Genomic DNA, 45,990 nt, shown 5'->3' on the forward strand with positions numbered 1-45,990 from the left:
GGGGGGGGCCCCCCCCCCCCGGGGGGGGGGGGGGGGGGCCCCCCCCCCCCCCCCCCACCCCGACCACCCGCCCACGGAAGGCACCAGCGCGAGCGCGACACCCCACGGGACGGGAGCATTCACTCCAGCGATCGGTCCAACACCATGAGCACCGCGCCGCTGCGTAAGCAGCCGCGGAGACTGGTTGGACCCCACACGAAATATCTAGAGAACGACCATGCCAAACGCGACCACGGGGGGCGGACCCCGCGCCACTGTCCAGGTACCGCCTCAGCCCCAATGGCCTGACCTCAGCGCCGAGGACAAGCGCGCCACCAAGGAGCGCATCGCCGAACTGCTCAAGGCGCAGGATGCGGTACTGGTCGCCCATTACTACACCGACGGCGACCTCCAGGAGCTGGCCGAGGAGACGGGCGGCCGGGTCGCCGACTCGCTCGAGATGGCGCGCTTCGGCACCGAGACCGAGGCCAGCACCCTGGTCGTCTGCGGGGTACGCTTCATGGGCGAGACGGCCAAGATCCTCAACCCCGAGAAGCGGGTACTGATGCCCGACCTGAACGCCACTTGCTCGCTCGACGAGGGCTGCCCACCGGATGAGTTCGCCGCCTTCTGCGCCGCCCACCCCGATCACACCGTGGTGGTCTATGCCAACACCAGCGCCGAGGTCAAGGCACACGCCGACTGGATGGTGACCTCGAGCATCGCGCTGCCGGTGGTGCAGCACCTGGCCGCGCGGCGAGAAAAGATCCTGTGGGCGCCGGATCGTCACCTCGGCAGCTATGTCCAGCGCATGAGCGGCGCCGAGATGCTGCTGTGGGACGGCGCCTGCGTGGTCCACGAGGCATTCAAGGGCTTCGCCCTCGAACAGGTGCGCGCACTCCACCCGGAGGCCGCGGTCCTGGTCCACCCCGAGTCACCCGATGCGGTCGTCGACCAGGCCGACGTGGTCGGCTCGACCACCCAGCTGATCCGCGCGGTCACCGAGATGCCCAACCCCGAGTTCATCGTCGCCACCGATGCCGGTATCTTCTGGAAGATGCGCCAGCTCGCCCCACACAAGACCCTGATCCCGGCACCCACCGCCGGCGAGGGCGCGACCTGCGAGAGCTGCGCGCACTGCCCGTGGATGGCGATGAACGCCCTGCAGAACCTCGAGCGCGTGCTACGCGAAGGTGATCAGGAGATCCGGGTCGAGGAGGCCATCCGCCAACGCGCGGTACGCCCGATCCAGCGCATGCTCGAGTTCTCTGCGCAGCGCTAGAGGCCGTCACGCCGGCGACCAGCGACCAGCGACCAGCGACCAGCGACCAGGGGTCGGGGGATTGAACCGCCAAGGCGCGAAGGGCGCAAAGAGGCTCAAGTCGTAAGCAACCAGTCTCCAGCAGCCAGTGGGAGTGCACCCTCGACGACAGCACGTTTTGCCCGCACCCATGGTGCAGGTCTTTGGCACCAGTGCTTGAGGGTAGTCAGCCACTGGTGGCTGGGGGCTGCTCGCTGGAGGCGCATCCTCCCTTTGCACCCTTCGCGCCTTGGCGGTTCAATCTCCCCGGCTGGCGGCTGGGCACCCTACCGCCCGCTCACCAAAGCGGCGAAGCGTTGGAGCAGGCCGGCCGCCTCGGGAGTGTCGACGACCTCGACCTCGGCCCCACGCGCGCCCAAGGCGTCGACCTGCCGATCGACATAGACCTGGGTCACCTCACGATCGAACTCGGGGTGGAATTGTACGCCCCAGGCCGCTTCACCCAGACGCAACGCCTGATGGGGATCGTGGTCATTGGCTGCCAACACCTGCGCCTCGGGCGGTGGGCGCAAGACCGACTGGGCATGCGTAACCGGGGCCACGAAGCGATCTGGCAGCCCGCCGAACAGCGGATCATCGCACGCCGTGGCGGTCAGCCGGATCTCGACACTGCCGAGTTCGAGTCCGCGCGGGTTGAAGCCGACCTCGCCGCCGCAGGCGCGCGCCAACAACTGGTGCCCGTAGCAGATCCCGAGCACTGGCACCCGGCGGGCGAGCACCTCCTGGAGCCATTGTTCGACGGCCAGGCTCCAGGGCGCGGCCTCGGTGACCATGGCGTGCGAACCGGTGATCACCACCCCGGCCAGCCCATCGAGCCCGGGCAGCATCGCCCCGGCCTCGACATCGATCACCTCGCACCCGCATCCACGCCCGCCGAGCCCGGCCTCGATCCAATCCTCGAAGTCGCCATACACCTGCGCCAGTTCGGCAAAGGTGCGCCCGACCTTGATGATGCAGCACCGTCCTTGCATGACCTCCCTCCCCGGCCGCCCTCTCCCGGCGGCATCGTCCCACCTCATCGACACCACGGCGGCGACCGTAGCCCCAAGCGCAGCTGACGCCCGCAGCGACGCCACACGCCAGATCCGACCCCTCGGCAGCGGCGGCGTTCCGCATCACGCACACGCCACGAAAACCCGGGGCGGCTCGCGCCCTTGGCAAATTCACAAAAGATCCCTTAAGATCCATGACAATTATCAAATCAGGTGGACGGTACCCAGGCGCCGCTCTCGACCGCGCCACCGACCGCCGTCGGGGAGGATGGTTCGCATGCCGCAGCGCAAGGCACCTCGGCGCAGCTTCTCCATGTTGGCGCTGATCCTGGTCTTCTTCGCCGGTATCGGTCTCGTCGCCGCCGTCGACTTCGGGATTCGCTACACCAACACCCTGGAGTTCTGCACCTCCTGCCACACCATGGCGACCCCCTTCAGCGAGTACCAGGAGACGCTCCACTACAAGAACCCCTCCGGGGTGCGGGCGACCTGCGCCGACTGCCACGTCCCCAAGGCGCTCTGGCCGAAGCTAGTCACCAAGGTCATCGCCGCCAAAGACGTCTATCACGAGCTGATCGGCACCATCGACACCCCCGAGAAATTCGAGGCGCGCCGCTGGGAGATGGCCTCGCGGGTGTGGGCGAAGATGGAGCGCAGTGACTCGCGCGAGTGCCGCACCTGCCACGAATTCTCCAGCATGGACCTCTCCGAGCAGGGACGCTCAGCGCGTAGCCGGCATGCCGCCGCCGAGGACAAGGGCCAGACCTGCATCGACTGCCACAAGGGCGTGGCCCACGAGGAGCCCTATGAGCCGCTACCCGAGCTAAGCGTCGAGTGAGGCCGGCACCAGCGCAACCACGAGGCCGGAGATGATGACCAGCTACAGGACCCGCCGTGTCGCGCGGAGCGCGCTGTTCGCCGCCTTACTGAGCAGCGCCGGCGGGGTCGGTGCCACCGACTCCGCCACCGAGCTGCGGCTCAACGCCATGGTCGGCGACAACACGGCGATCGTCGAACTCCTCGATCGCGGGGCCCCGGTGGATGCGGCCAACGCCTTCGGCAAGACCGCGCTGATGTTCGCCGTCGAGGCCAACGAGATGGAGACGGTGGCGCTCCTGCTCACCCGCGGCGCCGACGTCAACGCCCGTACCGCGGCCGGCTGCACACCACTGACCTTTGCCGCCGAGGGTGGACACATCGGCATCTCGGCGTTGCTGATCGCACGCGGCGCCCATGTCCACGACCGTACCCGCGCCGGCTGGGATGCGCTGATGATCGCCGCGCGCCACGGCATCCTCGAGATGGTCGAGCAACTGCTGTTCAAGGGGGCCGACCCCAAGGCCGCCGATCGCGACGGTCGGACCGCACTGATGCAGGCCGCCGCGCGCGGCCATGTCGCCCTGCTCGCCCCCCTGCTCGACGCCGGCGCCGAACTCGAGTCGCGTGATCGCGATGGCGCCACGGCCTTGTTGATCGCCGCCGACCGGGGCCAGCTCGCGATGGCCCGCGCCCTGCTCGCCGCTGGCGCCGAGGTCAATGCCCGTGATGCGCTCGGGGCGAGTGCGCTGATCCTCGCCAGCAGCCGGGGACACCTGGAACTGACACGCCTGCTGCTCGAACAGGGCGCCAACCCAAACCTGCAGGACGCCGACGGCACCACGGCGCTGATGGAGGCAATCTCGACCGGCCACAACGCCCTGATCGCACTGCTGATCGACTATCACGCCAACCCCGCGCTCGAAGACACGCAGGGGCGCACCGCGGCCGATCGCGCCCGGCAGCACGGTAACCACGAGGCGCTCGAACACCTCGCTGGCGGCCACTGAAGTGAAGGCACCGCGCCGGCGGCGGCCGTCACCAACACACGTCGATTCGTCCCGAAGGGCCGCTGCTCGACAGCGGCCCTTCACCGCTACCGCTGCCACGAGGGCAGCGGTCCACCGCAAAGACGCCCATAAAGGAGGAAGGAATGGCTGACTCGATCCGCAACAGACGATCCCTGGCCGCGGGGCTGCTCGCGCTCGGGCTCACCGCCGGCGCCCAGGCCGACGAGGCAACCCCGGAGATGCTCGCCAACGCCTGTGCCGGCTGTCACGGCACCGAGGGCAACAGCATGGGGCCAGCCGCCCCCACCATCTCGGCCATGGACCCACTGGTGTTCGTCGACACCATGGAGGCGTTCAAGAGCGACGACACCTACTCGACCATCATGAGCCGCATCGCCAAGGGCTACGACACCACCGAGTTCGAGGCGATGGCCGAGTACTTCCATCGCCAACCCTACCGCCCTGCCCCCCAGGACTTCGACGCCAGCCTGGTCGACGTCGGCGCCCAACTCCACGACCGTTTCTGCGAGAAGTGCCACGCCGAAGGCGGTATCCCGCTCATCGACGAGGAGGACTACAACATCCTCGCCGGCCAGTGGACCCCCTATCTGCGCTACACCATGGAGGACTTCCGCGCCGAGCGTCGCGAGCTGCCCAAGAAGATGCGCAGCAAGCTTGAGGATCTGCTCGAGCATCACGGTGAGGACGGGCTCGAGGCTCTCTACGCCTTCTACGCCAGCCAACAATAAGGACATCGGAGGATTCGCTCGCAATGAAGCTCAACAGACGCGATTTCGTCAAGACCGGCGCCACCGCCACCGCTGCGCTCGGTCTGCTCTCGGCCCCCTATATCGCCCGCGCCGCCAGCAACCGGGTGGTGGTCGTCGGCGGCGGCACCGGTGGGGCCACCGCCGCCAAGTACCTCAAGCGCGCCGACCCGGCGATCGAGGTCACCCTGATCGAGCCCAACGAGACCTATTACACCTGCTATCTCAGCAACGAGGTGATCGGTGGCGATCGTCAGCTCGACACCCTCGAGCAAGGCTATGACGGGCTGCGCGGGCACGGCATCCGCGTGGTCCACGACACCGTCACCGCCATCGACGCCGAGACCCGGGTGGTCACCACCGCCGGCGGCGAACGCTTCGAGTACGACCGCTGCATCGTCTCCCCCGGCATCGAGCTGCTCTACGAGCGCATCGAGGGCTATAGCGAGGCCGCCGCCGAGACCTTGCCGCACGCCTGGAAGGCTGGCGAGCAGACCGCGCGACTGCGCCGCCAACTCGAGGAGATGGCCGACGGCGGCACCGTGGTGCTGGTCGCCCCGCCCAACCCCTTCCGCTGTCCGCCCGGCCCCTACGAGCGCGCCAGCCAGATCGCCCATTACCTCAAGGGCCACAAGCCCAAATCCAAGGTCATCATCCTCGACAGCAAGCAGGCCTTCTCCAAACAGGGGTTGTTTACCCAGGGCTGGGAGCGGCTCTACGGCTTCGGCACCGAGGACAGCCTGATCGAGTGGCACCCCGGCCCGGACGCCGCCGTGGTCAGGGTCGACGCCGAGGGCATGGTCGCCGAGACCAGCTTCGGCGACGAGATCCAGGCCGACGTGATGAACGTCATCCCGCCACAGCGCGCCGGCAAGATCGCCCAGGTGGCGGGCCTGGCCGACGACAGCGGCTGGTGCCCGGTCGACAAGCGCACCTTCGAGTCAAGCCTGATCCCTGGCATCCATGTCATCGGTGACGCCTGCATCGCCACCCAGATGCCCAAGTCCGGCTACTCGGCCAACAGTCAGGGCAAGGTCGCCGCTGCCGCGATCGCCGCGCTGCTCAAGGGCGAGGAGCCGGGCTCGCCTTCCTACATCAACACCTGCTACTCGATCATCGGCACCGATTACGGGGTCTCGATCGCGGCGGTCTATCGCATCAGCGAGGACGGCGGCACCATCGCCGCCGTCGAGGGCTCCAGTGGCCTGACCCCGATGGATGCCCCCGACTGGGCGTTGGCGCGCGAGGTGCAGTACGCCTACACCTGGTACCACAACATCACCCACGACACCTTCGGCTGATCGACAGCGGCCAACGCCAAGCAAGGCACTGAGGGGGCCGCAACGGCCCCCTTGCTTCATCCCGCAGCAGGCATCGCCTAGAATCAGGGCACCGACCAGCCACGGAGCGGGACCAAGCGCCCCGGACCTCGCCACCATGACAGACCCCAGCCTCGGCAACTGCTGGCACTGCGGCAGCACACTGACCCGCCTCGACTACGCCCGCGAGGGCCGCTGCCCGAACTGCGAGCGCGCCACCCACTGCTGCCGCAATTGTCGTCACCATGCCCCGGGACGCGCCAATGACTGCATCGAGCCGATCGCCGAGCCGGTAACAGACAAGGTCCGCGCCAACTTCTGCGAGCTGTTCGAGCCACGCCACCAAACCGGCGCCGCCGCGCCCGCCGATCAGGCCGAGGCGCTGCGTCAGGCCGCCGAGGCGCTATTTCACTGAGCCGGTCGACGGGGACGCGGGCGAGCAAACACACCATTTTCAGCTAGGCTCTAGGCCACGGTCAGCCGTGCTGGGCACGCCCCCTCGATCGAGCCGATGCGCAACCTCTGGAGACATCTCACCCGCCCCGCACCCGCCTCGGACCGGTCGCAGGGCACGACCGCCCACGCCTTCCCCGGTCTCGGCGAGGCCGAGGTGGTGCGTCTGCACAACCGCGCCATACCTCGACGCCTGGCGCCCGGCGAGACCCTATTTCTCGCCGGCAGTCGTGCCGAGCAGCTGTATGCGATCGAGACCGGCACCATCGCACTCGGTGATCCCACCGACGGTGAACACTTCGGACCGGGCGAGTGGATCGGCGAGTTCGACCTCGATCGGCCTGGCCTCCATGCCGCCACCGCCACGGCCCTCACGGCCAGCCAGATCCAGGTCCTCGCGCTCAGCGCCATCGCCGACCTCGATCCCGGTCTGCGCACCTATCTCGAACGCCGCGTGCACCAGCTCAACCTCCAGCGTCTCTACCGGCTGCAGCGCCGCCAAGCGGCGCTCGCCCGGCACGACGAAGCACTCACCGAGGCGCTGATCGCCGCGCGCACCAGCGCCGGCGCGGGCTTTGCCGAGACCGAGACCGCACGCCAGCTCTTCGCCAAGGTGCCAGCGCTACCGGTCTCGACCACCACCTTGCTCAACAAGATGCTCGACGAGCGCACCACCAAGGGCGAGATCGTCGAGCTGGTGACCATGGACCCGGCGCTCACCAGCACCCTGCTCAAGTCGGTCAATTCACCCTATTACGCCTTGCAACACCAGATCACCAGCGTCAGCCACGCCATCGCCCTGCTCGGCCACAATGCCGTCTACCAGGTGATCATGACCGAGAGCATGCGCCACAGCCTGCCCAACACCGAGCTGTTTGCGGACATCCACCAGCGTGCCATCGAGCTCTCGCGCCTCGCCTTCACCCTCGCCCAGACGCTCGCCGTCGGGCGCCCTGCAGAGATCGCCACCCTCGGCATCCTCGCCGACATCGGGCTGGTGATCAACGCGCTGCTCAAGCGCGCCAACCCCCGGCTCCAGCCGCTATTCGACCTGCTCGATCCCGCCGAGATGGGCGCCGCGCTACTGCGCAGCTGGCACCTGCCGGCGATGGTGTGCGACAGCCTGCACCACCAGCATCACCCCGAGTTCGCGCCGCCGGCGCGCCTCCCCGAGCCGGTGCGCGACAACGTCGCCGTGCTCTATCTCGCGCGCCGCCTGCTCGCGCGGCTACACGGTCACACCCCAAGCGATCCCGGGCTCTTCCTCGAGGCCTATCTGGCACTGCTCGGGCGCGCCGGGATCAGCGAGGTCGAGCTGCTCTACGAACAGCTCGTCCCCCGGCTGCGCGCCCAGCTGCGCCAGCTACCGCGCTCGCTGGCCGAGCGGCTCGACGGCTGAGCCGGCTCAGGCCGGCTGCGGGCGGCGCCAGGTGTAGACCGCGGTCACCGCATAGTTCCACACCGCGCCGACGAGGATGCCGGCGAGCGCCGAGAGGAACCAGCCCGAAAGCCCCTCGATGAACAGATAGTTGGCGATGCCGACATTGGCCAGGGCACCGACGCTGCAGACCACCACGAAGGAGAGCCAGCCGCGCAGCAGCGCGCGACCGCGCAGACGCATGTCGCGATAGGTGAGCAGGTTGTTAAGGAAGAAGTTGCTGGTCATCGCCACCAGGGTGGCGGTGGCCTGACCGGTGAGGAAGGCGCCCTCGCCGAGTACCGCCAGCAGCGGCCACAGCACCGCCATGTGGACGAACACGCCAAACCCGCCGATCAGCGAGAAGGCGAGAAAACGCACCGGGATCGCCGAGCCCAGGGTCTTCTGCGCGAGCATCAGCAGATACTCCCAGAGCACCGCGTTGTCGAGCTTGCTTGCCCCGGCATGACGCTCGCGGAAGGTGAAGGGCAGCTCGCGGCAGCGCAGCGGCCGCTCGCTCGAGGAGACGATGTCGAGCAGGATCTTGAAACCGACCCCGCTGAGCCGGTGCACGCAACCCTGGAAGGCGGCGGCGCGGACCATGAAGAAGCCGCTCATCGGGTCGGCCAGCTCGACCCCGAGCAGCCGCTGCCCGACGCGCGTGGCGAAGCGGCTCATCGCCTGGCGCCGCGCATTCCACTCACCGACCCCGCCACCGCCGACATAGCGGCTGCCGACCACCAGGTCGAGTTCGGGCTCGGCGTCGAGGGTGTCGTACATCTGGCGCAACAGCGACTCGTCGTGCTGCAGGTCACCGTCCATCACCGCCACGCAGGGCGCGGTGGTGGCGAGCATCCCCTCGATACAGGCCGAGGACAGCCCGCGCCGCCCGATGCGCCGGATCAGCCGCACCCGCGGGTCCTGCCGGGCCTGCTCGCGCACCCGCTCGGCGGTGCCGTCGGGCGAGTCGTCGTCGACGAAGATCAGCTCCCAGGCGAGCCCGTCGAGCACCCGACGGACACGTTCGACGAGCTCGGGGACCGATCCTGCCTCCTTGTAGGTAGGCACGACGACGGCGAGCTGGGGCGGCTGGTGGGGGGGTCTGTGTGGCATGGATCCGAACAACCTGAAACAAGGGGTTTGGCGCCTCGGCGGTACCGGACGCGGCATGACTGAGCGGCGATCGCGCACGCGGGTCGGTTGCGCGGCGACCCTGGTGGGCGGCATTCTAACGCGTTCGTCCACCGAACCCGTGCCCGCCATGTCCATCGCCGCCCCGAGTCGCCCCGCTGCCGAGTCCATCGACTGGCGCCCGATCGCGCTGCTGATCCTCGCGCTGAGCGCACTGCGCCTGGCCATCGCCGCGCTCCTGCCGGTCACCCAGGACGAGGCCTACTACTTCGACTGGGCGCGCGCGCTCGGCTGGGGCTATTTCGATCACCCGCCCGGGGTCGCAGCGCTCGGGCTCGGCACCCTGCTCGAGCCCGGCTCGGCGCTCGCCGCGCGGCTCGGCACCCTGCTCGCCGGCGCCCTCACCCTGGTGGTACTCGCACGGCTCTACTGGCGCGCCGGGCTGACCACCACCGCCACCCTGGCGAGTGCGCTGCTGCTCGCCTGCGCCACCCTGCCGGGGCTGATCGGCGGCGTCGTCACCACCCCGGACACCGTGCTCGCGCTGGCCTGGGCGCTGGCCCTGCACGAGGCCGAGCGCGCCCTCGGCGGTGCGCGCCGGCGCTGGGTCACGGCGGGGATCGCCGTCGGTATCGGGCTGCTCGGCAAGTACACCATGGTGCTGATCGGGCCGGTGCTGCTGTGGGCGATCCTCTGGGTCGACCCGCGCGCGCTGCGCACCCGCTGGCCCTATCTCGGTGCGCTGGCCGCGCTGCTGGTGTTCGCCCCCAACCTGTGGTGGAACGCCAGCCACGACTGGCTGAGCCTCGGCTTCCAGCTCGGCCACGGGCTCTCCACCGAGCTGGCCGCACCCGAGACCCTGGGCGCCGGCACCATGGCCCACAGCGGCCCGCAGACGCTCGTCGAGCGCCTGGCGAGCCTCGGCGGTTATCTCGGCGCCCAGCTCGCCTTCTGGGGGCTGCTGATCCCGGCGCTGGTGATGGCGCTGCGCGGCGCGGGCGGCGCGCCGCCGCGCCCGCCGCTCATCCGTCACGCCCGCGCCCTGCTGATCGCCGCGACCCTGTTCCCGCTCGGCTTCTTCGCCGTCATCGCCAGCTTCAGCGAGGTCGAGGCCAACTGGCCGGTGGTCTATCTGCTCGCCGCCCCGGCGCTGCTCGCACCGCGACTGCTGCAACGACCGCGCTGGCTGCTCGGCGGCGCCGGGGCCAACCTCGTCCTGGTCACGCTCTATGCGGTGCACGCGGCGAGCGCCGCGCTGCCGCTGCCCGACAGCGCCAACCGGGTGCTGCGCGAGACCCACGGCTTCGCCGCGCTGGCCGAGGTCGCCGCCGGGCTCGACGCCCCGGTCCATGCCGACCGCTATCAGCTCGTCGCGATGCTGCGCTTCCACGCCCCGAGGCTTGCGGCCACCACCAGCCAGTGGCCGGGACTGCACCGCCCCTCGGAGTATCTGCACGGGCGCATCGCGCCACGGCTCGACCCGGCGCGCATCGACCAGCCCTTCTGGCTGGTCTCGCGCGCCGGTCATCCGCCCGCGCTCCCCGGCTTCCGGGTGACCGAGCGGCGCATCCTCCAGGATTGCGCGGGACAGCCGCTCCACCAGGGGGCGAGCGCGCCCTGCGCGCGACCGCTCCACGTCTGGCGGCTCTATCGCTACGCCCCGCTCGGCGACTGAGCCGGGCTCAGTCGAGACGCTCGTCGTCGAGTTCGCTGTGGATCAGCATCAGTGATTCGAGCGAGCGGTTGACCGGGGCACGCTCGGCGATCTCCAGCAACCGTGCCCGCTGCCCGGCGGTGAGATGGCCGAGCAGGTTGATGCGTTGCTGCACCCGATCGACGCGGACCTCCTCGCGTTCGCAGGCGGTGCAGTCGGCGGCGTGACTGCGATCGAAGGCGAGGCGCACCTCGACGTCGTCGAGCTCCCAGCCCTTGGCAGTGGCGTATTCACGCAACGTCATCGAGGTGCAGGCGCCGAGCGCCATCAGCATCAATTCATAGGGGTCAGGACCCAGCCCGCTGCCGCCGACGGCCGGCGGCTGATCGGCGAGCAACTGATGGCGACCGGTATAGAGTCCACGGAGGAAGCGGGCGTGCAGCTCAGTGACCAGCACCTCGCCCTTGCCCACCTTGGGCGCGGTGCCCAGGCTCTGTTCGAAGCGATGACCACCGAGCCCGAGATAGCGACTGGCCCAGGCCACCAGGGTCTCGGCGACGTACTCGGCGTCCTCGCGATCGCTGAGCATATGATCGGCGTTGTCGAGCGAGATGAAGCTCTTGGGGTGACGCGCGGCCTGATAGATCTTGGCCGCCTCGTCGATCGAGACGATGGTGTCGAGCGGCGAGTGGAACACCAGCAGGGGCCGCCCGAGCTCACGGATGTGATCGGCCGCACCGTACTGCGCGAGGTCCTCCAGCAACTGCTTGCGGATGCGGAAACGGCGCAGCCCGATCTTGACCTCGGCCTCGCCGCGCGCCTCGAGCTCGTCGCGGGCATCGCTCAACAGGTGCTGGACGTGCGAGGCGGTGGCCGGCGCGGCGATGGTCACCACCGCCTCGACCGAGGGTAGCTGGGGCGCGGCGGCGAGCACCGCCGCGCCACCAAGACTGTGACCGATGAGCAGCGCCGGGGCCTGGAAGTCCTCCTCGAGCTTACGCGCCGCCGCCAGCAGGTCCTCGACGTTGGAGGAGAAATTGGTGTTGGCGAAGTCGCCGTCGCTGTTACCCAGCCCGGTGAAGTCGAAGCGCAGCACCGCGATCCCGCGATCGGCCAGGGCGCGACTGATCCGGCTCGCCGCGGCGATGTCCTTACTGCAGGTGAAACAGTGGGCGAAGAGCGCATAACGTCGCGTCGGCACCCGTTCCGGCGGCATCTCCAGCAGCCCCGCCAGCCGATGCCCTGCGGCGTTCGGAAACTCGAGCTTGATACGTGGCATTCCGATCTCCTCGGTGTCTTCTCGTGCGAATCGCTATCCAACCGACCACCCGTGCAGACTGCGTGCGCGGATCGTCCATTCATCAAAATCGATACAGCTGAGGTCTGTCGTGGCCATGCCACGGCAAGCCCGCCATCCTCTCGCATCCGCGGGCGCGGTTCCAGTCGATCGCACACGTTACGCAGGGTTTTTGCCCTGACGATCGGCGCACAACCGCAAGCACAGCGATTGGTGTCCATCGCAGCGGGTTGGTTCAGGATTTCAGTGCGAGCGAGAGGGGGTGTTGGCGGGCACGCCGAGGATCCACCCCTCGATCGCGGCACAGGCGCGCGCGACCGGGTCGAGCGGCGGCGAGAACCAGGCGCCGAGCCGGCCGGCACGGTCCTCACGTGCCAGCCACAAGGCCACGGCGCGGGCATCGCACTGATCCAGGGTGAGCCCGATGCAATCGCCATCGTCGCGATAGAGTGCGGGATAGGCCTCGACCAGCACCGACCGGCCCGGTGCCGGACACCAACCCTCGAACGGCCAGCAGTGCAGCCGCTCGCCGAGACGCGCGCGCAGCAGCCGCACCCAGGGCAGCCCGGCATGGGTCGACTTGGCCACCGACCCGGGCACATCGAAATGGAACACCGACTTGGCACCGCCGGCGCGCTGCTCGCAGAGCCGCCGCCAGCGCGCCTCACCACCGCGCGCGGCCCCGGCCCCCACACGTCCGCGGCGCACGTCCTCGACCCTGACACCGACGCCATCGGTCGGCCAGTGGCATTGGAAGTCGTCGAGGAAGCTCGGCCAGTCGCGCGCGAGTCCGTGGACATCGAAATAACGCAGCGGGAAGGACAGCGCGTGATCGATCCCGACTACGGTCGGCACCGGCTCGCGCAACCGCGCCTCGAGCCACGCGGCAAGGGCGCGACGGCTCCAGCGCTGGGATCGCCCCTCAGGGAAGACCTCGAACGGCTGGTCGTCGTCGCCGTCGAGCTGGTAGAGACGAATGCCGGCCAGTCGCTGCTCCGGGGAGCCGGCCCCCGAATAATCGATTCCCAGATAGCGCGAGAAGACGCCACCAGCGGCATGGATGGGTGCAGGCATGGATGGTTCCTACAGCAATGACCGGAACGCGCGGCCTTGCGCGCCCCAAACGCAAAAACGGGCTAGCCACCAGAGCGGCTAGCCCGTTTTGCTTGTTGGCGTCCCCACGGGGGTTCGAACCCCGGTTACCGCCGTGAGAGGGCGGTGTCCTAGGCCGCTAGACGATGGGGACTGAAACCTGGTCTCAGTCAAGACCGGGCCTGCCTAGGCGATCCGGTCCACATGCTGAATTTGGTGGAGCCAGGCGGGATCGAACCGCCGACCTCAACACTGCCAGTGTTGCGCTCTCCCAGCTGAGCTATGGCCCCAATGTTTTTAGGTGTAGCCAGCTGATTGGCTAAACCATTATGCTTGTTGGCGTCCCCACGGGGGTTCGAACCCCGGTTACCGCCGTGAAAGGGCGGTGTCCTAGGCCACTAGACGATGGGGACTGAAACTTTTCAGTCTTGCAGATCGGGCCTGCCTAGGCGATCCGATCCAAACTACCGAATTTTGGTGGAGCCAGGCGGGATCGAACCGCCGACCTCAACACTGCCAGTGTTGCGCTCTCCCAGCTGAGCTATGGCCCCAGCGACCTGAGACCACGTATGCTACGCACATCTTTTTGCTTTGTCTACCCCCGCACGGAAATTTTTTTCGATATGTCGGTCTGAAGGGGGAAGACCCAGCCCCATCGGTTCATGTAACCGATCGATAGTTCTCTTATCCGACGATCCAGGAGCCTTGTTCCATGATGCGTATCTTCCTCTTCCTGGCGACCAACCTTGCGGTACTGGTCGTCATCAGCGTGGCCTTCCGCCTGTTCGGGATCGATGGCGTGATCCAGCAGGGCGGGCTCGACATGGGCGCACTCCTGCTGATGGCGACGATCATCGGTTTCAGCGGCTCGCTGATCTCGCTGTTCCTCTCCAAGACCCTGGCCAAGCACGGCATGCGGGTGCAGATCATCGAGCGCCCGTCGACACCCTTTGAGCAGTGGCTGCTCGAGATCGTGGCCAGCCAGTCCGAGCGCGCCGGTATCCGCATGCCCGAGGTCGGCATCTTCGACTCGCCCCAGCCCAATGCCTTCGCCACCGGCTGGAACCGTAACGACGCCCTGGTCGCCGTCAGCACCGGGCTGCTCCAGCACATGAACAAGGCCGAGATCGAGGCAGTGGTCGGCCACGAGATCAGCCACGTAGCCAACGGCGACATGGTCACCCTGGCGCTGATCCAGGGGGTGGTCAACACCTTCGTGGTGTTCCTCGCGCGGATCATCGGTCACACCGTCGACCGGGTGATCTTCAAGAACGAGGAAGGACCGGGGATCGGCTACTTCGTCGTCTCGATCATCGCCGAGATCCTGCTCTCGGTGCTCGCCACCATGATCGTGATGTGGTTCTCACGCTATCGCGAGTTCCACGCCGACGCTGGCGGCGCTCGACTCACCAGCCGTCACCAGATGGCCGATGCGCTGCGTGCGTTGCAGCGGATCCACGAGCCGCAAGACCTGCCGGCCAAGGAGTTCGCCGCCTTCGGCATCTCCGGCAAGATCGGTAGCCTGTTCAGTAGCCACCCGCCGCTCGAACGGCGCATCGCTGCGCTCGAACAGGCGGCCTGACCCCCCCCCTTGCCCCGGCCCAGGCGCCGGGGCGCGCCCACCCCGCCTCACAGCAAACGCTCGATCGCCCGCACCAACCGACCGCTCTGCGGCTTGGTGATGCTCGAATAGCTCTCGACCAGATTGCCCTCGCGATCGATCAGATACTTGTAGAAGTTCCACTTCGGATAAGGCGCCCCGGCCGCGGCCAGGCGCTCGAACAGGGGCGCGGCGCGACCACGCTTGACGCTGACCTTCTCGAACATCGGAAACTCGACCGAATAGGTCAGACGACAGAAGTCGCGGATCTCGGCCTCGTCACCCGGCTCCTGGTTGGCGAAATCGTTGGAGGGGAAGCCGAGCACCACCAGACCACGATCGGCATAATCGCGATAGAGCGCCTCCAGTCCCTCGTACTGCGGGGTGAAACCGCACTTGCTGGCGGTATTGACCACCAGGATCACCTTGCCCTGATAGGCCTCACAGAGATTGACCCGTTCGTCCCCGGCGAGCCGGCGCACCTCCAAATCGAGTAGTGACGAACAGGCCGGGGACTCGGCCGCGACCTGGGTGGCCGCGGCCAGACCGAGCGCAAACAATGGCAGTCTCATGATGGGGCTCTCCTGAGGTATCGACGAACATGGGGCGAGACATGGCGCCCGCGTGCCTCATTGCAACGATTCCCTACCAAAACACTTGGAAAATTCACGCCACGCGCCCACCTCCCCTACTCCAACACAGCACAACGGCCCTGGACAGACACACGGGGCATGCAGCACAGCATTCGAGGAGCCAAGATGAGCGACTGGGTCAAAGGCAGGGTAGCGGCCAAGCAACAATGGGCCGAGGGGCTCTACAGCATGCGCTTCGAGGCGACCCTCGAGCCCTTCAGCGCCGGGCAATACATCAAGGTGGCGATGGACATCGATGGCGAGCGCGTCGGGCGCCCCTACTCACTGGTCAATCCGCCCGAGCAGGCCGAACCCGAGATCTACTTCAACGCCATCCCCGAAGGGCCGCTCACCCCCCGGCTCTCCGACCTCGAGCCGGGCGACACCGTCTGGCTCAGCGCCCGAGCCAGCGGCATCTTCACCCTCGACACCGTGCAACCGGCCAAGACACTGTGGCTGCTCGCCACCGGCACCGCGCTCGGGGTCTATCTCTCGATCCTGCGCACCGCCACGCCCTGGGAACAGTTCGAGCGCGTGGTCCTGGTCCACGGCGTGCGCCAGCCGAGCGACCTCACCTATGGCGACACCCTCGCCGAGATCGCCGAGCACCATGGCGAGCGCTTCACCTTCATCCCCGCGATCAGCCGCGCCGAGGCCCCGGACGCGCTCTATGGCCGCATCACCGACCTGCTGGTCTCGGGCTCCCTGGAGGCACGCGCCGGCGCCACCATCACCCCCGAGGACAGCCACGTCATGCTCTGCGGCAACTCGGCGATGATCAAGGAATCCAAGGCCATCCTCGAATCACGCGGACTCGAACGCCACCGCCGCCACGCCCCGGGGCAGTACACCACCGAGCAGTATCATTGAGAGCTGCTGCCAGCGGTCAGCCACCAGCCTCCAGTAACGCTGGTGGCTGCTTTGAACCGCAAAGATACCGTCTTGCCCGTCAACCGCTGATCATATGCACCCTGGTGGCTGGGAGCTGACGGCTCAGGTCCGGACGTAGGTTGGGTTGCCAACGGCAACCCAACGCCGCGGTGTCGTCGATGTTGGGTTGCCCGTGCTGGGGTGGCGTTATGTCGCCGGGATGAGGCGGGCAACCCAACCTACGGGCTAGCGGCTGATTCAGACCGCGAAGATACCGTCTTGCCCGTCAACCGCCGATCATGCACATCAGCCTCGCCGACTGGAGGCTGGTGACTGGCGGCTGGCGACTGACGGCTGGCCCCTGAAAAGTAGCTAGCAGCTCACAACCGACCGCTCCCCTCCCTCATCATCACTTCGCGTCCTTCGCGCCTTCGTGGTTGACCTCTCCCCCCCGCCACACCGGCAGATAGCCAACCACCACGCTGCAGAGCGCCGCCACGGCAATCAGGCGAAGCGGCCAAGTCGCAGCGGCATAGCCGCCGTTGTCGACCAGCAGCGAGACGGCGAGCAGTGCGGCCACGCCGACCAGCAGCAGGTGCGGCAGCGGGCGCGTCGCGCCACCCGGCCAGCGCACGGCCAGCCAACTCCCGAGCAACGCCGCCAGTCCACCACCGGCGAGACCGAAGGCGACGTCGACCGGCCAGTGCACGCCCAGCGCCACCCGGCTCGCGCCGACCAGCAGGGCGCAGCCGAGCCACACCCAACCCCAGGCGCGGGCGTGCACCGCCAGCACCCCGAAGAAGACCCCGGCGGTGACGCTGTGCCCGGAGGGGAAGCTGTGCCGGGTGTGTCCCGGGCCGATCAGGTTGAAGACATCGGCGCCGAACACCGCCGGCGGGCGTGCCGCATCGACTAGCGGCTTGAGCCCACGGGCGTAGAGGATCGCCAGCAGCGCCGCCAGCACCAGCGCCCAGAACAACCGGGGCCGCCGCCAGGAGAACAGCAGCGCCAGCGCGAAGGCGACGCGCTCGTCGCCGAACAGCGTCAAGCACTGCCACAGCCAGTCCGGGGCCAGGGCCGCCGCGGCATTGAGCCGCAAGAAACCGGCGTGATAGCCGCAGACCAGATAGAGCACCACCCCCACCGCCAGCCAGCCGAGCGCCCAGCGCCACTGCCGTCGCGCCCCCGGCAGCGCCGCCGATTCGGCCCCGGCCCGCGCGGCGAGCCGCGCGCTCAGGCGTGTGCGCCAATCGCTCATCCCTCACCTCCCGGCACCCGTGCCTGCTCGCGCGGGTGCATCAGTACCAGCGCCACCGGCCCGCGCCGATAGAGCTGTTCGCCACGCAGCAACGGATAGTCCTCGATGAGCCGGTCGAGCTTGTCGACGCGGAGAAACACCAGATCACCGGCGCGCGGCGGGCGGTGCGGGGTGATGGCGTCGCGATAGACGCTGAAGCTCGGCATCGAGGTGCGATAGACCACGGTCGGACGATCCAGCTCGCGCGCCAGCAGCCCGGCCTCCTTCACCGGCGCCTGCATCACCGCGAACACCCGCGGCACCACCGCGCCATAGACCACCGCCGTCTGGATCAACCCGACCAGCACCAGACGCTGCCACAGCGCCGGGCGCGACCATAGCGCCAGCACCACCACCAGCGCGGTGGCCAGCGCGATCTGCACCAGATAGGCCGGGCCGAGCAACGGCAGCGCCAGCTCGAACTGGGCGACCTCGTGGGCGCGCCCGCCCTGCCCGGCGGCGATCTGCACCACCAGCGGCAACGCCAGCAGTAACGCGAAGAAGAGCAGCGGCGGGACCATCGCCAGCGCGCGGCTGGTCAAGGCATCACGGTGGCGCGCCATGAGGATGAACAGCGGCGTGGCCCCATAAAGCAGATAGTGCGGCAGCTTGGTCCCGGAGAAGGAGAAGAACACGAACACGGTGGCGAACCACAACCACAGGAAACGATCGAGCGGATCGGCCCAGCTCGTACGCAACCGCGCCAGCAGGCTGAGGAACCAGCCGGTGAAGGGCAGCAGGATCAGCGGCAGCATCACCAGATAGTAGCCGGGGAAGCCCGAGTGCCCGTGCATGGTGCCGCCGAAGCGCCCGGCGTTGTGTTCGAGGAAGAAGCTGCGGAAGAAGCCGGCGCCATCATCGAGATAGACCGCCAGATACCAGGGTCCGGCCACCAGCACGAACACCAGCCAGCCGAGCGGCGCAAAGGCCGCCTGCAACCAGCGTTCGAGCCGCCCCTGTGACCAGAAGAACAGGAAGCTCACCACGACCGGGAAGAACACCGCCACCGGCCCCTTGGTAAGAAAGCCGAGCCCCATCCACAGATAGGCGCGCAGCAGCGCGTTGCGGCTCTGTCGTTCGCCGGGATCGAGGAAATAGCGATAGATCTCGAAGAAGGCAAGCGCGATGAAGAGATTGAGCACGGCATCGGCCACCGCCGCCTTGGCGATCAGCGAGACCTGTAGCGAGAGCGTCATCGCCAGCGCGGCGACGGTCGCCGTGGGCGCATCGAGCCGGGCACGCACGAAGCCCCACAGCGCCATCACCCAGAGGGTGGCGGCCAGCGCCGAGGGCAGACGCAGCGAGAACTCGTCGAACCCCAGGCTGGAGGCCGAGAGCGCCTGCAGCCAGTAGATCAGCACCGGCTTGTCGTAGCGCGGCTCGCCATCCTTGTGCGGGGTGATGAAGTTGCCGCTGGCGAGCATCTCGCGGGTCGCCTCGGTGAAGGCGCCCTCGTCGAGGTCGTAGAGCGGCATCACGCCGAGCTGCCAATAGAAGGCGAACAACACCACCGCCGCGAGCAGCCACGGCGAGGTCAGCGCCCGCGTCAGCGGGGAGGAGGTCTCCAGCCGACTCATGCCGCAGGCTCCTTCCACCCGGCGGTCTCGGCGGGTGAACTCCAGCGGATACGGAAGTGACTGCGATCACCCGAGGCGAAGAAGGTACGGGTGAGCATCTCGGCCAACACCCCGGTGGTGAGCAACTGCACCGAGGCGAGCAGCATGAGGATGGCGACGATCAGCAGCGGGCGGCCGCCGATGTCCTCGCCGAGCCAGAACTTCACCCACAGTAGGTTGGTCATCAGCAGCCCGCCGATCACCCCGAAGGCGATCCCGATCAAGCCGAAGAAGTGCCCGGGGCGCGCCCCGAAGCGCAGGAAGAAGAAGGCCGAGAGCAGGTCGACCAGCACCCGGAAGGTGCGTGAGATGCCGTACTTGGAGGTGCCGAACTGGCGTGCCTGATGCCCAACCTCGATCTCGCCGATGCGCTGCGGCGCGGTCACCCCCGCCACCCACACCGGGATGAAGCGATGCATCTCGCCGAGCAGCGCCACCTCCTGGATGACCTCGGCGCGATAGACCTTGAGGCTGCAGCCGTAGTCGTGCAGCGCCACCCCGGTGACCTTGCCGATCAGCTTGTTGGCGATGCGCGAGGGGATCTTGCGCATCACCAGCGCGTCCTGGCGCCGCCGCCGCCAGCCCTGCAACAGATCGAGATCGCGCTCGAGCAGCGCGTCGACCATCCGCGGGATGTCGGCCGGGTCGTTCTGCAGGTCGCCGTCGAGGGTAGCGATCAGCTCGCCGCGCGCGCTCTCGAACCCGGCCTGCATCGCCGCGGTCTGGCCGAAGTTGCGCCGCAGCCGGATCACCCGCACGTGACCGCCCCGGCGCTCGGCGCAGGCACGCAGGCGCTCGCCGGTGCCGTCGCGGCTACCGTCGTCGACACAGATCAGCTCCCAGGGCGCGCCATAGTCCGCCAGCCCCTGGTGGACGCGTTCGAGCATCGGCTCGACGTTGTCGAGCTCCTGGTACATCGGGATGACGACCGACAGCGACGGCCGGGACAGGGCTTGATCGGGGGTGCTCATCGCAGACAGGGATCCATTCGGTTGAGTTCGAAGACCGGGCAGCGGCTGCCGGACCAAAGGGGCGCGCGCAGTATCCCGCTCAGTCGGCGGCGGCGTCCATGACCTCTCGCAGATAGCGAAACAGCTTGCGCGGGGCCTCGGGGCGCCCCTGCTCGGTGTCGCGCCGCGCCGCACGCACAAGATGACGCAGGTGCTGACGATCGACCTGGGGGCAGGTGTCGATGAACGCGCCGAGTGCCGCGTCCTCGGCGATCAGGCGCTCACGCCAGCGCTCGAGTTCGTGATGACGCGCGGAGGCGGCGCGCTCGCGCGCGTCGGCCTCGTCGAGCAGGGCGTGGACGGCGTCCATGTCCTCGCGTTCGAGCAGATTGGCGATCCGCTTCCAGTGACGCTTGCGCGCGCGCAGATCCTTGATCCGCGGCGTCTCGTCGATCGCTGCCCAGGTCGCCTCGCTCAGCGACAGTCGCAGCAGCTCGGCACGGGGCATCCCCACCATGCGCTCGGCGAGTGCCTGCAGCGCCTGGCGCTCGCGCTTGACCTGGCTCTTGCTCGGGCCGAGGTCCTGATCGAGCTCGAACCCCTCCTCGGTCTCGGGGCCGGTGAGATCGTAATCTGTGGTCATATCGGTTGTACTGATTCCAGGATGAGTTGCGGGCTCCGACGGCCCCGATAATCGTTGACGTCGAGCCGGTAGGCCAGACGCACCCGTCCGTGTGCGAGCGCGAGGCGCTCGGCCTGATCGAAGCCGATGGCCTCGATCGCGCCACCCTCGGGCGGTGCCACGCGCAGCTTGAGATGACGCTCGCCGACCAACCGCGCCTGCAACACCTCGAACTCGCCGTCGAAGCACGGCTCCGGGAAGCCCTTGCCCCAGGGACCGCCGAGGCGTAGCGTCTCGGCCGTCTCCAGGGTCAGCAGCCGCGCCGGCAGCGGGCCGTCGGAGACCAGCTCAGGACCGCTCGTCACGCCCCCGAGCATCTCCCCGACCACCGCCGCGAAACGCGCGCGGAAGGGTTCGAGCGCCTCAGCGCGCAGGCTCAGCCCGGCGGCCATGGCATGACCGCCGAAGCGCGTGATCAGCCCCGGCTCGGCCTGGTCGACACGATCGATGGCATCGCGCACGTGCAATCCCTCGATCGAGCGCGCCGAGCCGCGCAACAGCCCGTCGCCACCGTCGGCGAAGGCGATCACCGGGCGATGATAGCGTTCGCGGATACGCGCGGCGACGATCCCCGAAACGCCCTGGTGCCAGTCCGCACCGTACAGGCAGAGCGCCGCGGGCAGTCCTTCCTCGGCGAGATCGAGCGCCTGCACCGCCGTCTCGGCCTGGGCCTTCATCTCGCCCTCGATCTCGCGCCGGCGGCGATTGATCGCATCGAGCTGCTGGGCCAGCGCACTGGCCCGCTCGGCATCGTCGCTGAGCAGGCACTCGACCCCGACCGACATATCCTCGAGCCGACCGGCGGCGTTGAGCCTGGGCGCGGCGGCGAAGGCCAAATCGGTGGCGCTCGCGCGCATCGGGTCACGCCCGGCCACCCGCAGCAGCGCGCGCACCCCGGGGCCGCAGTGCCCGGCGCGGATGCGCCTGAGCCCCTGCTCGACGAGGATGCGGTTGTTGCGATCGAGGGTGACCACGTCGGCGACGGTGCCGAGCGCGACCAGATCGAGCAGCGTCGCCAGGTTCGGCTCGGCGCGCCCGGCGCCGAACCAGCCGCGCTCGCGCAGACGCGCACGCAGCGCCATCAGCAGATAGAAGACCACCCCGACGCCGGCGAGATCCTTGCTCGGGAAATCGCAACCGGGCTGATTGGGATTGACGATCGCCGCCGCCTCCGGCAATCGCTCGCCCGGCAGGTGATGATCGGTGACCAGCACCGCCAGCCCCAGCTCGCGTGCCCGCGCCACCCCGGCGACGCTGGAGATGCCGTTGTCGACGGTGATCAGCAGATCCGGGCCGAGCGCGTGCGCGGCCTCGGCCACCGCCGGGCTCAGCCCGTAGCCAAAGTCGAAACGACTGGGGATCAGATAGGAGACCCGCGCCGCGCCGAGCGCGCGCAGCCCGCGTACCGCCAGCGCGGTGCCGGTAGCGCCGTCGGCGTCGTAGTCGCCCACCACCAGCAGGTGAGCACCATCACGCAACGCCCCCTCCAGGGTCTCGAGCGCGGCATCGAGCCCACGCAGCGCGGCAAAGGGCGCCAGCGCCCCGAGCCCGGGCGGGGCCTCACCCGAGCGCAGCGCATAGAGCCGAGCGAGCAACTCGGCGGGCGAGTGGACATCGACGAAGGGGGCGTCGCCACCACGGCGACGGATCTGCGGTTGGGTCATGGACGAACGACAAGACGGCAAGGGACGGGACTCGGGACTCGATCGTCATCCTCAACGATCGGGCGCGACGCACCCGTCGAGTAGAGGCCGGACGGCACGACCGCCCCGAGGACCGGGATTTTGGCAAACGTCATAGACTAGCCGGATCGACGCCCCGGGTCGAGCAGCCGCCGCACGCCCTGCCCCACCCGGTCACGCACGAAGGGCCACAGCCGCCCCTTCTCCCAGAGGATGCGAGCGAACATCCGCCCCTTGTCGCGCGGCGGGGTCGCCGGATTGGGGCGCGCCACCAGGGTGATCGCCCCCTGCGGGCAAGCGTCGAGACAGGCCGCGCAGCCGAGACAGACCGCCGGGTCGATCGCCGCATGCCGCTGCGCGCGCGCCACCCCGCGCAACCCCTCGGCCAGACCGATGCACTTGACGTTACATACCGGGAAGCAGGCCCCGCAGTAGTCGCAGCGCTCGGGGTCGATCTCGGCGAGGAAGGGCGTCTTGGCGATACCGTCGCTGAAGCCCATCTGCACCCCCGCCATCAACTCGCAGCAGCAGCGACAGCAGTTGCAGAGGAAGGAGGGCTGCTCGCGCACGTTGTCGGTGACGTGGGTCAGCCCCAGCGAACGCGCCAGCTCCAGCTTCTCCAGCATGGTCGGCAGGTCGCACTCGCGGGCAAAGCCCCGGCGCACCAGGAAGCGCGCGCCCTCGCCGAGCACCATGCAGATGTCCTCGACCGGTGCGCCCTTGCGACAGTGCTCGCCGAGGTGCTCCTTCTTGTGGCGGCAGTAACAGAGGGTGACGGCGAGATAGTCGGCCTGTTCGAGGATGGCGCGCGCGTCCTCGTAAGAGGTGATGCGCGAGTTCACCGGCACGTGCTCGTCATAGACCAGGGCGCGGGTGAGCTGGGTGGGGCTGCCGAAGAACTCGGCGGGCTGGCCCCCGCGCCCCTGCTCGTGCAGATACTCCGACATCAGCTGCGCCAGACGCTCGAGCGGCAATTCGGTGTCGGCGCGCCGACGCATGAAGGTGAACTCCATGAAGCCGATCAGCCCAGGCACCAACAGATAATAGGTGTGACCGGCATAGTCCATGTCCATCACCAGCCCCTTGTCGGCCATCGACTCGAGCACCGGCGCGAGCGCCTCGGCGGGCGTCCCGGTACGCTCGACCAACTCCTCGAGCGTGGCCTCGTGCAGCGGAAAGGCGGCGCCGACCCGCGCCTCCTCGGGCGAGAACAGGATCGACAGGATCTCGCGCAGGTGCGCGTTGTCGACCAATCCGATCGGATACTGGTTGAGACGATCGATCAGCGGGATCAGCGAGGACTTGCTACCGGCCAGATGGCCCATGGCGGGCTCCAGAGTCGAGGGAGACGAGCGGCTATTGGAGCACGTCGCAGCACGCCGGCTCAAAGGGCCGGAGTGGCTAGCGGAGACACCAACCACGAAGGCGCCAAGGACGCAACGGTGAAGATGAGGGATTCAGCCTCCAGCCTCCAGCCTCCAGCCTCCAGCCTCCAGCCTCCAGCCTCCAGCCTCCAGCCTCCAGTGGCGCACGATACCAGCCGGTGACTGGCGGTGCTTTGCACCAGGCCCGCTGCGCCTTGCCCGGCTCGCGCGCGCTTCCTTCGCGTCCTTGGTGCCTTCGCGGTTCATGCCTCGAAGCGCTGTGAGCGTGCCCCGATGTTGGGTTAACCGTCGACGAACGCCACCGGCTCGTCGATGGCATGGTGGACGGACGGTTAACCCAACCTACGCGACTGGAGGCTGGTTTGAACCACGAAGGCGCCAAGGGCGCAAAGGGAGCCAAGCCGCCAGCGATCAGCCGCCAGTGGGTGCGGACCCGCGTCGCCTGTGGCCTCCCGCCGACATCACACATCATTCACTTTGCGCGCTTCGCGCCTTTGCAGTTCAATCCTGGCGGCTGGCGGCTGGCGGCTGGCGGCTGGCGGCTGGCGGCTGGCGGCTGGCGGCTGGCGGCTGGCGGCTGGCGGCTGGCGGCTGGGACCCTACTCCATCCAGGCCGCGACCACGCGATTGCGGCCGCGCTCCTTGGCGCGATAAAGGGCGCGATCAGCGGCCTTGATCAGCGCCTTCGGATCCGGTTGCGAGGGATCGTAGAGCGCCACCCCGAGGCTGGCGGTGAGACGATGACCAACGAAGCGCTCACCGAGGAGCTGGCCACGACGCTCGATCTGCTGGCGAATACGCTCGGCATAGCCCAGCGCGCCGCTGCCACCGGTGTCATGGAGCACGAACAGGAATTCCTCGCCACCATAACGGGCGAGGAAATCACTCGGGCGGGTCAGCGCCCGCATGGTATCAGCGACGATCCGCAACACATCGTCGCCGGTCTGGTGTCCGAAACGATCATTAAACGCCTTGAAGCGATCGATATCGAGCAGCCCGAGGGCGAAGCCACGGCCCGACTCACGGGCATGCACGAAGGTCTGATCGAGATGTTCGTCGATCATGCTGCGATTGTGTAGCCGGGTCAGGGCATCGATCTGCGCCCGGGCGCGCTCGCGCGCAAAGGAGCGACTGCGTTCGAGCGCAATCCCCAGCTCGCCGGCCACCACCCCCACCTCTTCGAGCAGGCGTGGCGCCAACGGTTGCTCGCCACCGCCGATCCACAATAGACCGAGGATCCGACCATTGTTGAGGACCGGCACCGCCGCGGCCTGCCGCAACCCCAACTGCTGGAGCAAGGGCCGATTCTCCTCGCTCTCCGGGACCAACACCGGGCGTCGGGCGCGCAATCCGTGCACCAGATCGCCGGCCAGCGCCGGGATGCTCAGCTCGACCGGCACCAGCAACGCCGACGGCAAGGCATGGGTGGCGATCAGACTGCGCCGGCGGGGTTCGATCTGCATCATCAACAGCTGCTCGACCCCGAACTCGGTCTGGAGCGCCTCCAGGGTACTGGGGATGAACTCGTCGGGATCGAGACTGTGGTGTGGCGCGGTATGGCTGTTGCGCCTGCCGTACGGGCGCGGCGGCGCATCGTGTCGACACAACCCGATGGCGGTGCTCACCATGTTGGCGCGCAGCTGCATCACCGACGGGAAGCGGACACCATAGAAGCCACCGATCTCGGTCACCTCGCGATCGGCCTGCTCGAGCAGCTCCGGCAGTTCGAGCTGATCGACCGTCACCAGCATCGGCACCTCGGGGGCGAGCAGCGGGCAACCGACCAGATCGACCGAGCCGATCCCCTGGGTCCAGGCGATGAAGTCGGCCAAGGAGACGATCGCCACCTCGCGTGCCCGCGCCTCCTCCAGACCACTGTCGGTGATCGCACAGTGGTGCAACGACTGCACTCGGCAGATCAGCTCCGGGAGTTCCCAGTCCTCGCACACCACCGCACCGACCTGATCGTGCGAGACCCCGAAGAAGGTCTGCTCGTCGTCACGGATGGGGTTACCGGAGTTGGTCGAGGCGGCGAGGAAATCGCTGTAGCGCACCCGTCCATGGGTCTCGAGGATCACCTTACCGAGATCGTGGAGCAGCCCGGCGGCATAGAGCGCATCGGGGTCGGGGTGGCCGATTCGCACCCCGATGCTCCGACTGAGGATGGCCACCAACAGACAGTGTTGCCAGAAATAGATGCGATCGAACCCGCCCTTGCCGGCACGCCCGACCACGTCGTCGAAGAACAGCGCGTGCAGCGCCGCCTGGCGCACCGCCGAGAACCCCAGTAGGGTGACCGCCCGCGAGATCGAGCGGATGCGACGCGGGAAGCCGTAGAAGGCGGAGTTGACCACCTGCAGCACCCTCGCGGTGAGCGCGGGCTCGGTCTCGATCACCCGCGCGATGGCGGCAACATCACTGTCATCGTCATTGGCCAAGCGCAGCAGCTTGACCGCCGCCGCCGGTGCCGGCGGCAGCTCACCGACATCGCCACGCAGGGCCGCTCGTACCGCCCGCGCGGTCTGTTCGGGATCATCCATGCAGCGCCGGCCCCGTATCGCAAAATCGGCTCGAGACATCGGGTCATCTCTATCCTTGGCGCGCCCGCCGTCTCCCGCAGCGAGGACGGACGCCATCCCTACTCAGCCACGACGGGATCACACACGGCAACAACCGGCGCGCACTGGAGTCCATCCATGACAGACCAGCCCCGCGATGACTGGCAATCGAAGTGTTACTCAGTATACCGGGCGTTGACGCTGGAGAAACCCTGGCGGATGAAAGGGGCAAGCAAAGGTAGACGGAGAATGGGCAGGGCGTCGATGATCCTGCAGGGGGTCGAGCGCGACGCACGGGGAGGCCTATCCAGTGCCGTTTCGTTCGCCGCACCCGATATACCACCACAAACCGTGATTACTCATCCCCCTCGGGGACATAGATCAGGTTGCCATCGGCGAGCCGATAAGCGATGCCCGCGCGAATCCCCTGCCCTTCGCCGATGGCACCGCTGGACTCGTACTGGGTCATGGTTTGCCCCTCCTTGATCAGGATCTGCATATCGTCCTCACCAGGGTTGACGACGACCACCACCTCATCCTGAGTCAGCGCGCTGAGCGGGTTCTGCAACAGGATGATCACGAGCACGGCGATGATGACCAGAAAGACATCGACGATGTTGACCACCGAGAGCACGGGATCATCCGCCTCTTCAGCCTCTAGATAACGACGCTGTCGGCCACGCCGCAATGCCCGTTCAGACATGTCCCTGCTCCTCCAGCGCGCGCAGGTCGCCGAGCAGCCAGCGCCGGCGCACGGTCAACACCCAGAAGGAGATCGAGGCTGCGATCAAGGCGACGATGACGGCGGCGAAGGCGATGACCAGGTTCTCGCTGACACCAGCGGCATTGCCCTCGGTCAGCGACATCAACGCCGGCCCCATTGGAATCATGGTGCCGACCAGCCCCAACATCGGCCCGGTCCGCGTCGCCAGACGCAGCGCCTCCAGACGCCGCAGGATCCATAACTCCAGGTCCTCGCAACTGCCACCACGGTGCTGCCAGTGTCGGTGCAGTGGCGAGACCAGTCCACGTCGCCGCTGCCAGGCCTCCATCGCAAAACTGCCGAGGTTGTAAAAGGCGAACAGGAACAGCGCCAGGATGATCAACAGGACCGGCGCCAGGAACAGCTGCGCCAATTGGTACATCAAGGATTCCAGGGCTTGCATAGAGATTGACTCGCTATCGGTTTGAACAAGAGGTGAAGTCGCTCGGGGCGGTCCAATCGCAATACGCCTCGCGCCCCGCGCCGCCGCTCAGACCAACTCGTGCGCCGTGCGCCACTGCCGCAATGCGCCACCGGCGGTGACCGCCATCAGCAAGAGCAGCATGGAGGCAACCTGGGCCGGCGGCACCGAGGCGGCCTCATGAGGTTGCTGGGGTGTCAGCACTTGCCCGCTGACCGGGGTCGGCCTGCCCGCGGCCGCCTCGGCATCGGGCGGCACCCGTCCCTCGCGTCCGAAGCCAGCGACGAGATCACGCACATAAGGTTCGAGCTGGCTGCTTGCCGCTTGGTAGCCATGACGTTCGACCGCATCCTGATAGACCTCGACCAGGGTCGAGAGGGTCTCCTCGCTGGCCTCCCAGTAATCCTTGCGAACCGCCTCCAGCATCCGCTCGACGACCTGGGCCAGGGCGGTTGGATTGTGGGTCTCGAACCACTCATCGAGATCGAGCCCGAGCGCATCCTCGACATAGACCTCGAAGAATGTCTGCCACTGGTCATCACGGACGATCTCGGGCGCCGTCGCCTGCCAGCCCCAGAAATTGTTCAGGGTGTCGACGATGTTCAGGGTGCCGCCATAGCCCTCGGCCTGCATCGCCTCGATCCATTGCGGATGGTGATAGCGTGCGCGCAGCTCGGTGGCGAGGAAGCGGGCCGCCGAGTCGATGCGATCCTGCGCCTGGGGGTCGCGCAGGTTGCTGATGTACAGGCTGGGGCTCTGCCCGGTCAGATGACGAACCGCGAGCGCCAACCCACCAAGGTATTGGAACGGATCATCGGTCGAGAGCATGCCGTAGAGGTTCGACGAGCGTGCCAACACCGCTCCCTCGACCCCCTTGAGCTGCTCGGCATAGAGGTTCAGGTCATCGAGCGTGCGTCCCCAATGCGCGCGCTCCGGACCATAGGCGTATTGCATACGCTGCAGATAGAGTTCGGCCAGCTTACCCTCGTCCTCCCAGGTATCGGAGGCGAGCGTCGCCGCATCGAGATTCGTGCCATAGGCGCCACTCTGGCTGGAGAAGACCCGGGTCAGGGCCAGCTCCCTGGCCTCGTCTGCCGCCATCCCCTCAGCGAGAAAACGCTGCTCCAACGCCAGCGTGTTGATCCGCACCGCATTGTCCGGCTCGTCGAGTTCGGCGACCAGGGCGACGGCCCGCGCGATCAACTCCATCAGCCGCGGAAAGTGATCGCGATACAGGCCCGTTGCCGAGACCACCACATCGATGCGCGCGCGACCCAGCGCGGCACGCGGGATCACCTCGACATCGGTGATGCGGCCACTGCGATCCCAGACCGGACGTACCCCCAGGGCATGGAAGACCTGCGACTCGAGCACCCCGAGGTGACGCATCGCCTCGATCGACCACAGCGAAAAGGCGAGCTTGCGGGGCGCCTGACCCTGTTCTCGACGGTGCGTCTCGATCAGCGTCGCCAACGCCGCACCGCCGGCGGTATAGGCCTGCTCGGTGGGCAACTTCGACGGATCGAAGCCGTAGTGATTGCGCCCTGTCGGCAGGCTTTCGGGGTTGCGGATCGGGTCGCCGCCATAACGCGTCGCCAGATGGCGGCCATTGAGGACGGTGGCAAGCCCCGCCCACTCGTCGGCAGCCGCGAGCTTGGCGTAATACTCGCCAGCCCGCTCGACCAACTCTGCCGCCCGTTCGTCTTCGACCGGCTCCCCGTCAAGCAGGTGGCGCTCGAGAAAGCGATAGGGCGCGCTCTCGGTCAGGCGTTGATAGTCATCGACGAAGAGTTCGTCGGGCGCATCGAGTGGCAACAGGCGATAAAGCTCGTCGCCAAGCATCTGCATGACCGTGATCAGCCGCTGACTCGGCTCCGGTGCTTGGCCCAGGGTATGGAGACCCAGCGGCTGCGCCGATTGAGCAAGGTCGTGGAGATAGTCGTGAAGCGCACGCTCGAAGGCGATGAAATCCGCAGCGGCATCGGCGGCCGAGCAGCTCAGGTCCTCGAGCAGATTGAGCGCCCGGGCCTCGTCGATGATTGCCTGTTCGGTCTGCTGCTTGACCGCGCCCTGGTCGAGCAGCGCCCACTCGTGGAGCAGGTCGTGTATCGGCATCAGCGCCTGATGCAATCCGGCCGGCGCAAAGGGTGGGGTCTGGTGACTCACGGTCACCGCCCGCCCGCGGCGCTTGGCCTGGACCGCCTCGCCGATGTTGTCGACGATGTAGGGATAGGCAACGGGTAGATCCCCGAGCACCAGATAGGGGTCATCAGCGATCGACAGGCCTCGCTCCTTACCCGGCATCCACTCCTGAGTGCCATGGGTCCCCAAATGGATCAGCGCATCGGCACCGAACGACTCGCGCACATAGAGATAGCTCGCCAGGTAGAAATGATTCACCGGGACACGCGTGTCGTGATAGATGGATCGCTCGGCCGACTCACCGGCCTGTCCACGCGGCGGCTGGGGCAGGATGACGAGCCGATCCCGTTGGATGCGAGGGATGACGAAGAAGGCCGCGCCCGCCTCCTCGATCACCATCGGGCTCTCGCGCGCTGGTCCCCAGCGCGCCTCGATCCGCTCCCGCACCGGCGCAGGCAAGGTCGCGAACCAGGCCTCGTAATCGGCCATCGGCAGGCGCTCGGCCAACCCTTGATCGAGCAAGCGCGTCAGCGTCTCGGGTCGATAGAAGGGGGCGAGCAACGCCGGGGCCTCGGTCGTCATCTGTGTCTCATCGACCGGCTCGACCCGATAGCCGGCCTCGGCCAGGGAACGGCTCAACTGCGCCAGGCTACGTGGCACGTTGAGAAAGGAGGCGGCCAGATTCTTCTCCCCGGGCGGATAGTTGTAGAACATCACCGCCACCCGCTTATCGGCATTCGCCGTCGCCCCCAGTCGAACCAGCCGCAACGCCTTGTCGACCAATGCCTGGGCCTGGTCGGGGATGGCGACCAGGCGACCGTCCTCGACGGCGGTCACCACCAGCGGGTCGATCAGACCGGCTTGCTCCGGGATCGCCAGATAGAACGGCACGCCACTCATGGCGATGCCCTCGGTGCTCGACTCCCAGTCGGCCCGATCACCACGCCGCCAACGGATCGCCTGCAGCACTGGCACACCGAGACGCTCGTAGTCCTCACTCCGCTTGCTCAGATACATGAGCTGATAGTTGATCAGCACATCGATCGCCGCCTGACCATGTGACCAGACCAGATCCAGGTCGCCGGACCCCGGCATGATCGGATGATAAAAGACCACGGGCAGGGCCCCTGCCTGCTCGATCCGACGCACCAGGTCGTCGATGTCATCGGTTTGTGCATTCGCGATCGCAGACCGATAGATCACCACCCCGACCCGGGGTTGGGTCGCGGCACGCTCGGGCCCCACCCAGGCGAGATACTCATCGAGATCATCGAGCACCAGATCCGGGTGCTCGGGGTGATAGATCCCGTGCTCGGGGAAGATCAGCGGCGGCGCCACATCGACCAGACCCTCCCCCCACAGCTGATGACGCAGATACGCGAACAAACGCTCGAAGTTGCTCACCCCACCCTGGCGGTAATAGTCATAGAGACGCGTGGCGTGCTCGGCATCGAGCAGACCGAACTGCGGTCCCTTGGCGGTAACGAGCAGCCACGGAGTCCCGGCCGTCTCCAGCTCGCCCCGCACCTGCCCGAGGACCTGTTGCGCGTCACTGGTACGAGGCGCATCGATCAACACCAAGCGTGTCTGCGCCAGCAGCGGCGACAACGCCTCGCCAGCGGCCTGATCGAGGTTGTGGACGAGCACCCGCAGCCCGGCCTCGCGGGCCGCCGCGGTCACCGTCTCGAACTTGCCGGAGAGCACGAAATCGGTGCTCAGGATCAACACATCCGAGGCCGGCGTATCCGCCCCCTGAGGGGTTGGCGCCCTGATCAGAGACACCAGGATCAATGCGATGATCGAACCTACCAAAAACCACTTGGCCGGAGACCAAGTGCGACCGAGACCAGTCATGGAATCCTCCGTGGATGGCTAGTCGAACTGCGCCTGCAAACTGAGATAAACGAAGCGACCCCGCTCCGAGTAAGTGAAGTCAGCGGACTTCTCGAGCGGATTCTCGTCGGTGAGATTTTCGACCCCGAGCGCGACCTCGAGGTCAGGCCCGAGGTCCTTGCGGACATTGAGATGGAGCTGGGTGTAGTCGGGCAGGTCGTAGCGGCTCGAACCAGTGCCGTAGAGCACCTGTGAGCCGACATATTCGACGCGCAACTGCGGCCGGAGTCCCCAGGGCGCCTGGTCCCAGGTCAGGCGTACGGCGCCGGTCGCCCGCGGGCGTCCCCCGAGGCGGCGCTGGTTGGTCTCGTCGCGGGCCTCGAGATAGGTGTAGTCGACCGCCAGCCCGATCCCATGCGGCAACGTCAGCGCGAGCGAGGATTCGATCCCCTGGGTGCGGGCCTGATTGATATTGATGTGCTCGAAGACCCGACCGATGCGACGATCACAGTGCTCGATGCATTGATTCGCCAACAGGTCATCGATGTCGTTGCGAAACAGCATCAAGCTGGCCTCGACGCCCTCACCCTGGTAGGCCGCACCCAACTCATAGTTATCGGAGTGCTCGGGACGAAGCTCGGGGTTGCCCCGAAAACCATGCGCCCCGGCAAAGCTGTACTCAGGTGATAGCTGCTTTAGCGTCGGCGCCCTGAAGCCTTGGCCGACGCCGCCGCGCAGCGTCCACTGCGGGTTGAGGTGATAGACCAGATAGGCCCGGGGACTGGTCTCGGCGCCGAAGAAACGCTGATCGTCGTAGCGCATCCCCAGCGTCAGGGTCAGATCATCGAGCAGGCTCCATTCATCCTGAACGAACAACGCCCGGTTATCAGCGCTGTCCTCCCCCCGGGTCAGGGCGGGATGGCGCAGCGTCTCCTCGCGATACTCGCCCCCGAGGGTGACGACATGCCCCTCCAGCAACGGCAAGGTGACATATCCCTTGACGACGTCCTCGACCAGGGACTGCCGGGCGGTTGGCGCAACACCCGGGTCATCGGGACGATTGCGCGCATCGAATCGCGTGCGATACCCATCAAGCGCGAGACGCGCCGGACCGAGTTCTCCGCGATAGCTCAGGAAGTACTGCGCGCGGAACAGATCATAGCGATTGGTATGAAGCGGCGGTCCACCACGGTAATCGGTATCCCGCCAGCGCTCCTCCTCACCACCGAGGGCGCCGAACTCGATCCGATGACCAGGCGCCGGGACCCAGGTCAACGCACCGGTCAGGGCCCGCACGTCCCTGCCCTCCAGCTCCGACACGCGAGGATCATCCGCGAGCGCGGTATCATCGACCCGACTCATCAGCGCCGAGATCCTGAGCCCCAGGCGCTCATCGAGCAGCGGTCCGGAGAGCGAGGTACCGAGCTGGTATTCCTCCCCCCCTCGCCCGTGCTCGGCCACACCACCCAGCACTCGCACCGCGCCGCGCCAGGTCTCTCCAACCGGCTGGGTGATGACATTGATGACACCGCCCATCGCATCACTGCCGTAGAGCGCCGACAACGGACCACGGATGACCTCGATCCGCTCGACATCGCTCAACGGCGTCCAGGCATACCCATAATCGGAGTGGCCGAAATACTCGTCGGTCGCCGCCACCCGACGCCCATCGTTGAGCAGCAAGACATGCTTGCTGTCGAGCCCGCGGATGTTGATCACACGCCGTCCCGCCCGCTCGACACCGGAGATCGTCACCCCGGGCACGTCACGCACCGCATCGAAGACATCCCGCACCGGTCTTGCATCCAGCTCATCGCGGGAGATGACGGTAACCGAACCCGGCGCGTCACGGGCCTCCTGCTCACTCAAGGTCGCCGTCACGACCAGCGACGGCAGCTCCAGTACCGCCTCGGCACGACCATCCGCAGCGACCAGCAGACCGGCGAGCACAGCGCCAAGAACGAGCAGGGAAGAGCGAGCGCGAGCCAGCGACAGCGGCGCGCCCGGTAAAGCGGGGGCGAACAGTACAGCCATATCGTCTCCACAGGGACCACCGCCTCAGGCGGTAACTACGACATCTGGCTGCTCGCCCGAGCTAAGCGGGAACGAGTGGCTTCAAAAGCAGATGATAATCAATTCCAAAATTTTACACAAAAAGTCATCGACGCCGCACGCGGCCAACCGCTTTGCCGGATGGCCGCTCACCCCACCACCGCGCCGATCCCTACAGGGAAAACTCACACCGCTAAGCCCGCCGCAGACAGGAAGCGCAACAGGCCACCTCTTCACTTGTCACTCCTCGCACCGAGCGACTCACCTGCCAGCACCGTCTGCAACACTGCAACGAAGCCCTCCCGAAGGAGGGAAATCTACTCACGTATGGTGTCCTAACAACAAACCGGCATCCTTCAACGAAGCCCTCCTGTAGGAGGGATGTGTCCGTCAGTGTCGACCACCCCGTGAGAGTTGACCGGCCTTCAACGAAGCCCTTTCGCGGGAGGGATGTGTCAAGGGCGACTCCCCTGGGCGGGGCCAGAACTGGACCCTTCAACGAAGCCCTCCCGCGGGAGGGATGTGTCTCCGCTTTCTCGGACTCCGACCGCATCATCAGGTCCCTTCAACGAAGCCCTCCCGCGGGAGGGATGTGTCCGATACCCGCCTCACCGAGCGGGCCGGTGCCCGGACCTTCAACGAAGCCCTCCCGCGGGAGGGATGTGTCTAGGCCAGGATGGCGACGTTGCCCCAGATATCCTTCCTTCAACGAAGCCCTCCCGCGGGAGGGATGTGTCATCGATGGGGGTCTCGATTCACTCGCAGAGGGCAACCTTCAACGAAGCCCTCCCGCGGGAGGGATGTGTCGTTCTGTCGTGCGTCCGGCCTCCGGCCCCGGCTGGCCTTCAACGAAGCCCTCCCGCGGGAGGGATGTGTCCAGCGGGGATCGACAGACCGCGCTCGGTCACCAGCATCCTTCAACGAAGCCCTCCCGCGGGAGGGATGTGTCTCGGCTGAGTCTGGAGGGGTCCGTGTCGGATTCTCCCTTCAACGAAGCCCTCCCGCGGGAGGGATGTGTCTCGGCTGAGTCTGGAGGGGTCCGTGTCGGATTCTCCCTTCAACGAAGCCCTCCCGCGGGAGGGATGTGTCTTCCGCAATCTGTTCCTGTACTCGCCCAACGGCAACCTTCAACGAAGCCCTCCCGCGGGAGGGATGTGTCCCGGCACTATTGCGCGCCTGAGCGTCAGCCTGCCTTCAACGAAGCCCTCCCGCGGGAGGGATGTGTCCCGCCGGCATAGAGCCCGCGCAGCGCGGCGATGGCCCTTCAACGAAGCCCTCCCGCGGGAGGGATGTGTCGGGTAGGTTTCGCTGTGGTCGCCTGGAGCCATGTACCTTCAACGAAGCCCTCCCGCGGGAGGGATGTGTCGATGGCCTGGTCGCCGCCGATGCGCCCGCCGGTCCTTCAACGAAGCCCTCCCGCGGGAGGGATGTGTCCCGTTCTGAGCGCCCCGTCCGCCAAATGAGTTATCCCTTCAACGAAGCCCTCCCGCGGGAGGGATGTGTCCGGGCATGGGGGCCGTTCTGAGATACCGGGTCCAGCCTTCAACGAAGCCCTCCCGCGGGAGGGATGTGTCGGCGCACGAGGCCGAGCCCCGTGAGGCTGCCTGATCCTTCAACGAAGCCCTCCCGCGGGAGGGATGTGTCGTGAGGGTGGTCATGTGGTGGTCATGGAGGAGGGCCTTCAACGAAGCCCTCCTGCGGGAGGGATGTGTCTAGAGCACGCATTCGAGGGGGCGGGACGGTTCGTTCCTTCAACGAAGCCCTCCCGCGGGAGGGATGTGTCATATGAGCCAGCGCGACATTGGCCGCGTTGTCGGGCCCTTCAACGAAGCCCTCCCGCGGGAGGGATGTGTCGTTGAGTCACTCGAGAGTAGTCAAGTGACGCTCAACCTTCAACGAAGCCCTCCCGCGGGAGGGATGTGTCGTGATCACCACCTCCGGAACACTGCCTTTATTCTCCTTCAACGAAGCCCTCCCGCGGGAGGGATGTGTCCCATCGGATGCGCCCCCCTGGGTGTGCGAGACGTCCTTCAACGAAGCCCTCCCGCGGGAGGGATGTGTCGCGCGCGCAGCGCCCCGGTGCCGCGCACCGGCAGCCTTCAACGAAGCCCTCCCGCGGGAGGGATGTGTCCGAGGCGGCGTGCGTGTCCTCGCCCTCGATCACGGTCCTTCAACGAAGCCCTCCCGCGGGAGGGATGTGTCTATTGGTACACCGGGCTTGACGACCAACACCGCGTCCCTTCAACGAAGCCCTCCCGCGGGAGGGATGTGTCGCGCAGTAGGCGGATGAGCTGACGGCGCGCCATATCCTTCAACGAAGCCCTCCCGCGGGAGGGATGTGTCCGTTTGTCTCATGCGTGATCTCCTGCGGTGTGGTCCCTTCAACGAAGCCCTCCCGCGGGAGGGATGTGTCTGATAGGCGTGGTGTTGTAGCTCAGCCCCGGACGCCTTCAACGAAGCCCTCCCGCGGGAGGGATGTGTCCCGCGTACTCCCGCCCGAGCAGCCGCGCCCCTGGCCTTCAACGAAGCCCTCCCGCGGGAGGGATGTGTCTGCATGCTCTCAAGTTGCTTCGCAGACAGGGAAATTTCCCTGATTTTCGCGAACCCCAGGGAAAATCGATACACCATCTTGTTCGCCCATAGGGCGATTCTCTCAAGGTATTGTTTTCAAAGCTCTTTATGCATGCGCGAACCCCCTAGGGTTTTGCCGGTCACTTCAGGTTCGCGCACCAGCGGGGTGCGCCCAGCCGAGCACCTTGCCGAACTTGCCGCCACTGAGCAGGGCCGCTGACCAGTAGGTGACCCCCAGCGCCTCGCGCTCCCGATGCGCCAACTGCTCACCGCCCAGGATCAGCGCGCGCAACGTCTCGCACCCGACCCACTCGGCACAGACCGGATAGCGCCACTCCCGGGGTGACATGCCGACGGTGCGGCCGTTGACCATCGGCCACAGCGGCAGCGATTCCCAGGCCAGCCAATAGGCCCCGGCGACGCCGAACTTGGGGGTGCTGGAGACATCGCGGGGCGAGGCGGCGGGGTCGATCCGCGCCGCCGCGTCCCAGCCCCAGGCGATCACCTTGTCGGCGTAGCGCCAGGGGCCGAACAGCGCCTCTTGGATCGCGACGCCGACATCATCACGCCGAGCCAGCGCGGCCATGACATCGCGCGCATTGGCGACGAAGCGATGCCGCCCCCCGAGCAGCAGCAGACCGGTATCGCGAACACCGTCTGCGCACTCGGCGGCATAGGCCGCCAGCCACTCGGACGGGATTTCCTCGGACAGGTGCCGGAACCCTTCGACACCTCCAATATTGTTGTCGCGCGGATCATCCAGCCGGGTGTGCTCCGGCGCGGCCAGTCGCGCCGGCAGCAGCGCCGCCAGGCGCGCGACGGGATCGCCCTCGCACTCCAGCTCGGGATGCACATCGCGCCAGCGCAGGCGCGCCTCGGGCAGCAGGCGCAGGACACCGTAGGCGGCCATCACCGCCACCGGGTTATTCGCTCGTAGTGCCGTCAGTCGCACCGCTGCTCCTCCTCGCTCACGCTCCAATCGGCCAGCCGCAACAAGGCCTCCAGATAGGCCAGCCCCCAGGGGCCGAACCGTCGTTGCAGCGCCGCAAACACCTCGGGCCAGTCGTCGAGCCGTCGCCACAGCGCGGGGTCCGGCGCGCACGGCAGCAGAGGTCGACCCAGACCGTGATGAGTCCCGACGAGATGACGCAGCAACGGCTCGCGCTGTCGCACCGCCGAGGCCATCTCGTGTCGCCAGCCACGCGGTAGCGTCAACCAGCCATCATCGCCCCCCGGCCCCTTCGCCAGCGGGGCGTCGACGTCACCGCCGACCATTGCCTGCCAACGCGGATCGGCCTTGCCGAGGTCATGGGCGCAGCCCGCCCGACGCAGCACGTCGACCAGCTCGTCGTCGAGTCCGACACCACGGGCGAACGCCTCCACCCGCGCGCCGACCGCGCCCGAATGCTCGGCCAGCGCCACGGGTCTGGAGGCGCCGTGACTGCTCCAGGCCGACTCGGCCAGCACCACGCAGCCGCGTGCATGGGCAAACACCCGTCCCGGTCGTTGCAGCCCGGCCCGACGCGCCAGCGCACGCCACTGTTCGGCGGTAGTCGTCTCGGCGTCGAGCAGGGCGCTAATCTCCTCGGCCAGCTCGGGATGGACTTTGGGGTGGAGCCGTACCCGCCGCTCGCCGTCACCGAGATCGACCACCGTGGCCGAGGAATCGGGCGCCCAGCCATAACGGTCGCAGCCACCGACCTCGGGGGGCAGGATCAGGGTATCGCCGACGCGCACCTCGGTGATCGACACCCGGCTGACCGCCTCGCCGTCCCAACGCCACAGCGGCCTCCCCCACCGCTCGGTGTCTCTCGGGTGCTGCGCCGATACCGTGCCCTCGACATCGGCGATGTCGGCATTCCATCGACGCAGCGCATGGAGGGGAACGGCCAACAGCTCGTGGCGCATCGGCGGCGCCAGGCGCAGTGCAGCGCTCGGGTCCGGATCGGCCAGCTCGGCGCGCCAGCACAGATAGACGTCCGGCGTCCCCCGTTCCCAGCCGTGCAGCCAGGGGGCGACCTCGATCCTGTGGGGGATGCCGGTACGCGAGAGCATCTCGACATGGGCATCGAGCAGTAACGGCGAGGCCGGCGCGGACTCCTCCGGGGGTGGCTCGGCCTCCATCAGCGCCGCCATCGTCACCAGCCCGAAGTCGACATGCTTGGGCTTGCCACTGGCAACCTTCGAGAGCCAGCGCCAGGTATCGTCGACAGCCGGGCCGTACACCGGATCGTGCTTGTCCAGTCGATGGACGATGGCCATCGGCGCGGAGGCCAGCTCCCCGATCCGGTTGAGTCGCCCGGCGCGCTGGCGCAGCGCCGAGAGCGGCGCGCACTCGGTCACCAGCGCGTCGAGATCGAGGTCGGCGCCGACCTCGATGGTCTGGGTCGCCACTACGTAGAGCGGCGCGCGCCCCGCCTCGCGGCTACCGACCGCGATGCGGGGCAGAGTCGTCTCCAGCAAGGCGGCGCGATCACCGGGGCGCACCCGACCGGTCAGCAGCACCGCCTCGTCCTCGGCATGCAGCGCCTCGAACACCGCGCGCGCCCGCGCCACCTGATTGCAGACCACGCCGATCACCCCGGCCCCCGCCGCCCGCATCGCCCGCGCCTCGTCGACGAGCGCCCGCTCGCGCCGCGCGTCCTTACGCAGCTTCACCAACCGTGCCGGCTTGGCGCCATGCAGCCGCGAGGCGAGCACCGGGTGCGCAAGATCGGCGTCGGTGAGCCCGTGTGTGCGCTCGCCCGTCCAGGTCGCAGACATCACCAGCACCCGCCAGGGCAACGCGATCGCCTCACCGCGCAACGCCTGGATACGCGCAAGCGTGCGCAGGAAGGGCTGCGCCAGGTGCACCTCGTCGAGCACGAACAGCACGTCGTTGCCGAGCAGCCCGGCATGGATCGGCGCCGACCGGGGCGAGACGCCGTAGCCGGAGAACAACAACCGCGAGCCGACCTGATCGATGGTAGAGACGAGCACCGCCGGGCGTCGCGGATCGGCCAGCCAGTCCTCGTCGATGGTGATGCCGCCGCGTAGCCGCGCAAGCCCGGGGCGATCGGACACCGGCAGGGAGTCGATCAGCCGCTCGACATAATCACTGACCCCATCGACCACCAGCCGCCGGTCGATGACATAGACCAGGCGGCGCGGCACCACGCCGTGACCGCACAGCCGCGCCCACAGCCAGACGTCGATGATCGCGGTCTTGCCGCACCCGGTCGGCGCGGTCAGCGCCTCGGGCCAGTCACCGGCGGCGACACGCGCGGCAAGGGCCGACTGCCAGGGAAAGGGTGAATAGCCGTGGCGCTGCCGGTACCAGCGATCGAAGTCGACCGACTCGGCGCTCTGATCATGCGTCGTGGTCATGCCCCGTCCTCCGGTCGCATCAGCCCCATGCCGAAGTGACGCTCGCGCCCGATCAGCAGCGGCCCGGCGACGGCGCGATCGAACCCCAGCGCCACGTGCATCCAGCGATGGCGACCACGCGGGCGGAAGTCGCGGGCGACCGGCACGCCAGCGAACGGACCCTGCTGACCGACCCGCACCTCGATCGGACGCGGGTAGCCGGCCATCTCCACCGAATCGGCGATCAGCCGCTCCACCGCCTCCCCCTTCTTAGGATGACGGTCGAGCACCACCGGGGTGACGCTCGCCCAGCGGGTCGCGGCACGCGCCCAGGTGTTGCGACGCAGACCGGCCGGCGGCGGCCGATGCGCGGGCTGTCGCGACAGCTCGACCCGCATCCCGTCGACCTGGAGATGGCGCACCCCGGAGAGCGCCAGGGCGCACTGGGCACGCGCGGCCTCGTCGACCCCACGCGGCAACCACAGTCCCAATCCCAGCACCTGACCGCGCGCATGCCGATGACCGACGTGCGGCAGCACGCACCAGGCGGCGTGGGCGCCGTCGTGTCCGTGCAGTAGCGGCGAGGCGTCATCGCCGGCGATGCTCAGCGCCGCGGCCCGCAGTGCCGCGGCGAGCCGGGCGGCGCGGCGGATGGAGAGTTCGCGACCCGGTCGCAGCACCAGCAGCTCGCCCCAGGGCGAGGGCTGAGGACGCGCGCGCGGATCGGCGTAGGCCACCAGCGGTGCGATCGGTGCTCGCAGCCCGGCCTCGAAGGCCGCGTCGAGTTCGTCCAACCGCCCTTGCTGGGGCACACGCAGGAATCGATCACCGTCAGCGTCCGGCACCAGGCGCCGGGGAAGCTCCGGCGGCTCATCGAGCACCGTGCACGACACTGGGCTCTTGGCACGCCCGAGATAATCGACCTCGGCGGCAATCGCCGCGATCGGCGCACGCAACTCGGCGGGCACACCCGGCCAGCACATCACCACCGGATCGCGAATCTCGACCATGCAGGGGTCGTACTTGGCCACCCGGGTCTGCTTGGCCTTGTAGGCGGCCGGCACATAGAGGGTGCCATGACGCGCGCGCCGCGCCGGGCCGAAGCGCAACTCCGGTGCCACCCCCTCGAGTACACGTAGCGGCGCGGGGTCCTGACCGCTCTCGTAGGCACCGGCAACCAACCCTTGAAAGGTCCGATCCACCGCCGGGGGCCACTCCGGCTCGCTCGGCGCCATCGGGTCGGCGGCGTGGTAGCACCCGTTGAGTAAATCCATGTGCAGCGCCAGCATGCTAGCGACTCCGCGCGATGAGCTGCTCCAGGTTGGGGCCGGGGGCGAAGGTCACCGGCGCGGCGAGCGCGACCGCCTCGCGCGCCGCGCGCAACGCCTCCAGCGCCGTCGCCCGGGTGATCGTCAGCGGGGTCGTCTCGGGCGACCCGGTGACGGGGATCGACCAGTGCACCTCGGTGGCGACCAGCTCGCAGTCACGCCGCAGATCGAGCCCGTCCTCCAGTACGGCGGCAACCCCGTAGACGCCCATGCAGGCGAGCAGGGTTCGCGCAGCGACATTGGCGTCTTCGTCATCCCCGAAGCGGTAACGACGCAGCCGCGACAGGCTGAGCACGCCATTGAGCGCGATCGAGTCGACCAGCACGCCCTTGGGCTTCAGGGTCGGGGCGATATTGCCGTGGTTGATCTCCGAGGGGCGCTTGGTCGCGGCACCGCTCGGCGCCTGCTCGCCCTCGGGCAGCAGCTGATAATCGGTCTCCCCCGCCTCATGGAGGATGGTCGCGGCATCGCTGGGGATGCCCAGGGGGTCGAGTCGGCCGCCGGCGCGCGCCACCGGGCGCGCCCCGGCGCCGGTGATCTCGACACTGAGCGCCGCCGCCCACTTCCGCTCCCGCCCGCCGCGACGCCCCAACCGGGTGGAATCCCAGCCACCGAGCAGCAACACCGCCGGGTCGTGACGCAACAGCCCCGTCGCATCGACCGGGGAGGCGCCGAACACCGCCCGGCCGATCTCGGTGTCTTCGAAACGGGTGCCATTGAGCTGTGAGTCGCGGAGGATGGCGTCGAAGATGCGGTGCGGCATCTGCAGCGTCGACAGACGCGTGCCGTCGGGCAGTTGCACCGCCACCGGGGCCAGGTCCAGACCACAGCGCAGCAGCTGTTCCTCGACCCGGTTGGCGAACGAGGCGGCGCTGTCGATGCTGACCCAGGCGGCGACCCCGTGCTCGTCTGGCTGGGTCATGTTGTGGCCGTATGGGGCATCGGCATAGGTCGGAGGCAAGAGGTGGTGACCTCCGTTGAGCGTGCTCAGCGTGGCACCGATGCGCAAGCCAGGAGACTGCTGCACGGCTTGACGAAGAACGGACAAGAGGTCGGCCATCACTTAACTCCCTTAGTGAGCTTTTACATCAAACTGGCATAAATAAAGCAGCCCTGTACACAGTTGTCAAAATGTCTTTTGTTCAAGCGCTATGCCCAGCACTACCACGACAACACTCTACATTTCCCCCAACCATCCCTTCGGCCCCGTGCCGTACACCAAACAGTCAGCTTCCACGGCGCGCAGTACCGGCTCCGCCACCTCGTCCTCACCCCTGAACTGGCCGCCAACAATATCGGCCCGATGCCTGCTTTGGCTCCGGCCGTGACACCAAGGTCTTCGCGTCATCGGGCCACAGATCACCGCGCTCGAGACGAGCGAGCGGATGCGACCATTGACGCGATGGCGCGCTATTGGGAGGCGGGATAGGGGGCAGAGCGAGGGAGGAGACGCAAAAAAGGCGACCACGATGATACGTGCTCGCCTTTCTTGATCGATTTGGTGCGCCCTGCAGGGTTCGAACCTGCGACCACCTGATTAAAAGTCAGATGCTCTACCAGCTGAGCTAAGGGCGCCAAAGTCTGAGGATTATACGTAACCCGGTGGCAGGATGTAAACCCTAGCGTCGAACGCCGGCGCGCTCAACCTCGTCGAGTCGATCCAAGCGCGCGCGGGCCAGGCGCGCCTCGGTGCTGTTGGGATAGTTGTCGATGACTTGTTCGAGGCGCGCGCGGGACTGCTCAAAGTCTCGCTGTTCGAAGTGGATGTAGCCCATCTTCAGCAATGCGCCAGGAACCTTGGCGCTGGCCGGATGGCGACGCACCAGCTCGTCGAAGGCGGTGAGCGCGGCACTGTAGTCGCGCTGCACGTAGAAGGTCTCGCCAAGCCAATAGCGAGCGTTGTCGGCAAAGCGCCCCTGCGGGTAGCGCTCGAGCAGGGTGGCGAAGGCAGTGCGGGCCTGATCGTACTTGCGCGCCTTGAGCAGATCGAAGGCCTTGCCATAGGCATCGCGCTCGTCGCCGAGCGCCGTCTCCGGGCTCGGCAGCGAGGGGACCCCGGCACCGGGACCACCGCTGCTCGCCACCGGCGGCGGGAGCGTCGAGGCCGGTCGATTGATGTCGACCGGGGCCTCGAGCGCAGGCGGCGGCGCGGCGGTCTTGGTGGATGGATCAGCACCGCCGTTGAGTTTGGCGTCGAGGGCGAGTGACTGCTGGCGCAGCTGGCGCTCGAGGCGCTGGATCTCGAACTGCTGGACCTCAACCTGGCCACGCAGCGCCTGCATCTCCGCCTGCAATTGCTGGAGCTGGAGCTGCAGACCGGAACCACTCTGATGCTCGATCATGCGCTCGAGCCGCGCCAGCCGGTCCTCGAGTCGCGCCTCGGCCAGCGCCGGCGCGGCTATGCCGGTCAGGACCAGGGCGATGGTCGCGGCAAGCGGGCCGCGGGCTGTCTGCGGGACTCGCATGGGCGTCTCCTCAATACTCGATGACCACACGCCGATTCAGCCGCCAGGCTGCCTCGTCGTGTCCCGGCGAGGCCGGTCGCTCCTCGCCATAGCCGATCACCTCGACCTGATCGGACTGGACCCCCTCGGCGAGCATGAAGCGACGCACCGAGTCGGCGCGCTGATCGGAGAGCGCGAGGTTGTACTCGCGGGTACCGCGCTCGTCGGTGTGACCCTCGAGGGTGACGCGCAACTGCGGATGGGTACCGAGATAACGCGCATGGGTCTGGATCAGCGCCACGTATTCGGGACGGATCTCGGAGTTGTCGTAATCGAAATAGATCACACGCTTGGAGAGCGGGCTGGCCGGATCCTCCCAGGGACCGGCATAGCGAGCGCGCTCCTCATCGATCCCGGCGGTTGCCACCTCGGCCCCGGTGGCGCCGGGTGCGCCAGCAACACCGTCGACAGCCGCGCCGTCGACGCCCTGGCGAGGCGTGGTCGAGCACCCAGCGAGCACCAGCAGCACGACACCGGGCAACAGGGACCAAGGATGAATGCGCATGAGGCTGCTCCTTACTGCACTGCGGGCGACCAGGCCGGCTCGCGCACCTGGTCGGTCCCCTGGGTGAGACGCTGATTGGCACCGCCATCGACGGCAGTGGCGGCGAGCACCGCGCGCCCGCCATGGGTGGTGGCGTAAATTACCATGCTCGAATTCGGCGCGAAACTCGGCGATTCGTCAAGCGGCCCCCGACTGAGCAGGCGCGAGAAGCCGCGCTCGACATCGAGCAGCGCGATGCGAAAGGCACCGTTGATCCGCCGCACCATGGCGATCGAGCGACCATCGGGGGCATAGGCCGGCGAGGCGTTGTAGTCACCCTCGAAGCTCACTCGGGTGACCGGTCCACCTCGCGCCGAGACACGATAGATCTGCGGACTCCCACCCCGCCCTGAGGTGAACACCAGGTGCGATCCATCAGGCGACCAGGCCGGCTCGGTATCGATGGCGAAATGCTCGGTGAGGCGGGTGAGCGCCCGGGAGTCGAGGTCGAGCACATAGATCTCGGGGTTACCGTCCTTCGACAGGGTCATCGCCAGGCGCCGCCCGTCCGGCGAGAACACCGGCGAGCTGTTGATGCCGGGATAGCTCGCCACCCGCTCGCGTCGGCCGCTGGCCAACTCCTGCACATAGATCGCCGGACGGCGGTTCTCGAAGGAGACATAGGCGATGCGCCGCCCGTCCGGCGACCAGGCCGGGGACATAATCGGTTCGGTCGAGGAGACGATCACCTGCGGGTTGTAGCCGTCGGCATCGGCCACCTGCAGGGTGACGCGGGCGTTCTCGCCGTGACCGGTGGCGCTGATATAGGCAATGCGGGTGGCAGCCACCCCTGGGATACCGGTCAGGGCCTCGTGGATCTGGTCGGCGATACGGTGCGCGGCGTTGCGCATCCCGGCAGCGGTGGCCGTCAGCGTCGCCCCGGCGAGACGCTCGCCCCGGAAGACGTCGTAGAGACTGAAGCTGATCCGATACCCCTGGGCCTCGCGCACCACCCGCCCGATCACCAGGTTGTTCATGTCGAGCAGGCGCCAGTCGCGCAGATCGACCTCCTCGTGCGTGGTCGGCTGATCGAGCATGTCGCGTGTGGGCATGGGCGCGAAACGCCCGGTGCGGGCGAGATCGGCGGCGATCACCGCCCCCGGATCAACCGGCACGCTGCCCTCAACCCCGAAGGGCACCACCGCGATCGGCTGTGCGGCCTCGACGCCACCGGTGATCTCGATATTCAGCCGGGCCAGCGCGGCACCGGGCACGGCTCCCGCCAGGAGGACGCACAGAATAAGCGATGCTTGGATGAGTCGGGTCATGGCACGGTCCCCTGCTCAGGGTCGGAAGGTAAAGGTGAACTCACGGAATTGGTCGAAGAGCGTCCCGGTCGGCACCGGCAGCGGTTCGGCCCCCCAGAGCGCGGCGAGGGCGGCCTGATCGAAGGCTGGAGTACCGCTCGAACGCAGCATCGCCACACTCCCCGGAACGATGTAACCGGCCGAGGTCACCCGCACCTCGAACTCCACGCTCAACCCCTCGGACATACCGGGCGGATAGGAGAAGTGCTGGCGGACACGGTCCCCGATCACGCCCTTGTAGTAATCGATCTGGCGTTGCTCGGCGCTGCTCAAACTACCCCGGCCCCCGCCCCCGCCGCTCGTCGTCGCGCGCCCCGTCCCCGGAGACGCAGCACGGGCGGTCTCCTCCGCCTCGAGCGCCTCGAGCAGTTCGGTCTCGCGCGTCAGCTCCTCTTCGAGACGGCGCTGTTCACGCTCGGCGAGCAGTTCGGCCTCGCGTTCGAGTTGCTCTCTACGCGCTGCGGCGGCCTGGCGTTCGGCCTCACGGCGCGCGGCCTCGGCCGCGGCACGACGTTCAGCCTCGGCACGGGCCGCGGCGGCCTGGCGCTCAGCCTCGCGACGGGCGGCCTCCTCAGCGGCTTGGCGTTCAGCCTCACGGCGCGCGGCCTCGGCCGCGGCACGACGTTCAGCCTCGGCACGGGCCGCGGCGGCCTGGCGCTC

Annotated in this window: 34 protein-coding genes, 5 tRNA genes and 1 CRISPR repeat array; of the genes, 10 read left to right on the top strand and 29 right to left on the bottom strand. The window is 67.7% G+C overall.

What is annotated here, in order from left to right:
* The first annotated feature begins 217 nt into the window (after positions 1 to 217).
* Complete coding sequence (gene nadA / locus HF203_RS14175; RefSeq protein WP_168670758.1) at positions 218 to 1,261, top strand: quinolinate synthase NadA; 1,044 nt, start codon at positions 218 to 220, stop codon at positions 1,259 to 1,261.
* Positions 1,262 to 1,566: 305 nt separating this feature from the next.
* Here nadA and HF203_RS14180 read toward each other — a convergent pair whose 3' ends face one another.
* Entirely contained in the window at positions 1,567 to 2,271 is a 705-nt protein-coding gene (locus tag HF203_RS14180) for a glutamine amidotransferase (protein WP_168670759.1), read from the bottom strand.
* Positions 2,272 to 2,569: 298 nt separating this feature from the next.
* Between HF203_RS14180 and HF203_RS14185 the strand changes: the two genes are divergently transcribed.
* The 6 genes from HF203_RS14185 to HF203_RS14210 all read left to right on the top strand — a co-directional run bounded on the left by HF203_RS14185 (position 2,570) and on the right by HF203_RS14210 (position 8,056).
* Positions 2,570 to 3,130, top strand: a complete 561-nt coding sequence (locus tag HF203_RS14185) for a NapC/NirT family cytochrome c (protein ID WP_168670760.1) — start codon at positions 2,570 to 2,572, stop codon at positions 3,128 to 3,130.
* A 31-nt stretch (positions 3,131 to 3,161) separates the two neighbouring features.
* Positions 3,162 to 4,118 (top strand): ankyrin repeat domain-containing protein, encoded by a 957-nt coding sequence (locus HF203_RS14190; RefSeq protein WP_168670761.1) that lies wholly within the window; start codon positions 3,162 to 3,164, stop codon positions 4,116 to 4,118.
* 143 nt (positions 4,119 to 4,261) lie between these two features.
* Positions 4,262 to 4,867 (top strand): c-type cytochrome, encoded by a 606-nt coding sequence (locus HF203_RS14195; RefSeq protein WP_168670762.1) that lies wholly within the window; start codon positions 4,262 to 4,264, stop codon positions 4,865 to 4,867.
* A gap of 23 nt (positions 4,868 to 4,890) precedes the next feature.
* Positions 4,891 to 6,186 (top strand): NAD(P)/FAD-dependent oxidoreductase, encoded by a 1,296-nt coding sequence (locus HF203_RS14200; RefSeq protein ID WP_168670763.1) that lies wholly within the window; start codon positions 4,891 to 4,893, stop codon positions 6,184 to 6,186.
* Between the two features lie 136 nt (positions 6,187 to 6,322).
* A complete protein-coding gene (locus HF203_RS14205) occupies positions 6,323 to 6,619 on the top strand; it encodes a hypothetical protein (RefSeq protein ID WP_168670764.1) in 297 nt (98 codons plus the stop codon).
* A gap of 96 nt (positions 6,620 to 6,715) precedes the next feature.
* The gene (locus HF203_RS14210) at positions 6,716 to 8,056 is read left to right on the top strand and encodes an HDOD domain-containing protein (RefSeq protein ID WP_168670765.1); all 1,341 of its coding nucleotides are present in this window, start codon (positions 6,716 to 6,718) and stop codon (positions 8,054 to 8,056) included.
* Between the two features lie 6 nt (positions 8,057 to 8,062).
* On the opposite strand, the gene HF203_RS14215 is transcribed toward HF203_RS14210, so the two are convergent.
* Positions 8,063 to 9,187 (bottom strand): glycosyltransferase, encoded by a 1,125-nt coding sequence (locus tag HF203_RS14215; protein WP_168670766.1) that lies wholly within the window; start codon positions 9,185 to 9,187, stop codon positions 8,063 to 8,065.
* Positions 9,188 to 9,335: 148 nt separating this feature from the next.
* On the opposite strand from HF203_RS14215, the gene HF203_RS14220 reads away from it, so the two are divergent.
* The gene (locus HF203_RS14220; protein ID WP_246221798.1) at positions 9,336 to 10,880 is read left to right on the top strand and encodes a glycosyltransferase family 39 protein; all 1,545 of its coding nucleotides are present in this window, start codon (positions 9,336 to 9,338) and stop codon (positions 10,878 to 10,880) included.
* Between the two features lie 7 nt (positions 10,881 to 10,887).
* Here the strand turns inward: HF203_RS14220 and HF203_RS14225 are convergent, their stop codons facing one another.
* From HF203_RS14225 to HF203_RS14250, 6 genes are all read right to left on the bottom strand, one after another.
* Positions 10,888 to 12,138 carry a bifunctional alpha/beta hydrolase/OsmC family protein gene (locus HF203_RS14225; RefSeq protein ID WP_168670768.1) on the bottom strand — a complete coding sequence of 417 codons (1,251 nt, stop codon included), beginning with the start codon at positions 12,136 to 12,138 and terminating at the stop codon, positions 10,888 to 10,890.
* A gap of 261 nt (positions 12,139 to 12,399) precedes the next feature.
* The gene (locus tag HF203_RS14230) at positions 12,400 to 13,230 is read right to left on the bottom strand and encodes a hypothetical protein (RefSeq protein WP_168670769.1); all 831 of its coding nucleotides are present in this window, start codon (positions 13,228 to 13,230) and stop codon (positions 12,400 to 12,402) included.
* 96 nt (positions 13,231 to 13,326) lie between these two features.
* A tRNA-Glu gene (locus HF203_RS14235) sits at positions 13,327 to 13,402 on the bottom strand.
* A 60-nt stretch (positions 13,403 to 13,462) separates the two neighbouring features.
* Positions 13,463 to 13,538: transfer RNA gene (locus HF203_RS14240), tRNA-Ala, on the bottom strand.
* Positions 13,539 to 13,585: 47 nt separating this feature from the next.
* Positions 13,586 to 13,661, bottom strand: a tRNA-Glu gene (locus HF203_RS14245).
* Between the two features lie 62 nt (positions 13,662 to 13,723).
* A tRNA-Ala gene (locus tag HF203_RS14250) sits at positions 13,724 to 13,799 on the bottom strand.
* 161 nt (positions 13,800 to 13,960) lie between these two features.
* Between HF203_RS14250 and htpX the strand changes: the two genes are divergently transcribed.
* On the top strand, positions 13,961 to 14,830 hold the full coding sequence (gene htpX, locus HF203_RS14255) for a protease HtpX (protein ID WP_168670770.1): 870 nt from the start codon (positions 13,961 to 13,963) through the stop codon (positions 14,828 to 14,830).
* 47 nt (positions 14,831 to 14,877) lie between these two features.
* On the opposite strand, the gene HF203_RS14260 is transcribed toward htpX, so the two are convergent.
* On the bottom strand, positions 14,878 to 15,420 hold the full coding sequence (locus tag HF203_RS14260; RefSeq protein WP_062277565.1) for a glutathione peroxidase: 543 nt from the start codon (positions 15,418 to 15,420) through the stop codon (positions 14,878 to 14,880).
* Between the two features lie 186 nt (positions 15,421 to 15,606).
* Here HF203_RS14260 and HF203_RS14265 point away from each other — a divergent pair, with 186 nt between their 5' ends.
* Positions 15,607 to 16,350: a ferredoxin--NADP reductase gene (locus tag HF203_RS14265; protein WP_168670771.1), complete on the top strand. Its 744-nt coding sequence runs from the start codon at positions 15,607 to 15,609 to the stop codon at positions 16,348 to 16,350.
* 409 nt (positions 16,351 to 16,759) lie between these two features.
* On the opposite strand, the gene HF203_RS14270 is transcribed toward HF203_RS14265, so the two are convergent.
* From HF203_RS14270 to tolA, 20 genes are all read right to left on the bottom strand, one after another.
* Positions 16,760 to 17,608 carry a phosphatase PAP2 family protein gene (locus HF203_RS14270; RefSeq protein WP_168670772.1) on the bottom strand — a complete coding sequence of 283 codons (849 nt, stop codon included), beginning with the start codon at positions 17,606 to 17,608 and terminating at the stop codon, positions 16,760 to 16,762.
* Positions 17,605 to 19,224 carry an ArnT family glycosyltransferase gene (locus HF203_RS14275; protein ID WP_168670773.1) on the bottom strand — a complete coding sequence of 540 codons (1,620 nt, stop codon included), beginning with the start codon at positions 19,222 to 19,224 and terminating at the stop codon, positions 17,605 to 17,607. Before HF203_RS14275 ends, HF203_RS14270 begins: the two co-directional genes overlap by 4 nt.
* Positions 19,221 to 20,234 (bottom strand): glycosyltransferase family 2 protein, encoded by a 1,014-nt coding sequence (locus HF203_RS14280; protein ID WP_168670774.1) that lies wholly within the window; start codon positions 20,232 to 20,234, stop codon positions 19,221 to 19,223. Before HF203_RS14280 ends, HF203_RS14275 begins: the two co-directional genes overlap by 4 nt.
* A 79-nt stretch (positions 20,235 to 20,313) precedes the next feature.
* Complete coding sequence (gene yjgA, locus HF203_RS14285) at positions 20,314 to 20,856, bottom strand: ribosome biogenesis factor YjgA (RefSeq protein ID WP_168670775.1); 543 nt, start codon at positions 20,854 to 20,856, stop codon at positions 20,314 to 20,316.
* Positions 20,853 to 22,559: a single-stranded-DNA-specific exonuclease RecJ gene (gene recJ / locus HF203_RS14290; protein WP_168670776.1), complete on the bottom strand. Its 1,707-nt coding sequence runs from the start codon at positions 22,557 to 22,559 to the stop codon at positions 20,853 to 20,855. Before recJ ends, yjgA begins: the two co-directional genes overlap by 4 nt.
* A 137-nt stretch (positions 22,560 to 22,696) precedes the next feature.
* Positions 22,697 to 23,902, bottom strand: coding sequence for a 4Fe-4S dicluster domain-containing protein (locus HF203_RS14295; RefSeq protein ID WP_168670777.1), 1,206 nt, complete (start codon positions 23,900 to 23,902; stop codon positions 22,697 to 22,699).
* A gap of 659 nt (positions 23,903 to 24,561) precedes the next feature.
* A complete protein-coding gene (locus tag HF203_RS14300; protein WP_168670778.1) occupies positions 24,562 to 26,502 on the bottom strand; it encodes a sensor domain-containing diguanylate cyclase in 1,941 nt (646 codons plus the stop codon).
* A 373-nt stretch (positions 26,503 to 26,875) separates the two neighbouring features.
* On the bottom strand, positions 26,876 to 27,223 hold the full coding sequence (locus HF203_RS14305) for a DUF2149 domain-containing protein (RefSeq protein ID WP_168670779.1): 348 nt from the start codon (positions 27,221 to 27,223) through the stop codon (positions 26,876 to 26,878).
* A complete protein-coding gene (locus HF203_RS14310; RefSeq protein WP_246221799.1) occupies positions 27,216 to 27,665 on the bottom strand; it encodes a MotA/TolQ/ExbB proton channel family protein in 450 nt (149 codons plus the stop codon). The genes HF203_RS14305 and HF203_RS14310 overlap by 8 nt, the downstream gene beginning before the upstream one ends.
* Positions 27,666 to 27,773: 108 nt before the next feature.
* The gene (cobN, locus tag HF203_RS14315; RefSeq protein WP_168670781.1) at positions 27,774 to 31,700 is read right to left on the bottom strand and encodes a cobaltochelatase subunit CobN; all 3,927 of its coding nucleotides are present in this window, start codon (positions 31,698 to 31,700) and stop codon (positions 27,774 to 27,776) included.
* An 18-nt stretch (positions 31,701 to 31,718) separates the two neighbouring features.
* Entirely contained in the window at positions 31,719 to 33,713 is a 1,995-nt protein-coding gene (locus HF203_RS14320) for a TonB-dependent receptor domain-containing protein (RefSeq protein ID WP_168670782.1), read from the bottom strand.
* A gap of 371 nt (positions 33,714 to 34,084) precedes the next feature.
* A CRISPR array of direct repeats spans positions 34,085 to 36,282; the repeat unit is 35 nt; unit sequence CCTTCAACGAAGCCCTCCCGCGGGAGGGATGTGTC.
* 165 nt (positions 36,283 to 36,447) lie between these two features.
* On the bottom strand, positions 36,448 to 37,254 hold the full coding sequence (locus tag HF203_RS14325) for a type I-G CRISPR-associated protein, Cas3-extension family (RefSeq protein ID WP_168670783.1): 807 nt from the start codon (positions 37,252 to 37,254) through the stop codon (positions 36,448 to 36,450).
* The gene (gene cas3g, locus HF203_RS14330) at positions 37,245 to 39,668 is read right to left on the bottom strand and encodes a type I-G CRISPR-associated helicase/endonuclease Cas3g (protein ID WP_168670784.1); all 2,424 of its coding nucleotides are present in this window, start codon (positions 39,666 to 39,668) and stop codon (positions 37,245 to 37,247) included. The genes HF203_RS14325 and cas3g overlap by 10 nt, the downstream gene beginning before the upstream one ends.
* On the bottom strand, positions 39,665 to 40,936 hold the full coding sequence (csb2, locus tag HF203_RS14335) for a type I-G CRISPR-associated protein Csb2 (protein ID WP_168670785.1): 1,272 nt from the start codon (positions 40,934 to 40,936) through the stop codon (positions 39,665 to 39,667). The genes cas3g and csb2 overlap by 4 nt, the downstream gene beginning before the upstream one ends.
* A gap of 1 nt (position 40,937) precedes the next feature.
* Positions 40,938 to 42,035 carry a type I-G CRISPR-associated RAMP protein Csb1/Cas7g gene (gene cas7g / locus HF203_RS14340; protein WP_281349840.1) on the bottom strand — a complete coding sequence of 366 codons (1,098 nt, stop codon included), beginning with the start codon at positions 42,033 to 42,035 and terminating at the stop codon, positions 40,938 to 40,940.
* Positions 42,036 to 42,474: 439 nt separating this feature from the next.
* A tRNA-Lys gene (locus HF203_RS14345) sits at positions 42,475 to 42,550 on the bottom strand.
* A 44-nt stretch (positions 42,551 to 42,594) separates the two neighbouring features.
* Positions 42,595 to 43,440: a tol-pal system protein YbgF gene (gene ybgF, locus HF203_RS14350; protein WP_168670787.1), complete on the bottom strand. Its 846-nt coding sequence runs from the start codon at positions 43,438 to 43,440 to the stop codon at positions 42,595 to 42,597.
* 10 nt (positions 43,441 to 43,450) lie between these two features.
* Positions 43,451 to 43,984 (bottom strand): peptidoglycan-associated lipoprotein Pal, encoded by a 534-nt coding sequence (pal, locus tag HF203_RS14355; protein ID WP_168670788.1) that lies wholly within the window; start codon positions 43,982 to 43,984, stop codon positions 43,451 to 43,453.
* Between the two features lie 11 nt (positions 43,985 to 43,995).
* The gene (gene tolB, locus HF203_RS14360) at positions 43,996 to 45,291 is read right to left on the bottom strand and encodes a Tol-Pal system beta propeller repeat protein TolB (RefSeq protein WP_168670789.1); all 1,296 of its coding nucleotides are present in this window, start codon (positions 45,289 to 45,291) and stop codon (positions 43,996 to 43,998) included.
* 15 nt (positions 45,292 to 45,306) lie between these two features.
* Positions 45,307 to 45,990, bottom strand: a 684-nt coding sequence (gene tolA / locus HF203_RS14365; RefSeq protein WP_168670790.1) for a cell envelope integrity protein TolA, incomplete at its 5' end; no start/stop codon positions are given.

It is taken from the genome of Marichromatium bheemlicum (assembly GCF_012276755.1).
In the GTDB taxonomy this organism is placed as follows: domain Bacteria; phylum Pseudomonadota; class Gammaproteobacteria; order Chromatiales; family Chromatiaceae; genus Marichromatium; species Marichromatium bheemlicum.

What these genes read in the sequence shown, in the direction of transcription:
- nadA (WP_168670758.1), top strand. Translation starts at nt 218, where the DNA reads ATGCCAAACGCGACCACGGGGGGCGGACCCCGCGCCACTGTCCAGGTA.
- HF203_RS14180 (WP_168670759.1), bottom strand. Translation starts at nt 2,271, where the DNA reads ATGCAAGGACGGTGCTGCATCATCAAGGTCGGGCGCACCTTTGCCGAA.
- HF203_RS14185 (WP_168670760.1), top strand. Translation starts at nt 2,570, where the DNA reads ATGCCGCAGCGCAAGGCACCTCGGCGCAGCTTCTCCATGTTGGCGCTG.
- HF203_RS14190 (WP_168670761.1), top strand. Translation starts at nt 3,162, where the DNA reads ATGATGACCAGCTACAGGACCCGCCGTGTCGCGCGGAGCGCGCTGTTC.
- HF203_RS14195 (WP_168670762.1), top strand. Translation starts at nt 4,262, where the DNA reads ATGGCTGACTCGATCCGCAACAGACGATCCCTGGCCGCGGGGCTGCTC.
- HF203_RS14200 (WP_168670763.1), top strand. Translation starts at nt 4,891, where the DNA reads ATGAAGCTCAACAGACGCGATTTCGTCAAGACCGGCGCCACCGCCACC.
- HF203_RS14205 (WP_168670764.1), top strand. Translation starts at nt 6,323, where the DNA reads ATGACAGACCCCAGCCTCGGCAACTGCTGGCACTGCGGCAGCACACTG.
- HF203_RS14210 (WP_168670765.1), top strand. Translation starts at nt 6,716, where the DNA reads ATGCGCAACCTCTGGAGACATCTCACCCGCCCCGCACCCGCCTCGGAC.
- HF203_RS14215 (WP_168670766.1), bottom strand. Translation starts at nt 9,187, where the DNA reads ATGCCACACAGACCCCCCCACCAGCCGCCCCAGCTCGCCGTCGTCGTG.
- HF203_RS14220 (WP_246221798.1), top strand. Translation starts at nt 9,336, where the DNA reads ATGTCCATCGCCGCCCCGAGTCGCCCCGCTGCCGAGTCCATCGACTGG.
- HF203_RS14225 (WP_168670768.1), bottom strand. Translation starts at nt 12,138, where the DNA reads ATGCCACGTATCAAGCTCGAGTTTCCGAACGCCGCAGGGCATCGGCTG.
- HF203_RS14230 (WP_168670769.1), bottom strand. Translation starts at nt 13,230, where the DNA reads ATGCCTGCACCCATCCATGCCGCTGGTGGCGTCTTCTCGCGCTATCTG.
- htpX (WP_168670770.1), top strand. Translation starts at nt 13,961, where the DNA reads ATGATGCGTATCTTCCTCTTCCTGGCGACCAACCTTGCGGTACTGGTC.
- HF203_RS14260 (WP_062277565.1), bottom strand. Translation starts at nt 15,420, where the DNA reads ATGAGACTGCCATTGTTTGCGCTCGGTCTGGCCGCGGCCACCCAGGTC.
- HF203_RS14265 (WP_168670771.1), top strand. Translation starts at nt 15,607, where the DNA reads ATGAGCGACTGGGTCAAAGGCAGGGTAGCGGCCAAGCAACAATGGGCC.
- HF203_RS14270 (WP_168670772.1), bottom strand. Translation starts at nt 17,608, where the DNA reads ATGAGCGATTGGCGCACACGCCTGAGCGCGCGGCTCGCCGCGCGGGCC.
- HF203_RS14275 (WP_168670773.1), bottom strand. Translation starts at nt 19,224, where the DNA reads ATGAGTCGGCTGGAGACCTCCTCCCCGCTGACGCGGGCGCTGACCTCG.
- HF203_RS14280 (WP_168670774.1), bottom strand. Translation starts at nt 20,234, where the DNA reads ATGAGCACCCCCGATCAAGCCCTGTCCCGGCCGTCGCTGTCGGTCGTC.
- yjgA (WP_168670775.1), bottom strand. Translation starts at nt 20,856, where the DNA reads ATGACCACAGATTACGATCTCACCGGCCCCGAGACCGAGGAGGGGTTC.
- recJ (WP_168670776.1), bottom strand. Translation starts at nt 22,559, where the DNA reads ATGACCCAACCGCAGATCCGTCGCCGTGGTGGCGACGCCCCCTTCGTC.
- HF203_RS14295 (WP_168670777.1), bottom strand. Translation starts at nt 23,902, where the DNA reads ATGGGCCATCTGGCCGGTAGCAAGTCCTCGCTGATCCCGCTGATCGAT.
- HF203_RS14300 (WP_168670778.1), bottom strand. Translation starts at nt 26,502, where the DNA reads ATGGATGATCCCGAACAGACCGCGCGGGCGGTACGAGCGGCCCTGCGT.
- HF203_RS14305 (WP_168670779.1), bottom strand. Translation starts at nt 27,223, where the DNA reads ATGTCTGAACGGGCATTGCGGCGTGGCCGACAGCGTCGTTATCTAGAG.
- HF203_RS14310 (WP_246221799.1), bottom strand. Translation starts at nt 27,665, where the DNA reads ATGTACCAATTGGCGCAGCTGTTCCTGGCGCCGGTCCTGTTGATCATC.
- cobN (WP_168670781.1), bottom strand. Translation starts at nt 31,700, where the DNA reads ATGACTGGTCTCGGTCGCACTTGGTCTCCGGCCAAGTGGTTTTTGGTA.
- HF203_RS14320 (WP_168670782.1), bottom strand. Translation starts at nt 33,713, where the DNA reads ATGGCTGTACTGTTCGCCCCCGCTTTACCGGGCGCGCCGCTGTCGCTG.
- cas3g (WP_168670784.1), bottom strand. Translation starts at nt 39,668, where the DNA reads ATGACCACGACGCATGATCAGAGCGCCGAGTCGGTCGACTTCGATCGC.
- csb2 (WP_168670785.1), bottom strand. Translation starts at nt 40,936, where the DNA reads ATGCTGGCGCTGCACATGGATTTACTCAACGGGTGCTACCACGCCGCC.
- cas7g (WP_281349840.1), bottom strand. Translation starts at nt 42,035, where the DNA reads ATGGCCGACCTCTTGTCCGTTCTTCGTCAAGCCGTGCAGCAGTCTCCT.
- ybgF (WP_168670787.1), bottom strand. Translation starts at nt 43,440, where the DNA reads ATGCGAGTCCCGCAGACAGCCCGCGGCCCGCTTGCCGCGACCATCGCC.
- pal (WP_168670788.1), bottom strand. Translation starts at nt 43,984, where the DNA reads ATGCGCATTCATCCTTGGTCCCTGTTGCCCGGTGTCGTGCTGCTGGTG.
- tolB (WP_168670789.1), bottom strand. Translation starts at nt 45,291, where the DNA reads ATGACCCGACTCATCCAAGCATCGCTTATTCTGTGCGTCCTCCTGGCG.